This is a genomic window from Amycolatopsis sp. NPDC049253, from assembly GCF_040678995.1.
GTDB lineage: Bacteria > Actinomycetota > Actinomycetes > Mycobacteriales > Pseudonocardiaceae > Amycolatopsis.
Map to the genome: position 1 here is coordinate 113,420 of NZ_JBFAQX010000008.1, position 57,671 is coordinate 171,090.

General features: G+C 72.5%; 48 protein-coding genes and 1 riboswitch (1 of these 49 cut by a window edge). Of the genes, 40 read left to right on the forward strand and 8 right to left on the reverse strand.

Annotated features, from left to right (window positions below):
• Nucleotides 1–1,145 precede the first annotated feature (1,145 nt).
• The 13 genes from mraZ to AB0K15_RS20285 all read left to right on the forward strand — a co-directional run bounded on the left by mraZ (nt 1,146) and on the right by AB0K15_RS20285 (nt 17,114).
• Entirely contained in the window at nt 1,146–1,577 is a 432-nt protein-coding gene (mraZ, locus tag AB0K15_RS20225; RefSeq protein ID WP_285965701.1) for a division/cell wall cluster transcriptional repressor MraZ, read from the forward strand.
• A gap of 215 nt (nt 1,578–1,792) precedes the next feature.
• Entirely contained in the window at nt 1,793–2,749 is a 957-nt protein-coding gene (gene rsmH / locus AB0K15_RS20230; protein WP_364052303.1) for a 16S rRNA (cytosine(1402)-N(4))-methyltransferase RsmH, read from the forward strand.
• Nucleotides 2,746–3,474: a hypothetical protein gene (locus AB0K15_RS20235; protein WP_364052306.1), complete on the forward strand. Its 729-nt coding sequence runs from the start codon at nt 2,746–2,748 to the stop codon at nt 3,472–3,474. Before rsmH ends, AB0K15_RS20235 begins: the two co-directional genes overlap by 4 nt.
• On the forward strand, nt 3,474–5,393 hold the full coding sequence (locus AB0K15_RS20240; RefSeq protein WP_364052309.1) for a penicillin-binding protein 2: 1,920 nt from the start codon (nt 3,474–3,476) through the stop codon (nt 5,391–5,393). Before AB0K15_RS20235 ends, AB0K15_RS20240 begins: the two co-directional genes overlap by 1 nt.
• 315 nt (nt 5,394–5,708) lie before the next feature.
• Nucleotides 5,709–7,253, forward strand: a complete 1,545-nt coding sequence (locus AB0K15_RS20245; protein WP_364052923.1) for a UDP-N-acetylmuramoyl-L-alanyl-D-glutamate--2,6-diaminopimelate ligase — start codon at nt 5,709–5,711, stop codon at nt 7,251–7,253.
• The gene (murF, locus tag AB0K15_RS20250) at nt 7,250–8,797 is read left to right on the forward strand and encodes a UDP-N-acetylmuramoyl-tripeptide--D-alanyl-D-alanine ligase (RefSeq protein WP_364052312.1); all 1,548 of its coding nucleotides are present in this window, start codon (nt 7,250–7,252) and stop codon (nt 8,795–8,797) included. The genes AB0K15_RS20245 and murF overlap by 4 nt, the downstream gene beginning before the upstream one ends.
• Complete coding sequence (mraY, locus tag AB0K15_RS20255; protein WP_364052315.1) at nt 8,794–9,876, forward strand: phospho-N-acetylmuramoyl-pentapeptide-transferase; 1,083 nt, start codon at nt 8,794–8,796, stop codon at nt 9,874–9,876. Before murF ends, mraY begins: the two co-directional genes overlap by 4 nt.
• Nucleotides 9,877–9,879: 3 nt before the next feature.
• Complete coding sequence (murD, locus tag AB0K15_RS20260) at nt 9,880–11,301, forward strand: UDP-N-acetylmuramoyl-L-alanine--D-glutamate ligase (protein WP_364052318.1); 1,422 nt, start codon at nt 9,880–9,882, stop codon at nt 11,299–11,301.
• Nucleotides 11,288–12,793: a putative lipid II flippase FtsW gene (gene ftsW, locus AB0K15_RS20265; RefSeq protein WP_364052321.1), complete on the forward strand. Its 1,506-nt coding sequence runs from the start codon at nt 11,288–11,290 to the stop codon at nt 12,791–12,793. The genes murD and ftsW overlap by 14 nt, the downstream gene beginning before the upstream one ends.
• Nucleotides 12,790–13,914, forward strand: a complete 1,125-nt coding sequence (murG, locus tag AB0K15_RS20270) for an undecaprenyldiphospho-muramoylpentapeptide beta-N-acetylglucosaminyltransferase (protein ID WP_364052324.1) — start codon at nt 12,790–12,792, stop codon at nt 13,912–13,914. Before ftsW ends, murG begins: the two co-directional genes overlap by 4 nt.
• Nucleotides 13,907–15,316: a UDP-N-acetylmuramate--L-alanine ligase gene (gene murC, locus AB0K15_RS20275; RefSeq protein WP_364052327.1), complete on the forward strand. Its 1,410-nt coding sequence runs from the start codon at nt 13,907–13,909 to the stop codon at nt 15,314–15,316. Before murG ends, murC begins: the two co-directional genes overlap by 8 nt.
• Nucleotides 15,313–16,182, forward strand: coding sequence for an FtsQ-type POTRA domain-containing protein (locus AB0K15_RS20280; RefSeq protein WP_364052330.1), 870 nt, complete (start codon nt 15,313–15,315; stop codon nt 16,180–16,182). The genes murC and AB0K15_RS20280 overlap by 4 nt, the downstream gene beginning before the upstream one ends.
• 98 nt (nt 16,183–16,280) lie before the next feature.
• A complete protein-coding gene (locus tag AB0K15_RS20285; RefSeq protein WP_364052333.1) occupies nt 16,281–17,114 on the forward strand; it encodes an NAD(P)H-binding protein in 834 nt (277 codons plus the stop codon).
• A 66-nt stretch (nt 17,115–17,180) separates the two neighbouring features.
• On the opposite strand, the gene AB0K15_RS20290 is transcribed toward AB0K15_RS20285, so the two are convergent.
• Both AB0K15_RS20290 and AB0K15_RS20295 read right to left on the reverse strand, forming a co-directional pair.
• Entirely contained in the window at nt 17,181–18,389 is a 1,209-nt protein-coding gene (locus AB0K15_RS20290) for an MFS transporter (protein ID WP_364052336.1), read from the reverse strand.
• A 486-nt stretch (nt 18,390–18,875) separates the two neighbouring features.
• Nucleotides 18,876–19,310 carry an OsmC family peroxiredoxin gene (locus AB0K15_RS20295; RefSeq protein ID WP_364052339.1) on the reverse strand — a complete coding sequence of 145 codons (435 nt, stop codon included), beginning with the start codon at nt 19,308–19,310 and terminating at the stop codon, nt 18,876–18,878.
• Nucleotides 19,311–19,445: 135 nt separating this feature from the next.
• Here AB0K15_RS20295 and AB0K15_RS20300 point away from each other — a divergent pair, with 135 nt between their 5' ends.
• Nucleotides 19,446–19,955 (forward strand): DinB family protein, encoded by a 510-nt coding sequence (locus tag AB0K15_RS20300; RefSeq protein ID WP_364052342.1) that lies wholly within the window; start codon nt 19,446–19,448, stop codon nt 19,953–19,955.
• Here AB0K15_RS20300 and AB0K15_RS20305 read toward each other — a convergent pair.
• A complete protein-coding gene (locus AB0K15_RS20305; RefSeq protein ID WP_364052926.1) occupies nt 19,942–20,727 on the reverse strand; it encodes a DUF1295 domain-containing protein in 786 nt (261 codons plus the stop codon). The two genes, AB0K15_RS20300 and AB0K15_RS20305, sit on opposite strands and share 14 nt — an antisense overlap.
• A complete protein-coding gene (locus AB0K15_RS20310; protein WP_364052345.1) occupies nt 20,727–22,013 on the reverse strand; it encodes a cyclopropane-fatty-acyl-phospholipid synthase family protein in 1,287 nt (428 codons plus the stop codon). Before AB0K15_RS20310 ends, AB0K15_RS20305 begins: the two co-directional genes overlap by 1 nt.
• A gap of 82 nt (nt 22,014–22,095) precedes the next feature.
• Between AB0K15_RS20310 and AB0K15_RS20315 the strand changes: the two genes are divergently transcribed.
• The 11 genes from AB0K15_RS20315 to AB0K15_RS20365 all read left to right on the forward strand — a co-directional run bounded on the left by AB0K15_RS20315 (nt 22,096) and on the right by AB0K15_RS20365 (nt 32,375).
• A complete protein-coding gene (locus tag AB0K15_RS20315) occupies nt 22,096–23,382 on the forward strand; it encodes an FAD-dependent oxidoreductase (protein WP_364052348.1) in 1,287 nt (428 codons plus the stop codon).
• On the forward strand, nt 23,376–24,110 hold the full coding sequence (locus AB0K15_RS20320) for a DUF1365 domain-containing protein (RefSeq protein WP_364052929.1): 735 nt from the start codon (nt 23,376–23,378) through the stop codon (nt 24,108–24,110). Before AB0K15_RS20315 ends, AB0K15_RS20320 begins: the two co-directional genes overlap by 7 nt.
• Entirely contained in the window at nt 24,103–24,711 is a 609-nt protein-coding gene (gene sigK, locus AB0K15_RS20325) for an ECF RNA polymerase sigma factor SigK (protein ID WP_364052351.1), read from the forward strand. The genes AB0K15_RS20320 and sigK overlap by 8 nt, the downstream gene beginning before the upstream one ends.
• On the forward strand, nt 24,708–25,472 hold the full coding sequence (locus tag AB0K15_RS20330; RefSeq protein WP_364052354.1) for an anti-sigma factor: 765 nt from the start codon (nt 24,708–24,710) through the stop codon (nt 25,470–25,472). Before sigK ends, AB0K15_RS20330 begins: the two co-directional genes overlap by 4 nt.
• Before the next feature lie 318 nt (nt 25,473–25,790).
• Nucleotides 25,791–27,092: a cell division protein FtsZ gene (ftsZ, locus tag AB0K15_RS20335; RefSeq protein ID WP_364052357.1), complete on the forward strand. Its 1,302-nt coding sequence runs from the start codon at nt 25,791–25,793 to the stop codon at nt 27,090–27,092.
• Nucleotides 27,093–27,167: 75 nt separating this feature from the next.
• Nucleotides 27,168–27,875: a peptidoglycan editing factor PgeF gene (gene pgeF, locus AB0K15_RS20340; protein WP_354869816.1), complete on the forward strand. Its 708-nt coding sequence runs from the start codon at nt 27,168–27,170 to the stop codon at nt 27,873–27,875.
• Nucleotides 27,872–28,630, forward strand: coding sequence for a YggS family pyridoxal phosphate-dependent enzyme (locus AB0K15_RS20345; protein ID WP_364052360.1), 759 nt, complete (start codon nt 27,872–27,874; stop codon nt 28,628–28,630). The genes pgeF and AB0K15_RS20345 overlap by 4 nt, the downstream gene beginning before the upstream one ends.
• An 80-nt stretch (nt 28,631–28,710) precedes the next feature.
• On the forward strand, nt 28,711–29,307 hold the full coding sequence (sepF, locus tag AB0K15_RS20350; protein WP_364052363.1) for a cell division protein SepF: 597 nt from the start codon (nt 28,711–28,713) through the stop codon (nt 29,305–29,307).
• Between the two features lie 126 nt (nt 29,308–29,433).
• The gene (locus AB0K15_RS20355) at nt 29,434–29,709 is read left to right on the forward strand and encodes a YggT family protein (RefSeq protein ID WP_091616814.1); all 276 of its coding nucleotides are present in this window, start codon (nt 29,434–29,436) and stop codon (nt 29,707–29,709) included.
• 52 nt (nt 29,710–29,761) lie between these two features.
• A complete protein-coding gene (locus AB0K15_RS20360) occupies nt 29,762–30,610 on the forward strand; it encodes a DivIVA domain-containing protein (RefSeq protein ID WP_364052366.1) in 849 nt (282 codons plus the stop codon).
• A gap of 1,045 nt (nt 30,611–31,655) precedes the next feature.
• Nucleotides 31,656–32,375, forward strand: coding sequence for a hypothetical protein (locus AB0K15_RS20365; RefSeq protein WP_364052369.1), 720 nt, complete (start codon nt 31,656–31,658; stop codon nt 32,373–32,375).
• Between the two features lie 7 nt (nt 32,376–32,382).
• Here the strand turns inward: AB0K15_RS20365 and AB0K15_RS20370 are convergent, their stop codons facing one another.
• Complete coding sequence (locus AB0K15_RS20370) at nt 32,383–33,120, reverse strand: metalloregulator ArsR/SmtB family transcription factor (protein WP_364052372.1); 738 nt, start codon at nt 33,118–33,120, stop codon at nt 32,383–32,385.
• A 66-nt stretch (nt 33,121–33,186) separates the two neighbouring features.
• Here AB0K15_RS20370 and AB0K15_RS20375 point away from each other — a divergent pair, with 66 nt between their 5' ends.
• The 6 genes from AB0K15_RS20375 to AB0K15_RS20400 all read left to right on the forward strand — a co-directional run bounded on the left by AB0K15_RS20375 (nt 33,187) and on the right by AB0K15_RS20400 (nt 42,404).
• Entirely contained in the window at nt 33,187–34,584 is a 1,398-nt protein-coding gene (locus tag AB0K15_RS20375) for an MFS transporter (RefSeq protein ID WP_364052375.1), read from the forward strand.
• 16 nt (nt 34,585–34,600) lie between these two features.
• The gene (locus AB0K15_RS20380; RefSeq protein WP_364052378.1) at nt 34,601–34,810 is read left to right on the forward strand and encodes a hypothetical protein; all 210 of its coding nucleotides are present in this window, start codon (nt 34,601–34,603) and stop codon (nt 34,808–34,810) included.
• Between the two features lie 322 nt (nt 34,811–35,132).
• Nucleotides 35,133–38,312 (forward strand): isoleucine--tRNA ligase, encoded by a 3,180-nt coding sequence (gene ileS, locus AB0K15_RS20385; RefSeq protein ID WP_364052381.1) that lies wholly within the window; start codon nt 35,133–35,135, stop codon nt 38,310–38,312.
• A 138-nt stretch (nt 38,313–38,450) separates the two neighbouring features.
• Complete coding sequence (locus AB0K15_RS20390; RefSeq protein ID WP_364052384.1) at nt 38,451–40,091, forward strand: penicillin-binding transpeptidase domain-containing protein; 1,641 nt, start codon at nt 38,451–38,453, stop codon at nt 40,089–40,091.
• Nucleotides 40,092–40,134: 43 nt separating this feature from the next.
• Nucleotides 40,135–40,830, forward strand: coding sequence for a helix-turn-helix domain-containing protein (locus AB0K15_RS20395; protein ID WP_364052387.1), 696 nt, complete (start codon nt 40,135–40,137; stop codon nt 40,828–40,830).
• A 95-nt stretch (nt 40,831–40,925) separates the two neighbouring features.
• On the forward strand, nt 40,926–42,404 hold the full coding sequence (locus AB0K15_RS20400) for a potassium/proton antiporter (RefSeq protein WP_364052390.1): 1,479 nt from the start codon (nt 40,926–40,928) through the stop codon (nt 42,402–42,404).
• Nucleotide 42,405: 1 nt separating this feature from the next.
• Here the strand turns inward: AB0K15_RS20400 and AB0K15_RS20405 are convergent, their stop codons facing one another.
• Entirely contained in the window at nt 42,406–43,863 is a 1,458-nt protein-coding gene (locus AB0K15_RS20405; RefSeq protein ID WP_364052393.1) for a PLP-dependent aminotransferase family protein, read from the reverse strand.
• On the opposite strand from AB0K15_RS20405, the gene AB0K15_RS20410 reads away from it, so the two are divergent.
• The 6 genes from AB0K15_RS20410 to AB0K15_RS20435 all read left to right on the forward strand — a co-directional run bounded on the left by AB0K15_RS20410 (nt 43,862) and on the right by AB0K15_RS20435 (nt 49,724).
• Complete coding sequence (locus AB0K15_RS20410) at nt 43,862–45,073, forward strand: Tm-1-like ATP-binding domain-containing protein (RefSeq protein WP_364052396.1); 1,212 nt, start codon at nt 43,862–43,864, stop codon at nt 45,071–45,073. The two genes, AB0K15_RS20405 and AB0K15_RS20410, sit on opposite strands and share 2 nt — an antisense overlap.
• A gap of 1 nt (nt 45,074) precedes the next feature.
• On the forward strand, nt 45,075–45,896 hold the full coding sequence (locus tag AB0K15_RS20415; RefSeq protein WP_364052399.1) for a phosphoenolpyruvate hydrolase family protein: 822 nt from the start codon (nt 45,075–45,077) through the stop codon (nt 45,894–45,896).
• Between the two features lie 79 nt (nt 45,897–45,975).
• Nucleotides 45,976–46,090, forward strand: a riboswitch (SAM riboswitch).
• A gap of 39 nt (nt 46,091–46,129) precedes the next feature.
• Nucleotides 46,130–47,473 carry an aminotransferase class V-fold PLP-dependent enzyme gene (locus tag AB0K15_RS20420; RefSeq protein WP_364052402.1) on the forward strand — a complete coding sequence of 448 codons (1,344 nt, stop codon included), beginning with the start codon at nt 46,130–46,132 and terminating at the stop codon, nt 47,471–47,473.
• A gap of 368 nt (nt 47,474–47,841) precedes the next feature.
• Entirely contained in the window at nt 47,842–48,117 is a 276-nt protein-coding gene (locus AB0K15_RS20425) for a hypothetical protein (protein WP_364052405.1), read from the forward strand.
• A 24-nt stretch (nt 48,118–48,141) separates the two neighbouring features.
• Nucleotides 48,142–48,798, forward strand: coding sequence for a signal peptidase II (gene lspA / locus AB0K15_RS20430; protein WP_364052408.1), 657 nt, complete (start codon nt 48,142–48,144; stop codon nt 48,796–48,798).
• Nucleotides 48,795–49,724: an RluA family pseudouridine synthase gene (locus AB0K15_RS20435; RefSeq protein WP_364052411.1), complete on the forward strand. Its 930-nt coding sequence runs from the start codon at nt 48,795–48,797 to the stop codon at nt 49,722–49,724. Before lspA ends, AB0K15_RS20435 begins: the two co-directional genes overlap by 4 nt.
• On the opposite strand, the gene AB0K15_RS20440 is transcribed toward AB0K15_RS20435, so the two are convergent.
• Nucleotides 49,721–50,749: an AsnC family protein gene (locus tag AB0K15_RS20440; RefSeq protein ID WP_364052414.1), complete on the reverse strand. Its 1,029-nt coding sequence runs from the start codon at nt 50,747–50,749 to the stop codon at nt 49,721–49,723. The genes AB0K15_RS20435 and AB0K15_RS20440 overlap by 4 nt on opposite strands.
• Before the next feature lie 228 nt (nt 50,750–50,977).
• Here AB0K15_RS20440 and AB0K15_RS20445 point away from each other — a divergent pair, with 228 nt between their 5' ends.
• The 3 genes from AB0K15_RS20445 to AB0K15_RS20455 all read left to right on the forward strand — a co-directional run bounded on the left by AB0K15_RS20445 (nt 50,978) and on the right by AB0K15_RS20455 (nt 57,094).
• Nucleotides 50,978–54,307: a DUF885 domain-containing protein gene (locus AB0K15_RS20445; RefSeq protein ID WP_364052417.1), complete on the forward strand. Its 3,330-nt coding sequence runs from the start codon at nt 50,978–50,980 to the stop codon at nt 54,305–54,307.
• Nucleotides 54,304–55,509, forward strand: a complete 1,206-nt coding sequence (gene fahA / locus AB0K15_RS20450; RefSeq protein ID WP_364052420.1) for a fumarylacetoacetase — start codon at nt 54,304–54,306, stop codon at nt 55,507–55,509. Before AB0K15_RS20445 ends, fahA begins: the two co-directional genes overlap by 4 nt.
• Nucleotides 55,510–55,633: 124 nt before the next feature.
• Nucleotides 55,634–57,094 carry a phospholipase D-like domain-containing protein gene (locus AB0K15_RS20455; protein WP_364052423.1) on the forward strand — a complete coding sequence of 487 codons (1,461 nt, stop codon included), beginning with the start codon at nt 55,634–55,636 and terminating at the stop codon, nt 57,092–57,094.
• Nucleotides 57,095–57,212: 118 nt separating this feature from the next.
• Here the strand turns inward: AB0K15_RS20455 and AB0K15_RS20460 are convergent, their stop codons facing one another.
• Nucleotides 57,213–57,671, reverse strand: partial view of an MFS transporter gene (locus tag AB0K15_RS20460; protein ID WP_364052426.1) — the 3' portion only. 813 nt of this gene lie beyond the right edge of the window; the window shows 459 of its 1,272 coding nt (coding positions 814–1,272); its start codon lies off the right edge, out of view; it ends in the stop codon at nt 57,213–57,215.

Here is a 57,671-nt window from a genome sequence, read left to right on the forward strand (position 1 = left end):
CAGCGATGTTGGCTCACGGTCTCGTGCCGACTGCGGCTGACGCTTTGCCGCAGGGTTGATCGGCTGGCGCGTCTGCGCTGGGCGGCTGGTGTTTTTTGTGGCCGGGCGCTCAGCGATGTTGGCTCACGGTCTCGTGCCGACTGCGGCTGACGCTTTGCCGCAGGGTTGATCGGCTGGCGCGTCTGCGCTGGGCGGCTGGTGTTTTTGTGGCCGGGCGCTCAGCGATGTTGGCTCACGGTCACATGCGGGCTGCGGCTGCAGCTTCGCGGCAGGCTTGATCGGCTCGCGCGTCTGCGCTGGGCGACTGGGGCTCTTCGTGGCCGGCGCCTGCTACGTCGGCTCACGGCCATGAGTCGACCGCGCCCGCTGCCCTGCCACAGGCCTGAACGGCTGGGCACGCGCGGTCCGGCGGCCGGGGCGCTTCGCGGGCCGGGCGCCTGAGACCACCGCTCACGGCCACGAGCCGACCGTGGCCACCGCCCCGATCGGCTGGCACGTCTGCGCCCGGGGACCGGAGGCCTTTGCGACGGAGCACTCCGCGACTCCAGCTCACAGAGCCGACTGCGGCTGGCGTCCTGCCTCAGACTTGACCGGCCCGCGCGTCTGCGGCCGTGGCCGGGCAGCTGTGACGTCGGCTCACGGCCATATGCCGAGCGCGGCTGCCGCCGGCCTGATCGGCTGGCACGTGTGCATCCTGTGGGCGCCCGGCGATCAGGCGCCTCCCCGGTTCCCCACACCGCTCCACCGCCGGCCCCACCGGTCTCCCCACCGCACCCCACGCGTTCCCCACCCGCGGCCCCCACCGCGCCCCACCGCGATCCCCACCGGCCCCCACCCGGGCGCCCCACGGGGCCCCACCCAGGGGGTGCCTGGTCTTCACGCTGCCGTTCCGCGGACGTTCGGCACCCGGTCGGGGTTGCTTCGGACCCCGGCGCGGGGGATCTTGGCCACGGCCCCCACCCACCCCCCACCAGGACCCACAGCGCTGACCTGCGCAAACGCGTGACACGACGGAGTTAACGCGGGGCAAGTCGCGTTGACTGTGGTGAAAAGTGGGGTACGGTGGTGACCAGTGGGGCGGAAGGGAGCCCCGTGGCCGGAGCCGGGTGGTTCACCAGCCGGGGCCGGTAGGGAGGTGGAGGCCGGTGTTCCTCGGCACCCACACCCCGAAGCTGGACGACAAAGGGCGGCTCGCGCTGCCCGCGAAGTTCCGCGACGCCTTGGCCGGCGGGCTGATGGTCACCAAGGGGCAGGACCACTGCCTCTTCGTCTTCCCCCGCGCCGAGTTCGAGCAGATGGCACGGAAGGTCGCCGAAGCACCGTTCACCAACGAGGCGGTTCGGGCCTACCAGCGCTACCTGTTCGCCGGAACGGACGAACAACGCCCGGACGGGCAGGGGCGCATCACCATCGCGTCCGAGCTCCGGCGTTACGCCGGGCTGAACAAGGAGTGCGTGGTGATCGGTGCGATCACCAGGCTGGAGATCTGGGACGCCCAGGCGTGGCAGGGCTACCTGGACGAACACGAGGACAGCTACGCGAAGGCTCGAGAGGAAGTTCTACCGGGCGTCTTCTAGGGGACACGGACACCGGAGCACCTGCGTCGTCGGGGGACGCGGGTCCGCCGCGGCCGTGGCACCGGGAAACGTCCCCGCGGATGCCGTGAGGCCTCTGTCCGCTCTTTGGCCCTGGCGCACCTTCCCCGGTGCCAGGTCGGACCGCGGGCGGGCAGGGACCTGACGGCATCCGCCGCATCTTCCCCGGGAGTACGGAGCACGGAAGGGGGAGGGGCATGGCGACCGAGCACGAGCACGTTCCGGTGCTACTGGACCGCATCGTCGAACTGTTCACTCCCGCCTTCGCCGACCGCGACGCGGTGCTGGTCGATGCGACCGTCGGCCTCGGCGGCCACTCCGACGCGCTCCTGACGGCTTTCCCCCGGCTGCGGCTCGTCGCGCTGGACCGCGACCCCGCCGCGCTCGAGCGCTCGGCCGAGCGGCTCGCGCGGCACGGTGACCGCGTCGACCTCGTCCACACCGTCTACGACGGACTCCCGGAAGCCCTCGAAGGACTGGGACTGTCCCGTGTGGACGGCATCCTGTTCGACCTCGGCGTGTCCTCGATGCAGCTGGACCGCGCCGAGCGCGGCTTCGCGTACTCGAAGGACTCGCCGCTGGACATGCGGATGGACCCGACCACCGGGTTCACCGCCGCCGACGTGCTCAACACCTACGCCCCGGGCGAGCTGGTCCGGATCCTGCGCGACTACGGCGAAGAGCGCTTCGCGCAGCGGATCGTCAGGGCCGTCGTCGCCGAGCGCGAGAAGGAGCCGTTCACGCGCAGCGCGCGGCTCGTCGAGCTGCTCTACGACGCCGTGCCGGCCGCGAGCCGCCGCACCGGCGGGCACCCGGCCAAGCGCACCTTCCAGGCGTTGCGGATCGAGGTCAACGGCGAGCTGGAGGTGCTGCGGCGGGCGATCCCGGCCGCGCTTTCGGCGCTCGCGATGGACGGCCGCATCGTCGTGGAGTCCTACCAGTCGCTCGAAGACCGCCTGGTGAAGCAGGCGTTCGCGGAGCTCGCGAAGTCGCGGACCCCGGAGGGGCTCCCGGTCGAACTGCCAGGGCACGGCCCCGAGCTGAAACTCCTGACCCGAGGAGCCGAGAAGGCAGGCGAAGGCGAGATCGAGCACAACCCGAGGGCCGCCTCCGTGCGGCTGCGGGCAGCACAGAGGATCGGAGAGCCGCGATGACCGCACCCACGAAGTCCCGCCGCCGCTCCGGCGCGCCGGCGACGCGCCGGCGCGCGCAAGCGGGGACCACGGTCGAGCAGGAACCGCAGACCGCCACCGGCCGCACCACCACGGCGCAGCCGGAAACCACCCCTCGCCGGTCCTCGCGCGGCCGCACCACGGCCGCGGAGCGGGCCTACGCGCGCCGTGCGCAGCGGGCCGACCTGCTGCAGCAGCGTGAGCCGAAGAGGCCCGAGCCCAAGCTCGAACGCACCGAGGTCGCGGTCAAGCCGAAGCGGCTGCTGCTGCGCTGGCCGCGCTCGCGCGCCTCGTTCGTGCTGATCATGATGGGCCTGCTGGCCGTCGGCGTCGCCTCGACGCTCTGGCTGACCACCCAAGCCATCGCCGACTCCTACCGCCTGGAGCAGCTGCGCACGACCAACGCCGGCCTGGCCGAGACCAAGGACCGGCTCGAGCGTGACGTCGCGAAGGCGCAGTCGCCCGCGTCGCTCGCGCCGGCCGCGAAGCAGCTGGGCATGGTGCCCGGCGGCGACCCGGCCCGCATCGTCGTGGGGCCGGACGGCAAGACCACCGTCGTCGGCGAGCCGACGAAGGCCCAGCCCGCCGCCGGCTCGACGGCCGAGACGCCGCCGCAGCAGCCGGGCGCGCCTGCCGGGCAGCCCGCCTCCGGTCAGCAGGAGGGCGGCATCGAGGGCGACCTGCCGGCCACCCCGGCGGGGCAGTGATGGTGGCTTCGGGGGCGAGCCGGGCGCGCGCCGCGGGCAGCGCCCGGCGCACCTACGCCGCGGGCACGCGCCGCGCGGTGGCCAAGCGCGGCAACGGCGGGCAGCGCAGCCGCTTCTCGGCGGTGCGCATCCTGCTGGTGGCGCTCATGGTCGTCGCGGGCGTGAAGCTCGTGCAGGTGCAGTGGTTCGAGGCGCCCACGCTCTCGGCCGCGGCCGAACGCCAGCGCAGCCTCACCATCGACATCCCCGCGCAGCGCGGGTCCATTGTGGACCGCAACGGCAACAAGCTCGCCTTCAGCGTGGAAACCCGCGCGCTGTCGGTGAACCTGCGCGTGCTGCACAAGACGATGGACGACTACGCGAAAAAGAACCCCACCAAGGGGCGGAACTTCGAAACCGAGGTCACCGCGGCGGCCAAGTACATCGCCTCGAAGGTGCCCAACCTGACCACGGAGCAGGAGCTGCTGACGAAGCTGCACAAGCCGCAGTCGTTCACCTACCTCGTGGACAACGTCGAGCCGTCCGTGGCCAACGACATCGTCAAGCAGTTCGCGTGGATCGGCGTGGAGAACCGCGCGATGCGCGAGTACCCGGGCGACACGCTCGCGTCGAACATCGTCGGCCTCGCCAACTGGCGCATGGACGACCCCGACGTGTCCAAGCACAACCTCCACGGCGTGGTCGGGCTGGAGCAGTCGCGCGACAACGACCTGGCGGGCACGCCCGGCCGCGAGATCGTGAGCACCCAGAACGGCAACGACAACCTGTACCTGCCCGGCTCCGAGCACGTGCTGCAGGCCGCCATCCCCGGTTCGGACCTCGAGCTCACCATCGACTCGGACCTGCAGTACGAGCTGCAGCGGCAGCTGAGCGACTACGTCGCGCAGTCGCACGCCAAGGGCGGCCAGGCCGTGATCATGGACTCGAAGACCGGCGAGATCTACGCGCTGGCCGACGACAAGACGTTCAACCCGAACGACCAGTCGACCTTCCAGGACGAACTGCTCAACGACCGCGCGGTGACGACACCGTACGAACCGGGCTCGGTGAACAAGATCGTCACGGCCACCGCGGCCATCGACGAAGGCATCGCCACGCCGCTGTCGACGATCCCGGTGCCGGGCGAGATCAAGATCGCCGACCGCACGGTGCACGACGCGTGGGTGCACGGCACGCAGAACTTCACCACCACGGGCATCTTCGCCAAGTCCTCCAACGTCGGCACGCTGGAGCTGGCGCAGAAGATCGGCCCGGACCGCTACTCGGACCTGCTGAAGAAGTTCGGCATCGGCCAGCGCACCGGTCTCGGCCTGCCCGGTGAAAGCCCGGGTTACGTGCCGCCGCGCAGCCAGTGGTCGGCCAGTACGTTCGGCAACCTGCCGATCGGCCAGGGCCTGTCGATGACGGTGGTCCAGATGGCCGGGATGTACCAGACGATCGCCAACAACGGCCTGCGCGTGCCGCCGCGGATCGTGAAGGCGAAGAAGAACCCGGACGGCACGGTCGTGCCCGAGCCGGCGCCGAAACCGGTGCAGGTGGTCAGCCCGCAGACCGCGACGACGGTGCGCGACATGCTGCGCGCGGTGGTGCAGAACGCCAAGAGCCCCAACGCGGGCACCGCGCCGTCGGCCGCGCTGGAGGGCTACCAGATCTCGGGCAAGACGGGCACCGGCCAGCAGGTCGACCCGCGCACGAAGGCCTACAGCCAGAGCCTGGCCAACATCACCTTCGCCGGGATCCTGCCCGCCGACCACCCGCGGTTCGTCGTCGGCATCCGCCTCGACGCGCCCGACACCACGCTGCCGGCCGGGCACTCGGCGGGGCCGCTGTTCCACTCCATCGCCTCGTACCTGACGCAGCGCTACCAGATTCCGCTGTCCGACGGTCCGGCGCCGGAGGTCCCGCTCATCATCCCGTGACGTGCCCGCGACGTTCCCGGGACACGACCGGAACGTCTTTGCAACACTCGGCCGAGGGCCGCTTCGCGTCTCGCGAGGCGGCCCTTTCCCGTGTGTTTCCGCCCGCGATAGTCCACATCGGCTGGTGGCGGCCGCCGGAAACGCTTGCCCCGCAACGACGTTGCGCGCACCGCATAGCACACGCGGTGCGCGCCGGCGCGTTCGCCGTACCGCCTTGGGTCACCCGATCGCGCTCTCGGTAACCTCTCGGGCGTGTCCGTGTCCTCGTCCAAGCCCCAGAGCGGGCCGGCTGCCTCGTCGCTGCCGGAAAGCCCGGTGAAGGCGGTCGCCGCCCCGCCCCGCCCGGCCCGGATCGACCCGGTCCCGCTGGCCACCCTGCTCGCGCGTGCGGGCGCCCGGCTGATCGCCGACAGCCCCGAGGCCGCCGACCTCACCGTCACCGGGACCACGCTGCGTGCGCAGCACGTGCTGCCGGGCGACCTGTTCGCCGGCCTGCCCGGCGCACGCGCCCACGGCGCCGACTTCAGCGACCAGGCCGTGGCGGCCGGCGCGGCCGCGGTGCTCACCGACGCCGAGGGTGCCGAGCGCCCCGCGTTGCGCGACGCCGGCATCCCGGTCCTCGTGCACCCGGACCCGCGCGCCGCGCTCGGCGAGATGGCCGCGTGGATCTACGGGGAGCCGTCGCTGCACCTGTCCGTGCTGGGGGTCACCGGCACGTCGGGCAAGACCACCACCTCCTACCTCGTCGACTCCGGGCTGCGCGCCGCGGGCCTCACCACGGGCCTGATCGGCACCGTCGAGACGCGGATCGCGGGTGAGCGCCTGGTCAGCGGCTTCACCACGCCGGAGGCGCCCGACCTGCAGGCGCTGCTCGCTGTGATGCTGGAGCGCGGCGTGACCCACGTGCCGATGGAGGTGTCGAGCCACGCGCTGTCGCTGGGCCGGGTCAACGGCACGCGCTTCGCGGTCGGCGCGTTCACGAACCTCTCGCAGGACCACCTCGACTTCCACCACGACATGGAGGAGTACTTCGCCGCCAAGTCGCTGCTGTTCGACGGCCGTTCGACCACCGAGGTCGTGGTCGTGGACACCGCGTGGGGCCGGGCGCTGCTCACGCCGCAGACGGTGACGGTGTCGATCGAGCAGGGCGTCGACGCCGCGTGGCGCGCCTCCGACATCGAGCCCACCGCGGCGGGGGAGCAGACCTTCACCCTGCACGGCCCGGACGGGCTCACGCATGCCGCGAAGATCCCGCTGCCGGGCACGTTCAACGTGGCCAACGCCGTGCTCGCCGCCGCGATCCTGGGCAGTGCCGGCGTGGACCCGGCGGCCATCGTCGCGGGCCTCGGCGCCGTGGAGGTGCCGGGCCGGATGGAGCGGGTGTACTTGGGCCAGGACTTCACCGCCGTCGTCGACTACGCGCACAAGCCCGCGGCCGTCGCGCAGGGCCTCGACGCGCTGCGCGCCCGCACCGAGGGCCGCATCATCACCGTGCTCGGCTGCGGCGGCGACCGCGACACGGCCAAGCGCCCGATGATGGGCGAGGAAGCCGTGCGCCGCAGCGACGTGCTGATCGTGACGGACGACAACCCGCGGTCCGAGGACCCCGCCCTGATCCGCGCCGCGATGCTCGCCGGCGCGCGGGGCGTCGGGCCGTCCCACGGCGGTGAGGTCATGGAGATCGGCGACCGCCGCGAGGCCATCACCCACGCCGTCTCGCTCGCCCGCGCGGGCGACATCGTCTTCATCGCCGGCAAGGGCCACGAGACCGGCCAGGAGGTCCAGGGTGTCGTGCACCCGTTCTCCGACCGCGACGAGCTCGAGGCCGCCATTCGCAAGCATCTCGAGGTGAGTGCGTGATCGAGCTCAGCCTGGCCGAGATCGCCGACGTCGTCGGCGGCCGGCTGCACGGAGCCGACGGCTCGTTGACCGTCACGGGGAGTGTCGAGTTCGACACGCGCAAGGTCGGGTCCGGCGGTCTCTTCGTCGCCCTGCCCGGTGAGCGTGTCGACGGGCACGACTTCGCCGCGAAGGCCGTGGCGGCCGGTGCCGTCGCGGTCCTGGCCGGCCGCGAGGTCGACGCGCCCGCGATCGTGGTGCCGCCGCTGCCCGAGGGCCAGGCCCACGAGCGTTCGGTGGCGCTGGCCGGCGACACCGACGGGTCCGGCGCCGCCGTGCTGGCCGCGCTCGCGAAGCTGGCCCACCACGTCGTCGGCCGGCTCGCCGCCGAAGGCCTCACGGTCGTGGCGCTGACCGGCTCGTCGGGCAAGACCTCGACCAAGGACGTCATCGCGCAGCTGCTGGAGCCGATGGGCCCCACGGTCGCGCCGCCCGGGTCGTTCAACAGCGAGCTCGGCCACCCGTGGACCGCGCTGCGCGCCGGCCACGACACGAAGTACCTGGTGCTGGAGATGTCCGCGCGCGGGATGGGGCACATCGCCGACGCGGCCGCGATCACGCCGCCGCGCATCGGGGCCGTGCTCAACGTCGGCAGCGCCCACGTCGGCGAGTTCGGTTCGCGCGAAGCCATCGCGAAGGCCAAGGGCGAGCTCGTGGAGGCGCTGCCGGGCGCCGACGCGGGCGGCGTCGCGGTGCTGAACCTCGACGACCCGCTGGTGGCCGCCATGGCGAGCCGCACGAGCGCACGCGTCGTCGGCGTCGGCGAAACCGCGTCCGCGCAGGTCCGCGCCGCCGACATCACGCTCGACGCCGAGGCCCGCGCGTCGTTCCGGCTGATCACCCCCGACGGCGAAGCGCCGGTCACGCTGCCGCTGCACGGCGAGCACCACGTCGGCAACGCGCTCTCGGCCGCCGCGATCGCCCTGGAGCTCGGCGCGACGCCGGCCGAGGTCGCGCAGCGGCTGTCCGCCCTCGAGCGCCGCTCGGCCCACCGCATGGCCGTGACCACGCGCGCCGACGGCGTCACCATCCTCAACGACGCGTACAACGCCAACCCCGAATCAGTGCGAGCCGCGCTGAAGGCCCTCGCGTCGATGCGCCGGACCGGGCGCCGGGCGTGGGCCGTGCTGGGCGTGATGGGCGAGCTCGGCGCCGACTCCGTGACCGAGCACGACTCCATCGGCCGCCTCGTGGTGCGCCTCAACATCGACAAGCTCGTCGTCGTCGGCGACGAGGCCGCGCCGATGCACCAGGGGGCCTCGCAGGAGGGCTCCTGGAACGAGGAGTCGGTGCAGGTACCCGACGGCGACGCCGCCGTGGCCCTGTTGCATGATCAGCTCCGTCCCGGAGACGTGGTGCTGGTCAAGGCCTCCAACGCCGCCGGCCTGTGGCACGTGGCCGAGGCGTTGCTCGCCCCCTCGGAAGACTCCGAAGACACCGAAGACGCTGCACAATCCGTTTCCCCCTCCCCGTCCTCTGAACGCTCGAACGGTGGTCACGCGTGATCAACATCCTGATCGCGGCCGCGGCGGGTCTGCTGGTCTCCATCCTGCTCACGCCCTACCTGATCCGGGTCTTCTCCCGGCAGGGCTTCGGGCAGGAGATCCGCGAAGAAGGGCCCCAGGGCCACAAGTCGAAGCGCGGCACCCCGACGATGGGTGGCGTCGCGATCATCATCGCGATGGTCGTCGGCTACTTCGTCGCACACCTGATCAGCTGGCTCGGCAACTCCCACAGCTCGGCGCCGTCGGCGTCCGGCCTGCTGGTGCTCATGCTGGCCGTGGGGCTCGGCATCGTCGGGTTCCTCGACGACTTCATCAAGATCCGCAAGCAGCGCAACCTCGGCCTGAACAAGACCGCGAAGCTGGTCGGCCAGCTCGTGGTCACGATCCTGTTCGCGGTGCTGTCGCTGCAGTTCGCCGACGAGCACGGCCTCACGCCCGCGTCGCAGAGCCTCTCCTACGTGCGTGACCTGGCGCTGATCACGTTCCCGTGGATCGTGTTCGTGATCTTCTGCTACGTGGTCATCTCCGGTTGGTCGAACGCGGTGAACTTCACCGACGGCCTCGACGGCCTGGCCGGCGGCGCCGCGGCGATGGTGCTGGCCACCTACGTGGTCATCTCCTTCTGGCAGGCCCGCCTCTCGTGCGCCGACGGGCCCACGACCGCCTGCTACGACGTGCGCGATCCGCTGGACCTCGCGGTGGTCGCCGCGGCGGCGACCGGCGCGTGCGTCGGCTTCCTGTGGTGGAACGCCGCGCCGGCCAAGATCTTCATGGGCGACACCGGTTCGCTGGCACTCGGCGGTCTCGTCGCCGGCCTGTCGATGACCACCCGCACGGAGCTGCTCGCCATCGTGATCGGCGGTCTGTTCATGGTCGAGATGATCTCGGTGGTCACCCAGATCGCGGTCTTCCGCACAACGCGGCGAAGGCTCTTCCGGATGGCGCCCTTCCACCACCACTTCGAGCTCGCCGGGTGGGCGGAAACCACGGTGATCATCCGGTTCTGGCTGCTCTCCGCCATCTGCTGCATGTTCGGCCTGGGGCTGTTCTACAGCGAACAGCTCGGCGTCGGGAGCTAGGTCTTGACCGACAGGGAGCTCCTGCTCGAAGGCAAGAACGTGCTCGTGGCGGGTGCCGGTGTCACCGGGAAGTCGGTGGTGCCGGTCCTGCGGGAGCTGGGCGCTCACGTCACGGTCACCGACGGCAACGCCGAGCGGCTCGAAGAGCTGGCCGGACTCGGCGCCGAGCTGGTGCCGGGTCTCAGCGAACCGCCGCCGGGCACCGCGCTCGTGGTGACGAGCCCGGGCTGGCGGCCCACGTCGCCGCTGCTGGCCGCCGCGGCCGCGGCCGGCGTCGAGGTGATCGGCGACGTCGAGCTGGCCTGGCGCATCGGGCAGCTGCGCGAGCGGCCACCGTCGTGGCTGGTGATCACCGGCACGAACGGCAAGACCACCACCGTCGGCATGCTCGAGTCGATGCTGCGCGCGGGCGGGGTCGACGCCGTGGCCTGCGGAAACGTCGGCTACGCGGTGCTCGACGCCGTGCGGGCCGGGCACGCCGTGCTCGCCGTGGAGCTGTCCAGCTTCCAGCTGCACTGGTCCTCGACGCTGGCGCCCGACGCGTCGGTGGTGCTCAACCTCGCCGAGGACCACATCGACTGGCACGGCTCGATGGCGGAGTACGGCGCGGCGAAGGGCCGGGCCCACGAGCGTTCGCGCGTGGTCGTGCACAACGCCGACGACGAGTGGTCCACCCGCCTCGCCGAGGAACACGCGCCCGCGAGCGCCCGCCGCGTCGGGTTCCGCCTGGACACGCCGCGCGCGGGTGAGCTGGGCCTGGTCGAGGACCTGCTGGTGGACCGCGCGTTCGTCGCCGATCCCGCCACGAGCGCGGAAGAGCTGGCGACCATCGCCGACGTCCGCCCGGCCGGGCCGCACAACGTCGCCAACGCGCTGGCCGCCGCCGCCCTCGCGCGCGCCCACGGCGTGTCGACCGAGGCCGTGCTCAAGGGGCTGCGCGAGTACCAGCCGGCGCCGCACCGCGCGCAGGAGGTCGCCGAGATCGGCGGCGTGCGCTACGTGAATGACTCGAAGGCCACCAACCCGCACGCCGCGAGCGGCTCACTGCGGGCCCACGAGAGCATCGTGTGGATCGCCGGGGGCCAGCTCAAGGGCGCCGCGGTCGACGAACTCGTGGCCTCGATCGCTGGCAGGCTGCGCGGAGTTGTGCTACTCGGCGTGGATTCACCCGTGATCGCAGCCGCTGTTGCGCGACACGCGCCGGATGTCCCGGTGAACCGCCTCCGTCCGGGTGACGATGAACCCATGACTGCGGCGGTGGATGCGGCCAGCGCGATGGCTCACCCTGGTGACGTGGTGCTGCTCGCGCCCGCCGCCGCCTCGTTGGACATGTTCCGCAACTACGGCGAGCGCGGCGACGCGTTCATCGCGGCGGTGCGTGTCCTCGCGGGCGGTGCGGCGGGGGCGGCGAATGACGGTAGTTGACGAGAAGCGGACCCAGGACCGGCCGGAGCGGCCGAACCGGCGCGAGCGCAAGGTAAGCCCGTTCGTAGCCTTCCGCACCGCGCTCACGGCCTGGCTCTCGCGGCCGCTGGCGTCGTTCCACCTCGTGCTCGCCCTCACCGGCGTGCTCACCGCGATCGGCATCGTGATGGTGCTGTCCGCGTCGTCGGTGACCTCCTACGACCCGGCGACCGGCAGCAGCGTGTACTCGCTGTTCTACCGCCAGCTGATGTTCGTGGCGATCGGCACCGTCGTGTTCTGGGTCGGCCTGCGGATCAAGCTCGAGCGCATCCGCCGGATGTCGGCGACCATGGTGGTGATCTGCCTCGGCCTGCTGATGCTGGTGCTCACGCCGCTGGGGGCCACCGTGAACGGCTCGCAGGGTTGGTTCAAGCTGGGCGTGTTCACGTTCCAGCCGGTGGAGGCCGCGAAGGTCGCGCTGGCGTTCTGGGGCGCGCACATCCTGGTGATCAAGTACAACGTGATCCACCAGTGGCGCCACCTGCTCGTGCCGGTCGTCCCGGTCGCCCTCGTGATGTTCGCCCTGGTCATGCTGCAACCCGACCTCGGCGGCACGGTCACCCTCGCCGTGGTGCTGCTGGCGCTGCTGTGGTTCGCGGGCGCCCCCAAGCGGCTCTTCGGCGTGATCCTGGCCGGTGGCCTGGCCGGCGTGCTGGTGCTGGCGATCATCGCGCCGTACCGGCTCGACCGCGTGCTGTCGTTCCTCTCGCCGGACACCGACCTCAGCTCCGCCGGCTACCAGGCCAACCAGGCGAAGCTCGCGCTCGCCGACGGCGGCCTGTTCGGCAAGGGCCTCGGCCAGGGCGCCTCTAACTGGGGCTACCTGCCCAACGTGCAGAACGACTTCATCTTCGCCCTCGTCGGCGAGGAGCTCGGCTTTGTCGGCTGCGCCGTGGTGCTCGCCCTGTACTCGCTGGTCGCGGTGGTCGGGCTGCGGATCGCGACGCGCAACATCGACCCGTGGATCCGGATCGTCGCGGGCACGCTCACGATGTTCCTGGTCGCGCAGGCCGCCATCAACATCGGCTACGTCGTCGGCCTGCTGCCTGTCACCGGTGTTACGCTGCCGTTGATCTCCTACGGCGGCACCTCGCTGCTCATCACGATGCTCATCATGGGAGTGCTCGCCAACGCCGCCCGGCACGAACCGGAGGCGGTGGCCGCACTGCGTTCGCAGGGCCCGGGTAAATTCGGACGCCTGCTGAGGCTGCCCGCGCCCGACCCGTACCGCCCGCCCACGACCACCCGCAAGGGACTGGCCGGGCGGGGGACCGGTTCGGGGGCCAAGGCGGCCCGGCCGGCGCCACGCGCGGCCCGGCCCGCACCGGCGCAGGAGCGCCGCAGGTCGGTCCGCCAGCCGACGCGGCGCAGCACTGCCGCACGGACGAACGCGGCGCGGACAACAGCGAACCGCGGTGCCAGGGGTACCGCGAACCGGAGAGGTCATTGGTGAGTAACCCCGTCAAGGGAGCCGAGCGATCCCCCTCGGGCAAGGTGCCCGTGGTGGTCGTCGCCGGAGGTGGCACCGCAGGACACATCGAACCCGCCCTCGCCCTGGCCGACGCCGTCATGCGGCTGCGCCCCGACGCGAAGGTGATCGCGCTGGGCACGGCGCGCGGCCTGGAGAACAAGCTGGTGCCGGCGCGCGGTTACCCGCTGGAGCTCATCCCGCCGGTGCCGTTGCCGCGCAAACCGACCCCGGAGCTGCTGCGGCTCCCGCTGAAGGTCCGCGACTCCGTGCGCCAGACCCGCGACGTGCTGGAGCGCGTCGGCGCCGACGTCGTGGTGGGCTTCGGCGGCTACGTCGCGCTGCCCGCGTACCTCGCCGCGCGGGGCCGCACGCCGATCGTGGTGCACGAGGCCAACAAGTCGCCGGGCCTGGCCAACAAGGTCGGCGCCCGCTTCGCCGCCCGCGTCGCCGTGGCCGTGCCGGGCACTCCGCTGCCGAAGGCCGAGGTCGTCGGGATCCCGCTGCGCCGGTCGATCACGTCGCTCGACCGTGCTGCGCTGCGCACCGAAGCCCGCAAGTTCTTCGACCTCGACCCGGACGCCCCGACGCTGCTGGTGTTCGGCGGCTCGCAGGGCGCGCAGTCGATCAACAGCGCCGTGTCCGGTGCCGCGAAGGAGCTGGCCGAGGCCGGCGTCGGCGTGCTCCACGCCCACGGTCCGAAGAACACCCTGGTGGTGCAGGAGTTCCCGGGCAAGCCGGCGTACGTGCCGGTGCCCTATCTGGAACGCATGGACCTCGCCTACGCCGCGGCCGACGTGGTGCTGTGCCGCTCGGGCGCGATGACCGCGGCCGAGGTGTCCGCCGTCGGGCTGCCCGCGGTGTTCGTGCCGCTGCCGCACGGCAACGGCGAGCAGGCCGTGAACGCCCGTCCCGCCGTCGACGCGGGTGCCGCCTTCCTGGTGCCCGACGAGGAGCTCACCCCGGCCAAGGTGGCCGAGCTGGTGGTGCCGCTGGTCACCGACGCCGCGCGCGTCGCGAAGATGAGCGAGGCCGCCGTGGGGATGGGACACCGCGAGGCCGACGAGACGCTCGCCAAGATCGTGCTGGAGGCTGCAGGTGCCTGAGCTGCCCGAAGAACTGCGCCGCGCGCACCTGATCGGCATCGGCGGGGCCGGCATGTCCGGCATCGCGCGGATCCTGCTCGCCCGCGGGGCGGCCGTGTCCGGTTCGGACGCCAAGGAGTCACGCGCGCTGCTGTCGCTGCGCGCCCAGGGCGCCGAGCTGTTCGTGGGCCAGCGCGCGGAGAACCTCGACGCGCTCGACCAGGCCCCGTCGGCCGTCGTGGTGTCCACGGCGATCAAGGAGTCCAACCCGGAGCTGGCCGCGGCGCGTGCGCGCGACATCCCCGTGCTGCACCGCGCGCAGGCGCTCGCGGGGTTGATGGAGGGCCACCGCGTGGCCTGCATCGCCGGCACGCACGGCAAGACCTCGACCACGTCGATGCTCACCGTCGCGCTGCAGCACTGCCGGCTCGACCCGTCGTTCGCGATCGGTGGGGACCTCAACGAGTCGGGTGCCAACGCGCACCACGGCGAGGGCGGGGTTTTCATCGCGGAGGCCGACGAGAGTGACGGCTCGTTCCTGACGTACTCGCCGTCGGTCGCCGTGGTGACCAACGTCGAGCCCGACCACCTGGACCACCACGGCACCGCCGAGGCCTACGTGAAGGTGTTCACGGAGTTCGTCGGGCGCCTGCAGCCGGGTGGCCTGCTCGTGGTGTGCGCCGACGACCCGGGCGCCGCGACGCTGGGCGACGCGGCGGCCGCCGAAGGCGTGCGTGTGCGCCGCTACGGTCGCACCGCCACCGCCGAGGGCGACGTGCGCGTGCTCGACTACAAGCCCGCCCCGGACGGCGGCCAGGTGCGGCTGTCGCTCGATGGCGAGGAGCTCGACCTGCGCGTGGCCGTGCCGGGGGAGCACATGGCGCTCAACGCGGTCGCCGCCCTGCTCGCCGGGCTCGAGCTGGGCGCGCCCGTGGCCGGCCTGGCCGAGGGGCTCGCCGCGTTCGGCGGGGTGCGCCGCCGCTTCGAGTTCAAGGGCCGCTCCGGCGACGTCCGCGTGTACGACGACTACGCCCACCACCCGACCGAGGTGGCCGCGCAGCTCAAGGCCGTGCGCACGGCGGCCGGGCTCGGCCGCGTGCTCGTGGTGTTCCAGCCGCACCTGTACTCGCGCACGCAGACGTTCGCGGCGGAGTTCGCCGAGGCGCTGTCGCTCGCCGACGAGGTCGTGGTGCTCGACGTGTACGGCGCTCGCGAAGAGCCGGTGCCGGGCGTGACGGGCGCGCTGATCGCCGACGGCGTGACGAGCCAGGTGCACTACCAGCCCGCGTTCGACCTCGCGGCGAAGCTCGTGGCCGACCTCGTGAAGCCGGGTGACCTCGTGGTGACCATGGGCGCGGGTGACGTGACACAGCTGGGCCCGGAGATCCTGGCCGAGCTCGACCGGAGGACCGCGGGCGCATGACGTCCACCAGGGAGCGCCGCAACCCGCCCTCGTCCGAAGAGGACGAGCGGGATCGCGCTGCCCTGGCCCGCGCCCGGCGGGGGCGGCGCTCGGAAGAGGAGCGCCGCCGCACCCGCTCGAGCCGCTCGTCGGCGCCGCGCTCGGGCCGGGCGGCGCGGGTGGAGAGCCTGCGCGCGCGTCCGACGCGGAAGAAGGAGATCCGCCGCCGCTGGGTCGCGCTGCTCGTGGTCGTGACGCTTGTGGGTCTCGGGTACCTGCTGTTCTTCAGCTCGATGCTCGGGGTGAAGGACGTGGCGGTGCAGGGCGCGAAAACCGTGTCGGCGGAGCAGATCCGGGGCGTCGCCGCCGTGCCGGCCGACAAGCCGATGCTGCTCGTCGACGTCGACGGGATCCGCGACCGGGTGGCGGAGATGCCGGGGGTCGCGACCGTGGACGTGTCGCGCTCGTGGCCCAACACCGTGGAGATCACGGTGACCGAGCGCACGGCCATCGCGTTCTTCGACAGCGGCCCGGGCGGTGACGGGGTGCACCTCGTCGACGGCGGTGGGGTCGTGTTCAAGACCGTGAAGGCCCGCCCGGCCGGGCTTCCGGAGCTGAAGCTGCCCAAGGTGTCGGCCGACGACCCGGTGACGCGGGCGGTGACCGCCGTGCTCGGCGTGATCCCGCAGGCGTTGCTCAAGCAGGTCACCACCGCGACGGCCCAGACGCCGGCCAGCGTCCAGTTCACCCTCACCGACGGCAAGACCGTTCGCTGGGGCGACGCCGGCAAGACCGACCGCAAGGCGAAGGTACTGGCCGCCCTGCTCACCCAGAAGGGCAAGGTCTACGACGTCTCGGCGCCCGAGCTGCCGACCATCACGTCCTGACCTCGCGGTTTCCCCGGCACCATCTTCTCCGTATGCTGTACGCTGTTTAATTCCGTACGGCATACGAGGCAGTGGCAGATGAGAAGAGGTGGGGACGCATGCCGATCCTGGTGACGGGCGCTACCGGAAACGTCGGGCGGCTCGTCGTCGACGAACTCCTGGCCCGCGGCGCGGCGGTGCGCGCGCTGACGAAGGATCCCGAGCAGGCGGCGCTGCCCGCCGGGGCCGAGGTGGTCGTGGGGTCGCTCGCGCGGCCGTCCACGCTGCCGCCCGCGCTCGAGGGCGTCGAGGAGGTGTACCTCGCGCCGATGGCGCGCACGGTCACGCGGTTCTGCGAGCTCGCCGCCGAGGCGGGGGTGCGGCGGGTGGTGGCGCTGTCCGGCAGCAGCGTCGGGGACGAGCACGACGGGTCGAGCGGACCGGAGTTCGCGGCGGTGGAGGCCGCGGTGACGAAGGCCGGGTTCGCCCGGACGTTCCTGCGGCCGGGGGTGTTCATGGCGAACTCGCTCGGCTGGGCGCATTCCGTGCACACGCACGGGGAGATCCGCACCGCGTATGCGGAAGCGACGCAGACGCCGATCGACCTGGCCGACATCGCGGCCGTCGCGGCGCACGTGCTCACCACCGAGGGCCACGCCGGGCGGACTTATGTCCTGAGTGGACCAGAGGCGCTCACACTGCGGGAGATGGCCGGGAAAATCGCCGAAGCGCTGGGCCGCGACGTGCCGTTCGTGGAGCTGACCCGGGAGCAGCAGCGTGCCGAGTGGGTCGAGCTGGGGATCCCGGGCGAGATCGCCGACTGGCTGCTCGACGGGTTCGCCGCCGCGGTGGCACGGCCGGAGGCGCCGACCGGGGTGGTCGAGGACCTGCTGGGCCACCGCGGGGTGACCTACGCCGCATGGGCCGCGCGTCACACTGGCGCGTTCTCCTGAGCTTCAGTACTGAGTCGTCGGCACTAAGTTGTCAGTACTCAGTTGTGGGCACTCAGTTGTGGGCACTCAGTTGTGGGCAGAGCGCCGTTCGGTCGTCCACCATGCCAGCGCGATCAGCGGGATGACGGCGCCGAACACCGCCACGGCCGTCCAGCCGCCCAGGTGGTAGAGGACCGAACCGATCTCCGATCCGAGCGCCCCGCCCACGAAGAACGTGGCCAGGTAGATGCTGTTCACGCGGGCGCGGGCGTTCGGGTCGAGCTGGTAGATCACGTGCTGGCCCGACACCATCGTGGTCTGCACGGCCATGTCGAGGGCAATCGCCGCCACGGCGAGCAGGATCACGCTGTGCGCGCCGAACCCGCCGACGGCGAACGCCGCCGCGCACAGCAGGAAGGAGGCGCCGGTGGCCACGCGGCCGTGGCCGTGGTCCGCCCAGCGCCCGGCGAGCGGCGCGATCGCGGCCCCGGCCGCGCCGACGAGCGCGAACAGCCCGACGCCCAGCTGGGAGTAGTGGAACGGCGCGGAGGTGAGGACGAACGCGATCGTGGTCCAGAAGGCGCTGAACACCGAGTAGAGCGCGGCCTGGTAGAGCGCGCGGCGGCGCAGCGCCGGGTGGTCGCGGGCGAGCCGCAGCGTCGAGCGCAGCAGCTCTCCATAGTGGACGGACGTCTTCGGCGCGCGGCGCGGCAGGCTGAAGCGCAGTGCCACGGCGAGGATCGCCATCAGCCCGGCCGAGATCAGGAACACGACCCGCCAGGTCGTGACCTCGGCGAGCAGGCTCGCGGCGACACGGGAGAGCAGGATGCCGAACAGCAGGCCGCTCATCACGCGCCCGACGATGCGCCCGCGCACGGCGTCGGGCGTGAGGTCGGCCGTGAGCGGGATCAGGATCTGCACCACCACCGACGTCGACCCGGCGATGAGCGACGCGATCAGCAGCACGGAGAACTGCGGCGCGAGGCCGGTGGCCACGAGCCCGGCGCACGCGATGGCCAGCAGCAGTGACACCAGGCTGCGGTTCTCCACGCGGTCGCCGAGCGGGACGATCAGGAGCATGCCCGCCGCGTAGCCGATCTGAGTGGCGGTGACCACACCGCCGGCCGCGGCTTCGCCGACGCCGAACGTGGTCCGCAGCTCGTTGAGCAGCGGCTGCGCGTAGTAGAGGTTCGCGACCGTCAGTCCACAAGAGACGGCGAGCAGCAGGACGAGCCACGAGGGTGGCGCCTGCTGGGGCGCCGTGGGGGACGTGGTCTCGGCTTCGGGCTGGGCCACGGGCACCTCGTTCTCGACAACCGGAACAACCGGTTCCCCAGTCTAACAGCCGGTAACCGGCGTCCGGGGTGATCTGCACGACCCGGAAGCGCTTGCGTGCCGCCGGTTTCCGCCCGGCGTGTCCGGGTTACCCGGAGCCCGCTCCGGCCACAGTGGACAGTGGTCCGGGCGGGGCCGGCCGCCGCGGCCGTGCGCGGGTGTGGCGGTGAGGGTGAGGAATCCGAGTCGCTGGTGGCTGCGGCGCTGCCGGTGAGTCGGCGCCGGGCTGCCGGGCGCGGAAGTCGAGGGTGGCCTGGGGGCCGCTACGGCCATCCGCGAGCGGGGTGATGGCCAGTCGCCGACGGTCTGCACGACGGCGTCCGGGGTCCTTCCGAAGACGATCGCGAAGAGCGGCCGTTTTGGTCTGAAGCAGGCCGGCACGCCCTCGTGGACCGGGCGAAACGGTGAAGGCCCCTCCAGCTGGAGGGGCCTTCACCGCGGGGTGAATCAGGCGAGCGCCGCGTCCATGGTGATCGTGGTGCCGGCGAGGGCCTTGGAGACCGGGCAGGTCTTCTCGGCGGTCTCGGCCAGCTCCGCGAACTGCTCCGGCGTCACGCCGTCGAGCTTCGCGCGCAGGGTGATGGCGATGCCGCTGATCTCGAAGCCGCCGCCCTGGGCCGGGCCGAGCGTGACCTCGGCGGAGACGTCGATGGACTCCGCCTCGAGCTTCTGCGACTCCAGCACGCCCGAGAGGTTCATCGCGAGGCACGAGGAGTGCGCGGCGGCGATGAGCTCTTCGGGGCTGGTCTGGCCGTCGGGGTTGCCCGCGCGGGTGGGGAACGACACGTTGAACGTGCCGGCGTTGGACGAGTCGAGCGTGACCTCGCCCTTGCCCTGCTGAAGTCCGCCGGTCCAGTGGGTCGTCGCGTCGCGGCTGGGCACAACTGCCTCCTCGGTGCCGGATCCCCCGGAGTGGGGGATCGCTGGGGTTCGTCTGGTGATGAATGTAGTGCACAATCAGATTGCGCGCAACCTACATGGCGAAAAAAGATTGCCCGGTGCGGAAGGCTGCACCTCGTGACCACACCACCGGAACGCCCCGACCCGCCGATGGACGCCGACGAGCGCACCCAGCTCACCGGTTTCCTCGACTTCCTGCGCGCGAGCGTCGTGTGGAAGTGCGGCGGGCTCACCGACGAGCAGGCCCGCCGCCGCCACCTGCCCAGCGAGCTGACCACCATCGCCGGGCTGCTCGGGCACCTCACGCTCGTGGAGAACTACTGGTTCCGCGTGGTGCTCGACGGCCAGCCCGACGAGTGGGAAGCGACCCTGGAGCTCGACCGCGACGCCGAGTTCCGCGCCGCGCTGACGACCCCGATCGAGCAGCTCGTCGCCGGCTACGAAGCTGAGGTCGTGCGCTGCCGCGAGGTGGTGGCGGCGCGCGAGTTCACCGACACCGTGCTCCACAAAGGCGACCGGCAGCTGAACGTGCGCTGGGTCGTGACGCACATGATCGAGGAGACCGCTCGCCACCTCGGCCACCTCGACCTGCTGCGCGAGCTGACCGACGGGCTCACCGGCGAGTGAGCTTCTTCGGCGGCAACGGCACGAACCCGCTGGTGCGCTCCACATACGCCGCGTAGCCGGGCCGCGTGCGCGCCATGCTCTTCTCCAGCATCGGTTTCCCGGTGCCGCGCGCGAGCGTGAAGGTCATGGCGATCGGCGAGAGGATCGTCGCCGCGCCGGGCCACGTCGAGCACGCCAGCAGGTACAGACCCCACCAGACGCAGGCGTCGCCGAAGTAGTTCGGGTGCCGCGTGTAGCGCCACAACCCGGTGTCGAGCACCTTGCCACGGTTGCCGGGGTCCGCGCGGAACCGGCTCAGCTGGGCGTCGCCGACGGACTCGAAGGTGAAGCCGAGCACCCATACCGCCACGCCGATCCAGCCGAGCACGCCGAGGCCGGTGCCGTACATCGCGAACTGCACCGGCAGCGAGACGAACCACAGGATCACGGCCTGCACGAGGTAGACGCGGACGAAGATCCGCGCGCCCGGGTTGTCGCCGGCGCGTTCGACCATCCGCTGGTAGCGCGGGTCCTCGCCGCCGCCGCGGTTGCGCAGGTGCAGGTGGACGGCGAGCCGCACGCCCCACCCGACCGTGAGCGCGGCCGTGACCAGCCGCAGCACGAGCGGTCCGCTGCCCAGCGGGAACGCGACCACGGCGACCAGGGCGAAACCGAGTCCCCAGAACGTGTCGATGGTGTCGTAGCGGCCGCGCAGCCGGGCGATCCCGAACGTCACCGTCACCGCCACCAGCACCACGCCGGCGGTGATCGCGACGAGCGGACCGAGGCCGATCACGCCCACTCCCGCGTGGCCGGCAGCCCGCTTTCGCCGGTTTCAGTGGGCCGCACGGCCAGGATCTGGTCCACGCCCATGCGGTTTTCCTCGAACGCGAGCGCGCCGCCCACGAGGTACAGCCGCCACACGCGGGCCTCGGCCTCGCCGACCAGCGCGACGGCCTCGGCCCAGTGGAACTCCAGGGTCTCGGCCCATTCCCGCACGGTCGTCACGTAGTGCTCGCGCAGCGCGTGCACGTCGCGGATCTCGAACCCGGCCTCCTCGAGGTGGCCGAGCGTGCGGCTCAGGGGCCGCATCGTCATGTCGGGCGCGATGTAGCGCTCGATGAACGCGCCGCCGCCGGGCGCTGTGTCGCCGGCGCGCCCGCGCGACATCTGCTGCAGCACGAGCCGCCCGGCCGGGTTGAGCATGCGGAACAGCGTATTCGTGTACGTCGGATAGTTCGCTTCGCCGACGTGCTCGCCCATCTCGACGGACGCGACGGCGTCGAACGGCGCGTCGGTCAGCTCCCGGTAGTCCTGCTGCCGCACCTCGACGCGGTCTTCGAGGTCGTGCTGGGCCAGGCGCCCCCGCACGTGCTGAACCTGCTCGGCCGAGAGCGTCACGCCCACCGCGTGCACACCGTGGTGCTTGGCCGCGTGCACCAGCAGCGAACCCCAGCCACAGCCGACGTCGAGCAGCCGCATGCCGGGGCGCAGGCCCAGCTTGCGGCAGATCAGCTCCAGCTTGTCGTGCTGCGCCTGCGCGAGGCCGTAGCCGGGTGCAGGAGGGTTTCCGGACGTCCAGTATGCCGACGAGTAGCTCATCGAGTCGTCGAGCAGCAGCTGGTAGAAGGCGTTGGACAGGTCGTAGTGGTGGGCGATGGCCGACCGGTCGCGCCGCAGGCTGTGCAGCACGCCGGTCAGCCTCGCCTCCTCCGCGGGCGGTTTCGGCGGCAGGCCCAGCACGCCCAGGCGCGCGGCGAGCCCGGCCGCGCCCGCCCAGTCCCGCGGGGCGAGCTGTACCCTCCTCAGCTCGCCCGAGCGGGTCGACGCCCAGATCCGCCGGAACCCCTCGGCGAGGTCTCCTTCCACGTCGAGGTCGCCCGACACGTACGCGCGCGCCAGGCCCAGCTCGCCCGGTGCGTAGAGCAGCCGGCGCAGCGCGCGGCGGTTCTTCAGGACGACGGTCGGGCCCTCGGGGCCCACGCGCTCGCCGTCCCACGTGCGGACGGCGATCGGCAGCGGCGCGCCGAGGAGGCGTTCGACAAAGGTGGCCAAGCGGTTCGCGGTGCTGTTCGGCATACCCGGGATTCGGAGCCCCCGGCCGCGCGGATGGGTCCCGATTCCCACCAATCCACAGCGGCACCGGTCCCGAATCCCTCCCGTGCACCAGACCACGGGACACCACCCCCACCGACACCGCATCGCTGTCATCGGCAGCGGGGTCGCCGGCCTCACCGCCGCGTACCTGCTGCAGCGCAGCCACGAGGTGCTGCTGTTCGAAGCCGACCCTCGGCTCGGCGGGCACGCCCACACCCACGACGTGCCCAGCGCCCACGGCGGCACGATCGGCGTGGATTCCGGCTTCATCGTCCACAACGAACGCACCTACCCGACGCTGCTGCGCCTGTTCGGCGAGCTCGGCGTGCGCACCCGCGAGACCGAGATGTCGATGAGCATCCGCTGCGACGGCTGCGGCCTCGAGTACGCCGGCGCCAAGGGCGTGCGCGGCCTGTTCGCGCAGCGGCGCAACGCCACCGACCACCGCTACCTGCGCATGCTCGCCGAGGTCAAGCGCTTCCACCGGCACGCGGCGCGGCTGCTGCAGCGCGAGGACGCCGGCGACGTGGGCCTCGGCGCGTTCCTCGCGATCGGCGGGTACTCGCGCTACTTCGTGGACCACTTCGTGCTGCCGCTCGTGTCCACCGTCTGGTCGGCCGACCGCACCGACACGCTGAAGTACCCGGCGCGCTACCTGTTCGAGTTCCTGCGCAACCACGGGATGCTCACGGTGAAGAACTCGCCGACGTGGCGGACGGTCGAGGGCGGCTCGCGCGAGTACGTGGAGCTGGCCGCGAAGCAGCTCACCGCCGTGCACCTGTCCACCCCGGTGCGCTCGGTGCGGCGGACCGCGCACGGCATCGAGATCCGCGACGACGCCGACACCCGCCACCGCGTCGACCGGGTCGTGGTCGCCACCCACGCCGACCAGGCACTGCGGCTGCTCGCCGACCCGACGCCCGCAGAGCGCGAGGTGCTCGGCGCGTTCCGCTATTCCCGCAACGACGCGTGGCTGCACACCGACACGAGCGTGCTGCCGGCGGCCCAGGCCGCGCGGTCCGGCTGGAACTACCGCACGCCCGTGTGCGGCGCCGGCAGCGACGCCGTGCAGGTGAGCTACGACATGAACCGCCTGATGCGCCTCGACGAACCCACCGGCTACGTCGTCACGCTCAACCCGCGTGACGAGCCCGAGGTGTCGTCCGTCGTCGCGAAGATGACGTACGAACATCCCGTCTACACGCCGGAATCGGTTGCCGCGCAACGGAAGCTCGCCGCGTTGAACGACGGGGTCGTCGCCTACGCCGGCGCCTACCACGGCTGGGGGTTCCACGAGGACGGCTGCTCGTCGGGCGTCCGCGCGGCCGCGAGCTTCGGGGTGGGCTGGTGACCGCCGCGCTGTACGACGCCACGGTCGGCCACGTGCGCCGCGCCGACCCGCCGCACGCGTTCGTGCACCGGCTGTACCTGTGGCTCACCGACCTCGACTCGCCGCCGCGGCTGCCGTGGTGGCTGCGGCCCTTCGCGACCTTCGACGGCCGCGACCACTTCGAGCCCGGCGACGCGGGCGACATCCGGTCCAAACTGGACCGCTGGCTGGCCTGCCGCGGGGTGGACCTGCGCGGCGGGCCGGTGACGATGCTCGCGTCGGCGCGCGTGCTGGGGTACGTGTTCAACCCGATCACCGTCTACTGGTGCCACACGCCGGACGGCGCGCTCGAGTGCGTCGTCGCGGAAGTCCACAACACCTACGGCGGGCGGCACGCGTACCTGCTGCGCCCCGACGCGGCAGGTGAATCCCGCGCGAAGAAGGAGTTCTACGTGTCGCCGTTCCAGGAGATGACGGGGGAGTACCGCATGCGCCTGCCGCGGCCCGGCGCACTGCTCGACCTCACCGTCGCGCTGCACCAGGGCGCGAAGACGCCGTTGCTCGCTACGCTGCGAGGAGTCCGCAGGCCGGCCGGCGCGCGTTCGCTCGCGCGGCTCGTGCTGGGCCGGCCCCTGCAGCCGCAGCGCGTGGCCGCGCTGATTCGCCGCCACGGCGTCGCGTTGTGGCTGCGCAAGGCCCCCGTGGCCACCCGGACCCCGCAGAACTCGTCAGGAGCGCTCCATGGATGAGACCGCCCGCCCGCGCCCGGTCGCGGCCGTGCCGGTGGGCGCCGACCACGCGGCGCCCACCGCCGAGGACCTCATGGCCCAGGTCGCCAAGGGCGACGAGCGGGCGTTCGAGCTGCTCTACGACCAGCTCGCGGGACCGGTCTTCGGCCTCGTGCGGCGGATCGTGCGCGACTCGGCCCAGTCGGAGGAGGTGACGCAGGAGGTGCTCGTCGAGCTCTGGAAGACCGCCACGCGCTACTCGCCCGAGAAGGGCAGCGCGCTCAATTGGGCGATGACGCTGGCGCACCGCCGCGCCGTCGACCGGGTGCGCTCCGCGCGGGCCGGCACCGAACGCGAGCAGAAGGCGACGTTCGAGGCCGCGCGCGGCCGGCCGTTCGACGAGGTGGCCGAGTCGGTCACCGCCCGGCTGGAGCGTTCGCAGGTGCGCCGCTGCCTCAAGTCGCTCACGGAGCTGCAGCGCGAGTCGGTGCTCCTGGCGTACTACCAGGGCTACACCTACCGCGAGGTCGCCGACGTGCTGGCGACTCCGCAGGGGACGATCAAAACGAGGGTGCGCGACGGGCTGATCCGGTTGCGCGACTGCCTGGGGGTGACCGCGTGAACTCGCCGGAGATGCACACGTTGACCGGTGCGTACGCGCTCGACGCGCTGTCGGACACCGAGCGCGCCCTGTTCCGCCGGCACCTCGAGCAGTGTGAGGCCTGCGCGCAGGAGGTCCGCGAGCTGCGGGCCACCGCGGGCCGGCTCGGCGCGGCGATGGCCGAGGAGCCGCCCGCGTCGCTGAAGCAGCGCGTGCTCGCCGAGATGCGCTCGACGCCGCAGCTGCCGCCGTTGTCCGGGCCCGAACCGGGGGAGCGTTCGCGCGGGCGGCGCCGCTGGCCGCTGATCCTGGCCACGGCGGCCGCGGTGGTGGGCCTCGCGCTCGCCGGCGTGTTCGGCGGGCTCGCCGCGACCACGCAGGGGCGCCTCGACGCGGCGCAGTCGCAGCTGGACCAGGCGCGCGTGCGCTACCAGCCCGTCGCGGAGATCCTGGCCGCACCGGACGCGCAGGCGATCCACGGCACCGCGCCCGGCGGGGGCGGGGGCACGGTGGTGGTGTCGAAGCGGCTCGACCGCATGATGTTCATGGAGTCGGACCTGCCGCCCTATCCCGCGGGGCACGTCTACCAGGCGTGGCTGATGGGGCCGAACCTCGCGCCGCGCCCGGCCGGCCTGCTGCCGGGCGGACCCGCGGGGTCGCTGGTGGTGGCCGACGGGCTGGCCGGTGCGGACCAGTTCGCGATCAGCGTCGAGCAGGCCGGCGGCTCACCGACCGGAAAGCCTTCGGACGACGTGGTTCTCGTGATGTCGATGCCCGCCTGATCGGGCGCTGACGCTGCGGTGACACGGCCGGGAGCGGCGGTACCGGTTTCCCGCTGGTGCCGCCGATTCCGTGTTTCTCCGGCGCCATAGCAGACGGGTGGATCATGGGGAGATCGGGTTCCCGGCCTTGCGCGCTCGTTCGCGTTGTGGCAAAACACCTTTGCCGCACACGGCGTGGCTACTGGATTAGAGCCTGCCCGGTGCCTACCGTCCTGCTCTAACGCCGGTGGTTGACATAACTCTCATTCTCGGGTTGAGGGTCAGGGTTGCGGCCCCGGTGGGCAGCACGAGCACATCACGATCAGGAAGGCGGCCACGATGACGCCCCCGCACAACTACCTTGCGGTGATCAAGGTCGTCGGCATCGGCGGCGGCGGCGTGAACGCCGTGAACCGGATGATCGAGGTCGGCCTCAAGGGTGTCGAGTTCATCGCGGTGAACACCGACGCGCAAGCACTGCTCATGTCCGACGCCGACGTCAAGCTCGACATCGGCCGGGAACTGACCCGCGGTCTCGGTGCCGGCGCCGCCCCCGAGGTGGGGCAGAAGGCCGCCGAGGACCACCGCGAGGAGATCGAAGAGGTCATCAAGGGCGCCGACATGGTGTTCGTGACCGCCGGCGAGGGCGGTGGCACCGGCACCGGTGGCGCCCCCGTGGTCGCGCAGATCGCCCGCAAGCTGGGCGCGCTGACCATCGGCGTGGTGACCCGCCCGTTCACCTTCGAGGGCAAGCGCCGCGGCAAGCAGGCCGAGGACGGGATCCAGTCGCTGCGCAACGAGTGCGACACGCTGATCGTGATCCCGAACGACCGGCTGCTGCAGCTCGGCGACATCGGCGTGTCCCTCATGGACGCGTTCCGCTCCGCCGACGAGGTGCTGCTGTCCGGTGTCCAGGGCATCACCGATCTGATCACCACGCCCGGTCTGATCAACCTCGACTTCGCCGACGTGAAGAGCGTGATGTCCGGCGCGGGGTCCGCGCTCATGGGCATCGGCTCGGCGCGCGGCGAGGGCCGCGCCATCCAGGCGGCGGAGAAGGCGATCAACTCGCCGCTGCTCGAGGCGTCGATGGACGGCGCCCACGGCGCGCTGCTGTCGATCGCGGGCGGCTCCGACCTGGGCCTGTTCGAGATCAACGAGGCCGCGTCGCTGGTGCAGGAGTCGGCGCACCCCGACGCCAACATCATCTTCGGCACGATCATCGACGACTCCCTCGGCGACGAGGTCCGCGTCACGGTGATCGCGGCCGGCTTCGACGCCGGCGCGCCCACGCACAAGAAGCTCGACCCGCCGGCGTTCGGCTCACGCTCGGGCGGCACCACGGCGTCGGCCGCGGCCGGGCACGTGGGCGGCTCGCAGGCGCCCGCGCCGTCGGGTGGCGCCACGCCGGTGCCGCCGGCGAGCAGCTCCGGCTACCCGGTGGCGCCGCCGCGCACCCAGCCGCCGCTGCCGCAGCCCGGCACCCCGCCGGGCGGGCTGCCCCAGCCGGGCGGCGGCTCTCGCGGCTACTCGCCGATCGGCTCCGGGCCCACGTCCGGCAGCCTGCCGAGCCGTCCGGCCACGGTGCACGACGACCCGTCGGACGACGAGGTCGACGTGCCGCCGTTCATGCGCCGGTAGGGAACCCGTTCACCACGAAGGCCACCTCGACCCGCCGTCGAGGTGGCCTTCGGCGTGTTTTGGAAGGATGGCGGGGTGCGAGTACGACGAGTCGTGACGACCAGGGCGGGCGGGGCTTCCCGGCCGCCGTACGACAGCTTCAACCTCGGCGACCACGTCGGGGACGAAGAGGGCAACGTCTTCGCGAACCGCAAGCGGCTGGCTTCCGAGCTCGGCCTCGCGGAGGAGCGGCTGGCGTGGATGGAGCAGGTGCACGGCCGCACGGCGACCGTGGTGGACGGCACCGAGACCCGGGCGGCCGAGGCCACCGACGCGCTGGTGACGGACAAGCCGGGTGTCGCGCTCGTGGTCCTCGTCGCCGACTGCGTGCCGCTGCTGCTGGCCGACCCCGAGGCGGGCGTGGTCGCGGCGGTGCACGCCGGGCGCGTGGGCGCGCGCATCGGGGTGGTCCCGGCGGCGGTGGAGGCCATGCGCGGCCTCGGCGCCGAACCGGCCCGCATCGAGGCGCTGCTCGGCCCGGCGATCTGCGGCGCGTGTTACGAGGTGCCCGCCGACATGGCGGCCGACGTCGAGAAGCACGTGCCCGGCAGCGCCTGCAAGACCCGCCAGGGCACGGCGGGGCTCGACCTGCGCGCCGGGCTGTGGCGTCAGCTGGCCGGGCTCGGCGTCGGGCGCATCGGCGTGGATCCGCGGTGCACGGCGGAGGACAAGACGCTCTTCAGCTACCGGCGCGACGGGACCACCGGCCGGATCGCCGGGATCACGTGGCTGGAGGCGGCGTGAGCTCAGGCGGCGTGACGAGTGCCGAGAGCGCCGCGCGCCGCGAAGAGCTGGCGGCCTCGCTGGCCGCGATCGAGGACCGGATCGCCGCGGCCTGCGCGGCCGCCGGACGGGCGCGTGACGAGGTCCGGTTGCTCGGGGTGACCAAGACCTTCCCGGCGTCCGACGCGGCGCTCCTCGTGGATCTGGGGCTGCGCCACCTGGCCGAGAACCGCGACCAGGAGGCCGGTCCGAAGGCCGCGGAGGTCGGGCGGCTGCGCCCGGACGCCGCGCCGCGCTGGCACATGGTCGGCAGCCTCCAGCGCAACAAGGCGCGCTCGGTCGTGCGCTGGGCGGCGGAAGTCCAGTCGGTCGACTCGGCGCGCTTGGCCGACGCGCTGGGCCGCGCGGCCGGCACCGCGCGCGAGGCGGGGGAGCGGTCCGATCCGCTCGACGTGCTGATCCAGGTGAGCCTCGACGGCGACCCGGCGCGGGGTGGCACGCCCCCGCCCGACGTCGCGGCGCTGGCCGAGCACATCACTCACGTGGGTGAGCTCAGGTTGCGTGGCGTGATGGCCGTCGCACCCCGGGAAGCGGATCCGGGCAGGGCCTTTGCCCTGCTTGCCCAGGTGTCGGAGCGACTTCGCAAAGATCACCCGAATGCCGCAGAAGTCTCCGCCGGGATGAGCCATGATCTCGAACAGGCGATCACGCACGGCTCGACGTGTGTGCGTGTCGGAACCGCGCTGCTCGGTGGGCGCGGTTTAGCCTCGCCGTAGGGAGTCCGCGTGGCCGTCACGTTTCGTGATCGGTCGGGTGGGGTAGCACGGTGCGGGAGCGGTTAGGGCTAGGGAGAGGCATGAGCGCGCTGCAGAAGCTGAAGGCCTACTTCGGGATGGTGCCCGCGGACGAGGACGGCTACGAGGTCGAGGACGAGGACTACCGACGTGACTACGACGACGAGTACGACTCCTACGACGAGCCACCGGCGCGATCGCGCTCACGGTACCGCGAGGCCGATGACACGTACGACGAGCCCGCCCCGCGGGCCCGGTCACGGTCGGTCACCGCTGCGGAACCGACCACGCACGGCGCTCTCGCCGTGGACCGCCAGCCCGAGCCCGTCGCCCGGCTGCGGCCGGTCACCGAGCCCGTGCGCGCGCCCGTCCGCGATCCGTTGAGCCGCATCACCACGTTGCACCCGACGAGCTACGTCGAGGCGCGTGCGATCGGCGAGCACTACCGCGAGGGCATCCCCGTGATCATCAACCTCACGGAGATGGAGAACGCGGACGCCAAGCGGCTCGTCGACTTCGCCGCGGGGCTCGCGTTCGCGCTCCGGGGGTCGATGGACAAGGTCACCAACAAGGTGTTCCTTCTCTCACCGCCGGATGTGGACGTGACGGCGGAGGATCGCCGGCGGATCGCCGAGGGCGGACTTTTCCTGCGCGGCTGAAGTGCGGCTGAAGTCCGGCGGACCGCTGGGCGCAGCCAGACGTGATTTTGTCGACTCGGCGCCACGCCGGGGCCGCTGGCTGCGACTTCCCCCGGCGTCCCCCGCTAGAGTGGTCGAGTGAATGCTGTGTGGCTGGTGGTCTGGTACGTGCTGTTCGCCTTCTGGCTTCTGTTGACGGCGCGTATCGTGATCGAGCTCGTGCGGACCTTCGCACGAGAGTGGCGTCCCGCCGGAGGGGTTGCGGTCACGCTCGAGACCATCTACACAGTGACCGACCCGCCGGTTCGTCTGTTCAGGCGAATGATCCCGATGGTTCGGATCGGCGGGATGGGACTGGACTTATCGATTATGGTGCTGCTGTTGGTTGTGTTCTTCGCGATGCAACTGGCAACTCCCAGGTGATCGGGGAAACTTGGGTGGACCCTGCAGGCCATGGAGTGCGTGAGGTGATCTGATGTCGTTGACCCCCGCTGACGTGCATAACGTCGCGTTCAGCAAGCCGCCCATCGGCAAGAGGGGCTACAACGAGGACGAGGTGGACGCGTTCCTCGACCTGGTGGAGACCGAGCTTGCCCGGTTGATCGAGGACAACAACGAGCTGCGTCAGCAGGTCGAACAGCTCGACAACGAGCTGGAGTCGACCCGCAGCGAGCTCGAGAACGCGAAGGTGAGCGGTCCTCCGCCGGTGCGGGACGAGCCGTCCCGCCGCCTGGCGCCCGTGCCGCCGCCGGCCTCGGCGATGGAGCAGACGCAGGCGCACTCGATGGTCGGCGACAGTGGTGAGCCGAACGTGCAGGCCGCCAAGGTCCTCGGCCTCGCCCAGGAGATGGCTGACCGGCTCACCGCCGAGGCGAAGACCGAGTCCGACGGCATGCTGGCGGAGGCGCGGACCAAGTCCGAGCAGCTGCTTTCCGACGCCAGGGCGAAGTCCGACTCGATGGTCAACGAGGCGCGCACCCGCGCCGAGACCATGCTGAACGACGCGCGCACGCGCGCCGAGACGCTCGAGCGCCAGGCGCGCGACAAGGCGACCACCATGGAACGCGAGTCGCAGCGCAAGTACACCGAGACGATGAACAACCTGAACGCCGAGAAGGGTTCGCTGGGCAAGAAGATCGAAGAGCTGCGCACCATCGAGCGCGAGTACCGCACTCGCCTCCGCGGCTTCCTCGAGTCCCAGCTGCGCGAACTCGACGATCGCGGCTCCGCGGCCCCGGCCTCGGCGTCGTCGAACTCGGGCCAGTCCTCCGGCTCCAGCAGCGGCCAGGGCTACTCCTTCGGCCCCCGCGCCGAAGCCGGCTGAGGTTCTCCTTCGCCCGCCTGAGTCTCCGACTTGGCTGACGCCCCGCCGGATCCCGCTCACCCGGGATCCGGCGGGGCTTCGTCATGCGCTTCGACGGGCCGGTCTTCCTGCGGTTTCCGCATTTTCGGTAGCCGGGCAGTGGCAATTCGTGATCGGCGTTTTCGCAGGCTCGGAATGCCCCTGCGCATTCGGTGATGGAATGCGCACGGAATGTCGCGGGGGTGAATTCCGGGGTGGGCTTTCGGGCCGGGAAACTGCCCGTTCGGGCTGACCTTGATCACCAGTTTTGTCCGGGTGGCCTGGCGATTTTCCCTTCTCGCTTCACGGCGGTGCGCACGGAGCGCGGCGGCTTGCTAGCACTCTGCGAGCCTAGGGTGCACTCGGTCGGTTTTGGCGGTGCCCGACGCACCCGGGGTCTGGATCGAGTTTCCGTGACCTGAGCCTCCCGCCCGACGCTCCCGATGCCCAAGAGTCGTAGCTCGCCGAACGCGGCCAGGCTCAGTGGCCGGGTTTCCTGGCTCGGGCGGTGCACCCGACTCTGGTGGCGTCGCCGCCGGATCGCGAGCGTCGGCTCGGCGGGAGCGTGTCGGTTTGACGAGCGCCGTGGCATACAGCCGGCGGTCTTCGACTGGGCCGACGTGCGAGAGATGCGGCGTCGCGGTCGGGCAGGGCGCGCCGAAGGGGGTCGCGGCCGGCATCTCTCACGTGCCCGACCCGGCGGAGACGCCCGGGCTCGGCGACAGCGGTTCCACCGCGCCGGTCATCGACTGCCGGGCGAGTCCGGATCGCTGCCGTTTTGTTCGGTGGATCGACCCGGCGGAAGCGGGCCCGCCCGGTGCGTCCGTGGTGTCGGGGTTCGGTGGTTTGTGCGGTTCGGCGCAGTGATCGACCGCCTGGCGACTGGGTGGCGGGTGGCCATTGCCGGGGGTGGTGTGGATCTTGGGGGTCGGCGCGGTGGCGGGGTCGCCACGGTATGCAGCCGGTGCGGTACCGGGCGTGGGCGGGTCGTGACCCGGGATCCGGGTTTCGCGTGCTGTAATTCAGCGTGCTCTACATCGTCCTCGTTCTGGTGCTGGCGGCGCTCGCGCTGCTCGTCACGGCGCTCATCACGGCTAGCTCACTGTGGGCGTGGGTCTCGATCGGCTTGTCGGTGCTCGCCGGGCTGATCCTGCTCGTGGACTGGCTGCGGCGGCGCAACCGCGCCGAGCCGGGTGGGGCCGAGCCTGCCGTCGAGGACGCCGGAGCGGGCGAGAAGGGCGCCGAGGCCGAGAACTTCGATGCCGAGCAGACGGCGCTGCTGCCTTCGAGGGGTGAGCTCGGCAATCCGGCGGACGTGCCCGAGCCCGTGATCGAGGCGGCACCCGAGGCGGAGTCCGAAACCGCGCCCGCGCCTCAGCCGGCCGAAGCCGCCGCGGACACCCCCGCCGCCACCGAGACCGCGACCAGCGAGACGGCCGCGACCGCCAACGTGGCGACGGCCGAAACCGCCCCAACCGCGACCGCAGCCGCCACCGAAACGGCGCCGCCCGTCCGCGAAACCCCGCCCGCCGAGGAAGCCACGAGCGCGGAGGACCTCGCGGTCATCAAGGAGCTCGAGGACGAGGTCGTGGTGGTCGACGAGTACCCCCGCTACCACCTCGTCGACTGCCCCTGGCTCTCCGGCCGCGACACCATCCCCATCGGCGTCGGCGAGGCGCGCCAGCTCGGCTTCACCCCGTGCGCGCGCTGCGGCCCCGACGCCGTCCTCGCCGCCGCGCACCGCTGACGAGCCGCTAAATCCCCAGGATTTCGCCCAGCGCGGCACTTCCTTCAGCAGTCAGCCGGAGAGCGCGGTGGGCCTGAGCGCGGCGGCGCAGCCAGCCGGCGTCCAGCAACCGCTGAGCAACGGCAGCGCCGAGCGCACCGGCCAAGTGGTGCCGCTGTTCGCTCCAATCCAGACAGAAGCGCAGCAACGGCCGCCGCGTCGAAGCAGCCACCTCGAGATCGACGCCCAACGCAGCGAACACCGCCGAAGCCGCGGGCCCCAACACGTACGGATGATCCCGCAGCTGAGCGGAAATCCGGTCACCCGGGCGCCGCGCAGTGGTCGGGTCACCGTCCACAGTGATCAGTGCGCCGCGCGAAACCAGGGCCGCGGTGATGGCGACACCCAGCTGACCGGCGACGTGGTCGTAGCAAGTCCGCGCCGAGCGCAACGCGGCCGCGCGCGTGCCTTCGCGCAGCGAACGGACCGGTCGCGGCGGGGAGAACCGCGCCAACGTCTCCAGCAACTCCGGGGCCGGGCCGGCGAGGCGGTAGAAGCGGTGCCGCCCGGAGCGTTCGGCGGTGACGAGCCCCGCGTCCAGCAGCTTGGCCAGGTGGGAGCTCGCGCCCTGCGCCGACAGGCCCGCCTCGGCGGCCAGCACCGACGCGGCCAGCGCGCGACCGTCGCCCAGGGCGAGCAGTACGCGGACCCGCGCCGGGTCGGCGAAAAGGGCCGCGGTCGCGGCGATGTCGGCGTCTCCGTCCACGACGTCCAGGGTGCACCCGCGACGCTTCCACCGCGACGGAAGCGTCCGCGAGGTCCACTGGGGACCATGAGACCGGCGCTCCTGATCACCCTGTGCACCGGGATGTTCCTGGTGCAGCTCGACGTCACCGTCGTCAACGTCGCCCTCCCCACCCTCGGCGCGCAGCTCCACGCGGGGCTGACCGCGCTGCAATGGGTCGTCGACGGCTACTCCGTCGTCCTCGCCGCGCTGCTGCTCGCGGGCGGCGCGCTCGGCGACGTCCTCGGCCACCGCCGCGTGGTGCTCACGGGGCTGGTGGTGTTCGGCACCGCGTCCGCCGCGTGCGGGTTCGCCCAGTCCGCGTCCTGGCTGATCGCGGCCCGGGCCGGGCAGGGGGTCGGCGCCGCGCTGCTGCTGCCGGGCACGCTCGCCGTGATCAACCGAAGCTGCCCGGATCCGAGCAGCCGAGCCCGCGCACTCGGCGTCTGGGCCGGCGTCTCGGCGCTCGCCCTTCCCGCCGGCCCGCTGCTCGGCGGGGTGCTCGTGTCGCTCGCCGGCTGGCGGCCCGTCTTCCTGCTCAATGTGCCGATCGTCGTGGCAGCGGCGCTCGCCGTGCGAACGCTGGTCGAACCCGGTTCCCGCCGAGCCGGCCGCGTCGACGTGCCCGGCGCCGCCACGGCCGCCCTCGCCCTCGGCGCCGGCGTCTACGCCGTCATCGGCCACCGGCCCGTCGCCGCCGTCATCGCCGTGGCAGCGGCCGCGGCATTCCTCGTCGTCGAGCACCGCTCCGCCGACCCGATGCTGCCCTTGGCCCTGCTCAAATCCCGCCGCACCGCCGGCGCGACGATCATCTCCGCCGCCATGAACTTCGTCGGCCTCGGCACGGTCCTCGTCTTCACGCTCTACCTGCAGAGCGTGCTGCACCTGACACCACTCGACGCCGGACTCGCGATGCTCCCGCTCTTCCTGCCCCTCGTCCTGCTCGGCCCGCTCAGCGGCCGCCTCACTGCGAAACTCGGCCCCCGCCCGTCGATCATCGCCGGGCTCCTCCTCGGCGCCCTCGGCCTCGCCGGACTCCTGCGCGTCGACCCGACCACCAGCTACCCCACCCTCCTGCCCGCCCTCCTCGGCCTCGGCGCCGGCATGGGCCTGCTCACCGCCGCCGTCGTCACGGCCGCCGTCACCGACGCGCCGCCCGACCGCGCGGGCGTCGCGGGCGGGATCAACAACGCGGCCCGCCAAGCCGCCGGAGCCCTCGGCGTCGCCGTTTTCGGCGCCGTCGAGGGAGATCCGGCGAACCACCCGGCCTTCGTCCACGGCCTCCACACCCTCGGCGTCACCGCCGCCGCGCTGTGGCTCGCGTCGGCGGCCCTCGCCGCAGTCACCACCGGACCCCGGGCCACTGGTGCGAATGGAGCAGATTGGCCGCTACGGGCTCGGGGAACGTTGCGGAGGAGTGCGACACGGGGCGGGAGGGTTCGTTGACGGGGCGGGTGGCGAGGTGGTTCCTGCCGCGGCCGATGCCGCGGAAGACCGCGCTGCTCGTGGCTCGGCGTACACAGCGTTGGCGGTCGGCTGGCTGGCCGTAGGGTTGTTCACCGTCCTCGGACCGGTCACAGCGTGGTTCAACGTCTTCTGCCTGGTGCTCTGGACGGCCAACGCGGCCTTCTGCTGGATCACGTACGTGCGCGCCCGCCGCACACAGCGGTGACGCCGGTCGGCACAGCCTCTGCACGCCCGTCACGACCGGACCCCGGGCCACCGCAAACGCGGTTGCGCACCCGGGCTAACCTGGTACCAGCACGGCGTCGATCCGGCCATCACCGGGGAGCCTCCGGAAGAACAGGGCGCGCGCGTCCCCAGTAGACCCGGACGGGGCGGCCCGTCACAGCCGACGAACGAGTGGCCCGGCAGCACGAACGGCGGGCAAGCGGGGTGGTACCGCGTGACGCGCGAGCGTCTCGTCCCCGTGTGGGTGACCGGTAGGCGCCGGTCGTCCGTACGCGAGCGACGAACGCAAGGAGCGCACCCCGATGTACCCGAAGGCCCAGCTCGACGGAGAGACCGGAGACACCGCGGTCCCGTCGCAGCCGTCGTTTCCCGCGCTGGAGGAGCGCGTACTCGAGTACTGGGAGACGGACCGGACGTTCCAGGCCTCGATCGCCGCGCGCCCGGCCGGCGAGAACGGCGACAACGAATACGTGTTCTACGACGGCCCGCCGTTCGCCAACGGCCTGCCGCACTACGGGCACCTGCTCACCGGGTACGTGAAGGACATCGTCCCGCGCTACCAGACGATGAAGGGCAAGCACGTCGACCGCCGGTTCGGCTGGGACACCCACGGCCTGCCCGCGGAGCTCGAGGCGATGCGCCAGCTGGGCATCACGGAAAAGGAAGAGATCGAGGCGATGGGGGTCGCCAAGTTCAACGAGGCCTCCCGCGAGTCCGTGCTGCGCTACACCAAGGAGTGGGAGGAGTACGTCACCCGCCAGGCGCGCTGGGTCGACTTCGACAACGACTACAAGACGCTCGACCTGCCCTACATGGAGTCGGTCATCTGGGCGTTCAAGCAGCTGTGGGACAAGGGGCTGGTGTACGAGGGCTACCGCGTGCTGCCCTACTGCTGGCGCGACGAGACGCCGCTGTCCAACCACGAGCTGCGCATGGACGACGACGTCTACCGCACCCGCCAGGACCCGGCCGTCACGGTCGGGTTCCGCTTGGAGGGCAACGGGAACGAGCTCGACGGCACGTACCTGCTCATCTGGACGACCACGCCGTGGACGCTGCCCTCGAACCTCGCCACGGCCGTGCACCCCGAGGTGCGCTACGTCGTGGTGGAGAGCGAGAACTTCCCCGGCAAGCGGTTCCTGCTCGCCGAAGCCCGCGTCGGCGCGTACGCGCGCGAGCTCGGCGAAGAGCCGACGGTCGTGGCGCACTACACCGGCGCTCAGCTGCTCGGAAACCGTTACGCCCCACCGTTCCCGTACTTCCTCGGCCGCGAGAACGCGCACCGGGTCCTGTCGGCGGACTACGTCACGACCGAAGACGGCACCGGAGTCGTGCACATCGCGCCCGCCTACGGTGAAGAGGACAAGGTCGTCACCGACGCCGCGGGCATCACGCCGGCCACCCCGGTCGACGCGCGGGGCCGCTTCGACGCGACCGTGCCCGACTACGAGGGCCAGCAGGTGTTCGAGGCCAACCCGAACATCATCCGCGACCTCAAGAACGGCACGGGTTCCGCCGCGCAGCAGAGCCCGATCCTGCTGCGCCACGAAACCTACGAGCACCCGTACCCGCACTGCTGGCGCTGCCGCAACCCGCTGATCTACCGCGCGGTGTCGTCGTGGTTCGTCGCGGTGACGCAGTTCAAGGACCGCATGGTCGAGCTCAACCAGCAGATCACGTGGTACCCGGACAACGTCAAGGACGGCCAGTTCGGCAAGTGGCTGGAGAACGCCCGCGACTGGTCGATCTCCCGCAACCGCTACTGGGGTTCGCCGATCCCCGTGTGGCAGTCGGACGACCCGACCTACCCGCGCACGGACGTCTACGGCTCGCTCGACGAGCTGGAGCGTGATTTCGGCGTGCGCCTGGACAACCTGCACCGCCCGTACATCGACGAGCTGACCCGGCCCAACCCGGACGACCCGACGGGCCGCTCGACGATGCGCCGGGTGCCCGAGGTGCTCGACGTGTGGTTCGACTCGGGGTCGATGCCCTACGCCCAGGTGCACTACCCGTTCGAGAACGCCGAGTGGTTCGAGCACCACTACCCGAGCGACTTCATCGTGGAGTACATCGGGCAGACGCGCGGCTGGTTCTACCTGCTGCACGTGCTCGCGACGGCGCTGTTCGACCGGCCCGCGTTCCGCACCTGCATCAGCCACGGCATCGTGCTCGGCTCCGACGGGCAGAAGATGTCGAAGTCGCTGCGGAACTACCCGGACGTGACCGAGGTGTTCGACCGCGACGGGTCCGACGCCATGCGGTGGTACCTCATGGCGTCCCCGATCCTGCGCGGCGGCAACCTTGTCGTCACCGACCGGGGCATCCGCGACGCCGTGCGCCAGGCCGTGCTGCCGCTGTGGAACTCGTACTACTTCCTCGCCCTCTACGCCAACGCCGAGGGCGTCGAAGGCCGGTGGCGCACGGATTCGACGCACCTGCTCGACCGGTACGTGCTCGCGAAGACCCACGAGCTGGTCACGGACGTCGAGTACGCGCTGGACAACTACGACATCGCCGGCTCGTGCCAGACCGTGCGCGACTTCCTCGAGGTGCTCACCAACTGGTACGTGCGCCGCTCGCGCGACCGCTTCTGGGCCGGTGACCAGGACGCGATCGACACGCTGCACACGGTGCTCGAGGTGACCTCCCGCGTCGTCGCGCCGCTGCTCCCGCTCACGACCGAGACGGTGTGGCGCGGCCTCACCGGCGGCCGGTCGGTGCACCTGACCGACTGGCCGAGCTCGCTCGACCTGCCGGCCGACGCGGCGCTGGTCACGGCCATGGACCGCGTGCGGCAGGTGGCGTCGACGGCGCTCTCGCTGCGCAAGGCCAACAAGCTGCGCGTGCGGCTGCCGCTGGCGAAGCTGCTGGTCGCGGCCGAGGACGTGGAGGCGCTGCGCGAGTTCACCGACATCCTGCGCGACGAGGTGAACGTGAAGTCGGTGGAGCTGACGACCGACGTCGCGGCGCACGGCTCGTTCGAGGTCGCCGTGAACGCGCGCGCGGCCGGGCCGCGGCTGGGCAAGGACGTGCAGAAGGTCATCAAGGCCGTGAAGGCCGGCGACTGGACCACGAACCCGGGCGGCGCCGTGGTGGCCGCCGGGGTCGAGCTGCTCGAAGGCGAGTACGAGCGGCGGCTCGTGGCGAAGGACGGCGGCGCGGCGGCCGAGCTGCCGGGCGGGAGCGGGCTGGTGCAGCTCGACACCGAGGTCACGGCGGACCTGGCCGACGAGGGCGTCGCCCGTGACCTGGTGCGCGTGGTGCAGCAGGCCCGCCGCGAGGCCGGCCTCGACGTGTCCGACCGCATCGCGCTCACGATCGACGCGCCGGACGAGGTCGTGGCCGCGGTGCGCAAGTTCGAGGAGTTCGTGGCCTCGGAAACACTGGCCACCTCGGTGACCTACGGCGACGCTCCCGAGGGCTTCGAGGGCACCGTCGGCGACGGTGTGAAGGTCCGCGCGGCGGTCGAGAAGGCGTAGCGAACCGGCCGTCCCGGCGTTGATCACGAATCGGCGTCGGGACGGCCGCTTTCTCACCTGTAACGCCTCTTGTCCGTCAGCGATGGGCAAGCTGGGCCGAGTGCGCGCACGCCGCACGGGCCTGGGGGAGAGTCGCAAGTGAGTCCTGCTGGTAAGAGAGCCGTTCTGATCGGTGGCGCGGTCGCCATGGTCGCGATCGTCGTCGCGGCGGTGGTGCTGCTGACCGGCGGTTCGCCGGCACCCGAGGCGGCGGCCGAGCCGACCGAGAGCTCGGTCGCGGCGGGACCCCTCGCCCCGGACCCGACGTCGGCGGCGCAGCTCTACCTGAAGGACTTCGCGAACAACCAGACCGACGAAGCCAGCCTGCTCACCGACGCCCCGCACGACGCGGCCGCCGCGCTGCGCGACGCCTGGTACACGCTCAAGCCGCAGGACGTGCAGGCCAAGGTCGACAAGGTCGAGCCCGCCGCCGCGGGCGCGACGAAGACGGCCGCGACCTACACGCTCACCTGGAACCTCGGCCCCGGCCACGTCTGGTCCTACAGCGGCGGTTTCGACGTGGTGAAGTCCGGCGACAGCTGGCGCGTGCACTGGACGCCCGCCGCGCTCCACCCGAAGCTGCAGGCCGGGCAGCGGCTCGTGATCGCGACCGCGCCGGCCGACGAGGCCGTGGTGGTGGACCGCGACGGCAAGCCGGTGGTCATCAGCGGGCCGGGTGGCACGCACCTCGATCCCGCCGCGAAGTTCCCGCTGCTGACGCAGGCGCTGACCGGGCAGGGCACTTCGGCACCGTCCGACACCTTCGCGGTCCAGCGCGTCGACACGTCGGGCAAGGCGCTGGAGACGCTCTTCGGCAAGACCGAGAGCGGGCAGCAGGCCGTGAAGTCGACGGTGAGCGTCTCCGTGCAGAACGCGGCCCAGGCGGCCGTCGACTCCTACCGCGGCAAGGCCGTGATCGTGGCGATCCAGCCGTCCAACGGCGGGGTGCTGGCGGTGGCGCAGAACGCCGCGGCGGGCACGAGCCCCTCGGCGCTGAACGGCCTGTACGCGCCGGGTTCGACGTTCAAGATCGCGACCGCGACGGCCGCGCTGGAAGCCGGGATCGTCACGAAGGACTCGCAGGTGGCGTGCCCTCTCACGGCGCGGATCGGCACCCGCACGATCTCCAACGAAGGCTTCGACCTCGGCACCACCACGGTGCACCGCGCGTTCGCGCATTCGTGCAACACCTCCTTCGGCCAGCTCGCCTCGCAGCTGCCGCCGGACGCGCTCGCCAACGCCGCGAGCCAGTACGGCCTCAACGCCGACTTCGACATCCCCGGCCTCACCACCGAGATGGGCAAGGTCGCCGCCGCCGGCAGCGCCGACGAGCAGGTGGAGGACGGCATCGGCCAGGGCACGGTGCAGGTCAGCCCCTTCGGCGAGGCGGTGATGGCCGCGACGGTGGCCGCGGGCAAGGCGGTGACGCCGAAGCTGTGGCTGGACGCTTCGTCGGCCACGACCGTGAACGAGGGCTACCGGGCGCCCTCTGCGAGCGTGCTGGCCTCGGTGCGCGCGATGATGCGCGAGGTCGTCACGGGCGGCACCGCGACCGGCCTGGCGCGCTCGGGCACCGTGTACGGCAAGACCGGCACCGCGCAGTTCGGTGACGGCGCCGAGGCGCACGGCTGGTTCGTGGGCTACCGCGGCGACGTCGCGTTCTGCGTGTTCCTGGAGGGCGGCAACGACTCCGGTCCGGCCGTGACGCTCGGCGCGAAGTTCCTCGCCGGCGTGAAGTAGCGTTTCGGCGGCGGCCGAAGCGTCGGGCTCCTACGGTGGGGGCATGGAGACCGTCGCGCTGGCCGAGGTGGCCGCGGTGCTCGCCGACCCGAGCCGGGCGACGATGTGCCTCGCCCTGCTGGACGGGCGCGCCTGGACGATCGGCGAGCTCGCCGCGGCGGCGCGGATCGCGGTGTCGACCGCCAGCGAGCACGTCACCCGGCTGCACGACGCCGGGTTCGTCGCCCGGGTGAAACAAGGGCGGCACGCGTACGTCCGCATCGCCGACCCGCGCGTGGCCGAGCTGATCGAGCACCTGGCGCAGCACGCCGAGCACCGCGAACCAGTCGGGCTGAAGGCGTCGTTGCGCACGCAGCGGCTGAGTTTCGCGCGCAGCTGCTACGACCACCTCGCGGGCACCGTCGGGGTCGCGCTGCGGGAAGGCTTGATCGCGAAGGGGATCGTCGACACCGGCGACGGGCTGATGCTGACCGCCGCCGGGCGCGAGGTGCTCGGCGGGCTCGGGGTCGCCGTGCCGGAGCGCGGCCGGCGCACGCTGCTGCGTGACTGTCTGGATTGGACGGAGCGGCGCGACCACCTCGCCGGCTCCGTGCCCGCGGCGATCCTGGCGCGGGCCGTCGACGCGGGGTGGGTGACCCGGGACCGGCAGCGCGCGGTGCGGCTGAAGCCGGCCGCGGCGAAGCCGTTCGCGGCGCTCGGTGTCGATCTGACGACACTCGGTGGCCTCCGAGTGTCCTAACACACCTGATTGCCCGAGTTGTCCAGCGGTGCACGAACGAGTGAACGCCCCCGTCTCACTATTCTGGAAGCCCACGGCGACCGGGAGGGGCGGAGATGGACCAGCTTCCCCTGGTGCTCGGCGTCGGCGGAGTGGTGCTGCTCGCGTCGGTGGTCGCCGTGCGCGTGTCGATCCGGCTGGGCCTGCCCTCGCTGCTGCTGTACCTCGGCATCGGCGTGGCGCTGGGCGAGTCGGGCGTCGGTATCCAGTTCGACAACCCCGGCCTGACCCAGTCGCTCGGGCTCGCCGCGCTCGTCATGATCCTCACCGAAGGCGGGCTCACCACGCGGTGGCAGGCCGTGAAACCCTCGCTGGGGCCGGGGATCCTGCTGTCCACAGTGGCCGTGGTCGTGAGCATCGCGGTGACCGGCGCGGCGCTGCACTGGCTGCTCGGGCTCGACTGGCGGCTCGCGCTGCTGTGGGGTTCGGTGCTGGCGTCGACCGACGCGGCGGCGGTGTTCTCGGTGCTGCGTTCTGTGGGGCTGCGCCCGAAGCTCGTCGGCGCGCTGGAGCTGGAGTCCGGTGTCAACGACGCGCCCGCGTACATCGCGGTGATCGCGCTCGCGTCGGGGGCCACAGTGGACTGGACCCTGCCGCTGTTGGTCGTTTACGAGCTCGCCGTGGGGCTCGTCCTCGGCTTGCTGTTCGGCTGGCTGGGTGCGATGGCGCTGCGCCGGGCGGCGCTGCCGGCCACCGGTCTGTACCCGCTGGCGACGGTGGCCGTGTGCATCCTCGCGTACTCCTGCGGCCAGCTGGCGCACGCGTCCGGGCTGCTCGCCACCTACGTCGCGGGGCTGGTGCTGGGCAACTCCAAGCTGCCGCACCGCTCCGACACGCTCTCGTTCGCCGAAGGCCTCGGCTGGCTCGCGCAGATCGGGCTGTTCGTGCTGCTCGGGCTCTTCGCGTCGCCGAGCCGGCTGCTGGAGGCACTGGTGCCCGGCCTCGTCGCGGGCGCGGTGGTGCTGCTGCTCGCGCGGCCGCTGTCGGTGGTGATCTCGCTGCTGCCGTTCCGGCTGCCGTGGCGGGAGCAGACCTTCCTCTCGTGGGCGGGCCTGCGCGGAGCCGTGCCGATCGTGCTCGCGATGATCCCGCTCTCGCAGGGCGTGCCTGGTGCGCAACGGCTCGTCGATGCCGTGTTCGTGCTGGTCATCGTGCTCACGCTGCTGCAGGGAGCGACGCTCGGGCCGTTCGCGCGCCGGCTCGGGCTCACGAAGAGCACCGAGGCCCAGGAGATCGAGGTGGACGCCGCGCCGCTGGACGAGCTCGGCGCCGAGCTGCTGCAGGTGCGCATCCGGAAGGGCTCGAAGCTGCACGGCGTGTACATCTCCGAGCTCGGCCTTCCGGCCGGCGCCACCGTGAGCCTCGTGGTCCGCCGCGGCTCCGGGTTCACACCGCAGAAGACCAGCCGGCTGCAGGAGGACGACCAGCTGCTGGTGGTCACCACGGCCCGGGTCCGCGACGCGACCGAGCGCCGGATCCGTGCCGTCGACCGGGCCGGGCGGCTCGCGCGCTGGCGCGGCGAGCTGGGCAGCTGAGTCACCGCAGCGAGGCGAGCACGGGCTCCAGGTCCCGCGGCGCGTGCCACAGCGGCAGCCGCAGGTGAGTCCGGAAGCCGTCGTAGACCGAAAACGCGGGCCCCGGCGCCAGTTTCACCCCGGCGGCGAGGGCGCGCTGCGCGAGGCGCACGGCGTCTTCGCCGGTGTCGGCCCACAGCCCGGTACCGCCGGCGGGCGTCGTCCAGCGCCAGTGCGGGACCACGCGGCCGAGGACGTCCACAGTGGACTCCCAGCGCGCGGCGAGCAGCGCGCGCCGCGCCTCGCGGGCCTCCGCGACGCGGCGCAGCAACCCGGCGGCCAGCAGCTGGTCGACGACCGAGCAGCCGAGGTCGATCGCCTTGCGAGCCTCGGTCAGCCGCGCGACCGTCGGCGCGTCCGCACGGATCCACCCGATCCGCACACCGCCCCAGAACAGCTTCGACGCGGTGCCGATGCTCACCAGCAGCTCCGGCGGCACGTGCGCGGCCAGCCCCGGTGCCGGCCCGCGGAACGCCAGGTCGGCGCTGCTGCGGTCCTCCACCGTGCGCAGGCCGGCGGCGGTGATCAGCTTCCCGAGCTCGCGCCGCGCGGCCGCCGGCATACGCTCGCCGGTCGGGTTGTGCACGGACGGCTGGCAGTACAGCAGCGCGGGGGAGCGGCGCAGCGCCGCGCGCAGCTGGTCGCGGTCGATCCCGTCGGTGGTCCAGCGGATGCCCCGCAGCCGGGTCCGGGCCCCGGCGAACGCTTCGAGCGCGCCGCGGTAGCTCGGTTCCTCGACCACGACCAGGTCACCCGCCGTGACCAGCGTGTTCGCCACGAGCCACACGGCCTGCTGGGCGCCCGCGGTCACCAGGACCTGCTCGGGGGTGGTGGGCACGCCGTCGTCGGTGAGCAGCCGGGCGATCGTGGCCCGCAGCCGCGGGATGCCGGCCGGGAAGTAGCCGTCGGTGCCGAGGTAGGGCTCCAGGTCGGCGGGACCGAGCGCCGCCAGTGCGTCCGCGGTCAGGGCCGAGCCGGGCAGGGCACCGCTCGACAGGTCCGCCGGGGCGGCCGAGCCGGTGAACGAAACGAGCCGGCCACCCGGCACACCCGGTCCGCCGGGCTGGCGCCGGCGCACCCGCGAACCGGAGCCGGCCTCGGCCGCCAGCCGCCCGCCGGCCGCCAGCTGGTCGTACGCCGAGGTCACCGTGCCCCGGGAGACGCCCAGCGCTCGCGCGAGCGGCCGTTGCGCGGGCAGGACCGCGGCTTCGGGCAGCACGGCGGAGTCGACCAGCTCGGCCAGCGTGGCGGCGAGCGCGGCGGGCAACGTGGGACCGCCGCCGCGCCACGCGCCGAGCAGCCGAACCAGTTCGGCGGCCGTGACCCGGTGCATGTGCACCTCCTTCACCAGCCAGTTTGGACCACTTTCGGCGAACTGGCCCAGCGGCCGCCCGCGCGCCGGGGCGACGATGGCGGACATGGCCACGGTCTGCCTCGTCGGCACCCTCGACACGAAACACGCCGAATACGACTGGCTGCGCACCCGCCTCGAAGTCGACGGCGTGCACACGCTGCTGGTGGACGCCGGTTCCGCCCGGTCGGACGGGGCCGACGTGCCGGCCGACGAGGTGGCCCGCGCCGCCGGCGTCGACCTCGCTTCGCTCTCCCGCGACCGCGGGCAAGCCGTGGAGACGATGGCGCGCGGTGCGGCGGTGACCGTCCGGCGGCTGTTCGACGAGGGCCGTGTCGACGCGGTCCTGGCGGTCGGCGGCTCGGGCGGGTCGTCGATCGCGGCGGCGGTGATGCGCGAGCTGCCGGTGGGCCTGCCGAAGCTGCTGGTCTCCACCATGGCGTCCGGCGACGTCCGCCCGTACGTGGGCGAGACCGACGTGACGCTGATGTACTCCGTGGTCGACATCGCGGGCCTCAACGCGGTGTCGAAGACCGTGCTGGGCAACGCGGCGGCAGCGATCGCCGCCATGGCCCGCCACCACGACACCGGCCGCGAAACCACCGATCGGCCCCTGGTCGCGGTGACGATGTTCGGCGTCACCACCCCCGCCGCCGACGAGGCCCGCGCCGAGCTGGAACGGCTCGGCTACGAGGTGCTCGTGTTCCACGCGACCGGCTCCGGTGGCCGGGCGATGGAGAAGCTCGTGACCGACGGCCTGCTCGCCGGTGTCCTCGACCTGACCACGACGGAGCTGGCTGACGAGCTCGTCGGCGGGGTGCTCTCCGCGGGCCCGCACCGGCTGGAGGCGGCCGGGCGCGCGGGCTTGCCGCAGGTGGTCAGCGTCGGCGCGCTCGACATGGTCAACTTCGGCCCGGCCGACACCGTGCCCGAGCGGTTCGCGGACCGGAACCTGCTGGTGCACAACCCGACCGTCACGCTGATGCGGACGACCCCGGAGGAATCCGCGGAGCTGGGCACGCTGCTCGGGCGCAAACTCCGCGCGGCACAAGGGCCCGTCTCGGTGTTCCTGCCGCTCGGCGGAGTGTCCGCTGTGGACGTTCCGGACGGTCCGTTCCACGACCCGGCGGCCGACGCCGAGCTGTTCGTCCACCTCACCGAAGCGCTGTCCGGTGGCACGGCGACCGTGACACGGCGCGAAGAAGCCATCAACGACACCGGGTTCGGCGCGGCCGCCGCGCGGGAACTGCACCGGCTCATCGGCGAAGGGAGGTCCTGACGTGGACCGCGAACGAGCGCTGGCCCGGCTCACCGCCGCGGTGGCGCAAGGCCGTCCGGTGATCGGCGGCGGCGCGGGCACCGGCCTGTCCGCCAAGGCCGCCGAGGCCGGCGGCATCGACCTGCTGATCATCTACAACTCCGGCCGCTACCGCATGGCCGGCCGCGGGTCGCTGGCCGGGCTGCTGGCCTACGGCGACGCCAACGGCATCGTCGTGGACATGGCGCGCGAGGTGCTCCCGGTCGTGCGCGACACGCCGGTGCTGGCCGGCGTCAACGGCACCGACCCGTTCCGGCTGATGGGCCCGTTCCTCGACGAGCTCAAGCGGATGGGGTTCGCCGGCGTGCAGAACTTCCCGACCGTCGGGCTGATCGACGGCGTGTTCCGCCAGAACCTCGAGGAGACCGGCATGGGCTACGGCCTGGAGGTCGACCTCGTCGCGCTGGCCCGCGAACGCGATCTGCTGACCGCGCCGTACGTGTTCGACCCCGAGCAGGCTGCCGACATGACCCGCGCGGGCGCCGACGTGCTCGTGCCGCACCTCGGGCTCACCACCAGCGGCACGATCGGCGCGCGGACGGCCGTCACGCTCGACGAGGCCGTCACCCGGGTGCAGGCGATGCACGACGCGGCCAAGCGGGTGAACCCGGACGTGCTCGTGCTGTGCCACGGCGGCCCGATCGCCGAACCCGCCGACGCGCAGTACGTGCTCGACCACACCGAGGGGATCGTCGGTTTCTTCGGCGCTTCCTCGATCGAACGGCTCCCGGCCGAGCGCGCGATCCGCGAGCAGACGGAGGCCTTCCACGCGCTGCGGCGGTGATCGCCGGTCTGTGAGCGCCGTCTCAGCTCACGGGACACCTCTGGCGCCACCGGGCGTCGTTCGGTTACCTTCATCAACAGGTCATGAGTGCCAGCGTTCAGCCCCGGCTTGCTGGCCGGCAACCCTCCTACCGCGGTGGGGTGCCCCGGGTGAAGACCGGGCCGGTCGCGTTGTGCGGCGGGCAAGCGCGGGCCCCTCGCCGGGGTCCCCCGGACTGCCGAGGAGGCACAGCCATGACACTCGCTCTGGACCGTACCGCTGAAAACTCCGAAACCGTTGCGGCGCAGGAGATTCCCGGCGTCGCGGGGGCGGCGCTGCGAGTGCCGCTGGTGACCGGCGGCGAGGTCGGCTACGCGAACCTCGACCACGCGGCGAGCGCGCCGTGTCTCGACGCGGTCCGCTCCGCCGTCGACGAGTTCCTGCCCTGGTACGCCAGCGTGCACCGCGGCGCGGGCTTCGCTTCGCAGGTGTCCACGCGCCTTTACGAGCGCACGCGCGACATCCTGCGCCGGTTCGTCGACGCGCGCGCCACCGACACAGTCGTGTTCACCCGCAACACCACGGATTCCTTCAACCTGCTGGCGCGATCGCTGCCGCGGCGCACGTCCGTGGTCGTGTTCGACACCGAGCACCACGCGGCCCTGCTGCCTTGGCGGGGCCCGAATGTGCGCCGCGTGCAGCTGCCGCGCACGCGCCTGGCCGCGGTGTCCGTTGTGGACGAAGCGCTCGCCGCCTGCCCCGAAGGGCCGCGGCTCGTGGTGGTGACCGGAGCGTCCAACGTGACCGGCGAGCTGCTGCCCGTGGCCGAGATCGCCGCCGTGGCCCGGAAACACGGCGCCCGCGTCGCGCTGGACGCCGCGCAGCTCGCACCGCACCGCCGGATCTCCCTGCGGGAGCTGGACGTCGACTACGTCGCCCTCTCGGGGCACAAGCTCTACGCGCCCTTCGGCGCCGGCGCGCTCATCGGCCGGTCCGACTGGCTGCGCGCCGCCGAGCCGTACCTCGCCGGCGGGGGCGCGACGAAGCTCGTGACCTCCGACGCGGTGGTGTGGAACACCGGGGCCGAGCGGCACGAGGCCGGCTCGCCGAACACCGTCGGCGTGTACGCGCTCGGCGTCGCGTGCGAGCGGCTGGCGGCGAACTGGGCCGCCGTGGGCGAGCACGAGGCCACGCTGCTGGAGCGGCTGCGCAAGGGCCTGGCCGGTGTGCCCGGTTGCGCCGAGCTGCGCCTGTTCGACGCGCCGGTGGACCGCGTGGGCACGGTGAGCTTCATCGTCGACGGCTTCGAACCCGGCTGGCTCGCCGCGGTCCTCTCGGCCGAGTACGGCGTCGGTGTGCGCGACGGCGCGTTCTGCGCCCACGTCGCCACCAAGCGCCTCATCGGCGCCTGCGGCCGCGACGGCCAGCAGGCCGTGCGCGTGAGCCTCGGCCTGGGCAGCACCGAGGAGCACGTGGACCGCCTCGTGCTCGCGCTGCGCCAGATCGTCGCCCGCGGCGCCCGCTGGGAGTACACGAAGGTCGACGGTCGCTGGGCGCCGGTGGGGGACCCGCGGGAGCTTCCGCCGTTCTGCGCCTGAGCCCGCTCGCCAGGCTCCCCGCATGGGGAGAGCGTGGGGGTTCTGGGTTCCGTTGGCGGTGCTGGGTTTCGCCGAGCTGATCCTGGCGGCGGTGCAACTCGACCGCCGAGCACGGGGCGCGTTCGGCGACCTGTACTCGGATCCGGTGCACCGGATCCCCGGAGGTCTGCTCGGTCCCGATCCGGGCGGGCTGCAGTTCCTCACCCAGGACCGGGTGCCGCTGCCGCCGTCGACGTACGCGACGGCGCTCGGCTGGCCGATCGCGCTCGCCGTGGTGGCGGCGCTCGTGCTGGCCAGGTACGCGCGCGCCGGGAATGCCCTGAGCACCGGCCGCTTCGCCGCCCTCCTCGCCGGGGGGCCTGCTCGCCGTGCCGGTGCTGGACCTGGTCGCATTCGGCCGGCTCGGCCTCGGCGCCGACGTGCGCGGACCCGTGCTGGCGGCGCCGGGGCTGCTGGTGCTCGCGTGGTACGAGCGCAGCGTCGTCGTGCTGGTGCTCGCGGTGGTCTTCGCCCTGGTCGCGGCCGTGGCGCTGCCCGGGCTCGGCGGGGTCGTGCTGTCGGCCGCGATCCTGCTCGCGACGGCGTTCGTGGTGGTCGCCGGACCGGCGAAGTGGCGGTCACGGCCTGCCGCCGCGACCGGGTGAGCCCGGGGCGTGGACAATGGGGGTGTGAGCACCGAGTCCTCCTCGTCCGAACGCGGCCTGTCCGAAGGCGCGAAGCCCGCCGATGCCCCCGAACCGGCGGTGACCGGCGATGCGGCTCCCGAGGAGCCCGCCGCCGAGAAGGCGCCCGTGCCGCTGCCCAAGCGCCGGGTCGGGCTGGTGTTCGCGATCGCGGCCCTGATCTGGGCGATCGACCTGGTGTCGAAGAACCTCGTGGCCGCGAACCTCGAGGGCAAGGAGCCGGTGCGGATCCTCGGCGGGCTGATCTACCTGCAGGTGATCCGCAACTCCGGGGCCGCGTTCTCGATGGCCTCCGGCATGACGTGGGTGTTCGCGCTGGTCGCCGCCGCGGTGGCGGTCGCCATCATCTGGCTCTCGCGGCGGCTGCGCAGCGTCGGCTGGGCCATCGGCCTCGGCCTGGTGCTCGCGGGCGCGCTCGGCAACCTCACCGACCGCATCTTCCGGGCCCCCGGCCCGCTGCGCGGTCACGTCATCGACTTCATCTCGGCCTTCGCCCCCAACGGCGAGGGCTTCGCGATCTTCAACATCGCAGACTCCGCGATCTGCTGCGGCGGCGTGCTCATCGTGCTGCTGTCGCTGCTGGGCAAGGACTACGACGGCACCTCGACCCGTGACAAGAACAGCAAGAAGGAGACCGCGTGACCGCGCGCCTGCTGCCCGTCCCCGACGGGCTCGACGGCATGCGCGTCGACGCCGGCCTCGCCAAGCTGCTGGGCCTGTCCCGCACGGTCGTGGCGGAGCTCGCCGAGGCCGGTGACGTGCTGGTGGACGGCCGGCCCGCCGGCAAGTCCGACCGCCTGACCGCCGGCGGCCTGCTCGAAGTGACGCTGCCGGAGCCGGAGTCCCCGATCCAGGTCATCGCCGAGGCCGTGGAGGGCATGAAGATCCTCCACGACGACGACGACATCGTGGTGATCTCCAAGCCGGTGGGCGTCGCCGTGCACCCGAGCCCCGGCTGGACCGGGCCGACGGTCGTCGGCGGGCTCGCCGCCGCGGGCCTGCGCATCTCGACGTCGGGCGCCGCCGAGCGCCAGGGCGTGGTGCACCGGCTCGACGCGGGCACCACCGGCGTGATGGTGGTGGCCAAGAGCGAGCACGCGTACACGGTGCTCAAGCGCGCGTTCAAGGAGCGCACGGTCGACAAGGGCTACCACGCCGTGGTCCAAGGCCACCCGGACCCGACGCGCGGCACCATCGACGCGCCGATCGACCGCCACCCGCGTCACGACTACAAGTTCGCCGTGGTCGCGGGCGGGCGCCCGAGCGTGACGCACTACGAGGTGGTGGAGGCGTTCCGAGCCGCGTCGCTGGCCCACGTGAAGCTCGAGACGGGCCGCACGCACCAGATCCGCGTGCACTTCTCCGCGCTGCGCCACCCGTGCGTGGGTGACCTGACCTACGGCGCCGACCCGGTGCTGGCGCGTCACCTCGGCCTCACGCGGCAGTGGCTGCACGCCCGCACCCTCGGCTTCGCGCACCCGGCCGACGGGCGCTGGGTCGAGTTCGAGGCGGAGTACCCCGACGACCTCGCCCGCGCGCTGGACATCCTGCGCGAGGAGAGCTACTAGCCCTCGACGGCCCAGGTCAGCGTGCGGTCGTCCGGCTCCGGGCGGGGGCTCCAGCGCACCGAGACCACCCGCGTCGCGTCCGGGAGGACGTAGACGGTGTGGCCGCCGAGCGTCTCGCCGGGCTGCACGCCGATCTTGTGCGGCGGCCGGGAGGTCAGGGACACGGGCGCCTTGGCGACCGTCGTGCCGTCGGCCGTGACGAGCTCCAGGTAGTTGTCCGGCAGCGACGCGAAGGGCACGTTGCCGCGGTTGGTGATCTCGGTGTGCACGACCACCGCCCGCTCGCCCGTGTCGAGCCGGTAGCCGGCGGCGCCGAACAGGTAGTCGGCCGGGTCCTGCACCTCCAGCAGCTGCACGGTGAGCTGCTCGCCTTCGAGCCCCTGCGTCGGCAGTGTCTCGCCGATCCGGCCGTGTCTGCCCTCGGCGGGGCCTGCGCGCCGCGGCTCGTCACCGCGGGCCCAGGACGCGGTCTGCGGCACGCCCCACGTGCTCAGCGCGGGGTCGAGCGGCGGCGGTCCCGGCACGGCCGGGTACGCGCCCGACGGGACGCCGTAGGGACCCGAGGGTACGCCGTATGGTCCGGACGGCACGCCGTGCCCGGGTCCGGACGGTCCACCGTGGACGGACGGCGCACCCGGCGTTCCGGGTCCGTTCCCGGGACGCGGAACGGGGGCGCTCGGCGGGGCCGCGGCCGGAAACCCTTGCCCCGTCGGCATCCCGTGGCCCGCTCCGGCCGGCAGGCCCGCGCCGGGCCGTCCGCCGGGCGCGGCGACGGGCATCGCCCCCGAGGGCGGCTGGGCCTGCTGCCACGACGGCGGCGCTCCCGCGATCGCCGCCCGCAGCCCGGAAGGATCGCTCTCGACGCCGACGAGCAGCGGCAACCCGCTGCCGGACAAGGCAACCAGGCGGTAGGCGACCTCACGCGGGTCCATGCCCACCTTCGCGGCGAGGTCGTGCACGGCCGTTTTGCCCAGCTCGGCGAGGGCGGCGAGCAGGCGGACATCGGCGGGATCGGTCACGGCCACCCGGGGAACGCTACCTTCCGGGCCACGCCGGCCGCGGCAAGGCCGGGGCCGCGTCGCCCGGTCCGGTGGCAGGAGCCCGGTTTCGGTGGCTCTGGGTGTCGGGAACGGCCCCGATCCACCGTTCACAATGGGTGAACGGGACGCTCGTGCCGGAACGCCACCCCGGAGCCCGGCTCTCCATTAGGGTCGGAATCGCACGGCACCACCGAACCCCGGGAGTCCGCACCCATGACCGTCGTCACCGATCTCGCCGACGAGCTCGTCGACGAGATGTTCGGCTTCGAACCGCTCTCCGCCGCGATCCTGGGCATCAAACCCGACGCGCCGGGACTCGGCGACCCCAGCGCCGCCGCCGAAGCCGCCTACCGCGAGCGGCTCGCCGGTCTGCTGGAGCGCGCGCGGGCGATCGAGGCCGGCGACCTCGACGCGACGGACCGCGTCACGCGCGAGGTGGTGATCAACTCGATCGAGGGCAAGCTCGACCTCATCGACAGCCGTTTCGGCGAGTTCACCGTGACCGACCTGTTCGTCGGGCCCGCGGCGGGCCTGCTCTCGGCACTGCCGATGGCGCCGGTGCTGCCGGGCGACAAGGCCTCGGTGCACCTCGACCGGCTGGCCGGGATCCCGGCCTTCCTGCGCGCGGTCGCGGTGCGGCACCGTGAGGGCATCGAGGCCGGGCTGGTGCCCGTCGAGCGGCTGGTGAAGGGCGCGATCGCCCACGTCGACCGCTACCTCGCCGAGCCGGCGGGTGACCCGCTGCTGCGCCAGCCGGCGCCCGACGAGGCGTTCGCGAGCCGGCGCGAGGAGCTGCTGCGCGACGTCGTGCGCCCGGCGTTCAAGGAGTACCGCGACTTCCTCGAGGCCGAGGTGCTCGCCCACGGCCGGCCCGACGACCGCGCGGGTGTGTCGTGGCTGCCCGGCGGGGACGAGATCTACGCGCGCCTCGCGCGCATGCACACCACCACCGACCGCTCGCCCCAGGAGCTGCACGACACCGGTCTCGAGGTGATCGCGGGCCAGGTCGAGCAGTACCAGGCGCTGGGGGAGCGCGTATTCGGCACGCGCGACCTGCAGGAGATCTTCGAGCGGCTGCGCACCGACCCGAAGCTGCGCTGGACGAGTGCCGAGGAGCTGCTCGACACCGCGCGCTCGGCCATCACGCGCGCGGCGGCCGAGTCGCCGAAGTGGTTCGGCACGATCCCCGAGCAGCCGTGGACCGTCGAGGCCGTGCCGGAGGACTCCGCGCCCGGCGCGCCGCCCGCGTACTTCATGCCGCCGGCCGCCGACGGTTCGCGCCCGGGCACCTACTTCGCCAACACCTACGAGGCCACCGAACGGTTCCGGCACACCGCCGAGGCCACGGCGTTCCACGAGGCGATCCCGGGCCACCACTTCCAGCTCAGCACCGCGCTCGGGCTCACCGACCTGCCGCTGCTGCGCCGCCTCGGCGACTTCAACGCCTACGTCGAGGGCTGGGGCCTCTACACCGAGCGCCTCGCCGACGAGATGGGTCTGTACTCCGACGACGTCTCGCTGCTCGGCATGCTCACGCTGGAGTCGATGCGCGCCGGGCGGCTCGTGGTCGACACGGGGCTGCACGCGCTGGGCTGGAGCCGGCAGCAGGCCATCGACTACCTCGTCGCGAACACGCCCATGGGCAAGCTGGAGATCGAGGCGGAGATCGACCGCTACATCGGCTACCCGGGCCAGGCGCTCGCGTACCTGGTGGGGCGCCTGGAGATCCAGCGGATCCGCGCTGCCGCCGAGACCCGCTTGGGCAGTGAGTTCGACGTCCGCGCGTTCCACGACGTGGTGCTCTCGGGCGGCGCGCTGCCGCTGTCGGTGCTCGACTCCGTGGTCGCGGCGTGGATCGCGGGCCACGGCGACACCGTCGACGGGCTCGCCGAGGACCTGCTGGAGCTGGAGTTCGAACGCGAACCGCTCGAACGCACGATGTACGGCCTGCCCGGCGACCACGGGGCGCTGCCCGACCCGAGCCTCGCGGCGACCGCGAGCTTCCGCGCCCGCTTCGCCGACCTCGCCGACCGCGCGGAGGCCCTCGACCGGGCCGGGCTTTCGACCACGGACGCCGTGACGCGCGACGTGGTGATCGCGCGCGCCCGCGGTGTCGTCGACACGCTGGACTCACGGTTGTCCGGGTTCGCCGTGAGCGACGGGTTCAGCTCGCCCGCGCTGTACCTGATCACCAACCTCTCCGCGCTGGTGCCCGACGACGAGGAGAAGGCCGAGGGCTACCTCCGCCGGCTCGCCGGCGTCGGCGGCTACCTCGACGCCGTGATCGAAGCCCAGCGCGCGACCGTGGCCGAGGGCTTCGCTCCGCCGGACTTCCTGGTGCGCGTGGGCATCGGGTACGTCGAGCGCTACCTCGCGGCCGAGGACGCCGACCCGCTGCGGGTCACGCCGGCGGTCGAGGTCGCCGGCTTCGCCGAGGAGCGCGACCGGCTGCTGGCCGAGGTCGTGCGCCCGGCGTTCGCGCGCTACCGCGCGTTCCTGGCCGACGAGGTGGCGCCGGTCGCCAAGCCCGAGTCCGAGCCGGGGATCGGGCACCTACCGGGCGGGCAGGAGAAGTACCAGGGCCTGATCCGCGCCGAGACCACCACCGACCGCACGGCGCAGGACCTGCACGACACGGGCCTGCGGATCGCCGAAAAGCTGGCGGGGGAGTACCGCGAGCTCGGCGGGCGGGTGTTCGGCACCCAGGACCTCGCCGAGATCTTCGAGCACCTGCGCAGCGACCCCGAGCTGCGCTGGCGCGACGGCGAGGAGCTGCTGGCCGGCGCCCGCGCCGCCATCACGCGGGCGGAAGCCGTTGCGCCGCAGTGGTTCTCGCGCGTGCCCGCCGCGAAGTGCGTGGTGGCGCCGGTCCCGGAGGCCGACGCGGCGAGCGGCACCATCGCCTACTACCTGCCCGCGTCGCTCGACGGCTCGCGGCCGGGCACCTACTACGCCAACACCCACGAGGCGAGCTCGCGGCCGCGGTTCACGAGCGAGGGCATCGCGTTCCACGAAGCCGTGCCGGGACACCACTTCCAGCTCTCGTTCGCACAGGAGCTCACCGATCTGCCGATGCTGCGTCGGCTGGTGCCGTTCAACGCCTACATCGAGGGCTGGGGCCTCTACTCCGAGCGGCTGGCCGAGGAGATGGGCCTGTACTCCGACGACGTCACGCGCCTGGGCATGCTCACACAGGACTCGATGCGCGCCGCCCGGCTCGTGGTCGACACCGGCCTGCACGCACTGGGCTGGACCCGGCAGCAGGCGGTGGACTACGCCGCGGCCAACACGCCGATGGCGCGGATCGAGATCGAGGCGGAGATCGACCGGTACGTCGCGAACCCGGGCCAGGCGCTCGGCTACATGGTGGGGCGCCTGGAGATCGAGCGCGTACGCGCCGCGGCCGAGGAGGCGCTGGGCGCGGACTTCGACATCCGCGAGTTCCACGACGTAGTGCTGGGCAACGGAAACCTGCCACTGTCCACACTGGACACGCTCGTGACCGAGTGGATCGCCGGCCGGCAGGCGGAGGGTGCGCGGTGACCTGGCTCGACCTGCCCGCAGATACGGACTTCGGGCTCGACAACCTGCCCTACGGCGTGTTTTCCCGCGGCGGCGAGCCAGAACGCCGTGTCGGCGTGGCGGTGGGCGAGCACGTGCTCGACCTGTCGGCGGCTGCCGAGGAAGCGGCGGCGCCCTTCGCGCAGCTGCTCACGAGCGGCGTGCTCAACCCGCTGCTCGCGGCCGGGCCCGCGACGTGGCAGGACGTGCGCGAGCAGGTGCGCGAGTGGTTCACCGCCGAGCGCTACGCCGACCAGGTGCGCCCGCACCTCGTGCCGCGTGCGGAGATCACGAACCACCTGCCGTTCGAGGTCGCGGACTACGTCGACTTCTACTCGAGCGAGCAGCACGCGATCAACGCCGGGCGGATCTTCCGCGGGGCCGACGACGAGCTGATGTCGAACTGGAAGCACCTCCCGATCGGCTACCACGGGCGCGCCGGCACGGTCGTGGTGTCGGGGACGCCGGTCGTGCGGCCTTCGGGGCAGCGCAAGCCGCGCGCGGCCGCGGAGCCGTCGTACGGCCCGTCGCAGCTGCTCGACATCGAGGCCGAGGTCGGCTTCGTGGTGGGCACCCCGTCGACGCTGGGCACGCCGGTGCCGGTCGAGGACTTCGCGAAGCACGTGTTCGGCGTGTGCCTGGTCAACGACTGGTCCGCGCGCGACATCCAGGGCTGGGAGTCGCAGCCGCTGGGGCCGTTCCTCGGGAAGTCGTTCGCCACCTCGGTGGCGCCGTGGATCGTGCCGCTGGCCGCGCTGGAACACGCGCGCGTGCCGCAGCCCGCGCAGGACCCGCGGCCGCTGGAGTACCTGCGGGTCACCGAGCCGTGGGGGCTGGACCTCGCGCTGGAGATCCGGATCAACGGCCACCTGGTGTCGAGCCCGCCGTTCGCCACGCAGTACTGGACGGCGCCGCAGCAGCTCGCGCACCTCACCGTGAACGGCGCGAGCCTGCGGACCGGCGACCTGTACGCGTCGGGCACGGTCACCGGGCCCGCCAAGGACCAGCGCGGGTCACTGCTGGAGCTGAGCTGGGGCGGGCGCGAACCGTTCGCGCTGGGCGACGGCGAGACGCGGACGTTCCTGGAAGACGGCGACGAGGTCTCGATCAGCGCCACCGCGCCCGGGCCGGCCGGCAGCCGGATCGGCTTCGGGGAGGTGTCCGGGCGGGTCGTGCCCCGCTAGCCCGCCGGGCTCGGCGGTGGCGGTCACGTCGGGCGGCGCCACACTGTGCGACGGATGCCGGTGGCGCTGTCGGCAGAGCGTCCCCGCACGGCGGGGCGGGCCGATCTGTAGTGACATGGGACGGGTGAAGGCACTTCGCTCCTTCCTGGACAAGTCGGACGAGCGGCTGGGCGACGGGCTCGAGCGCGTCCTGTGCGCCCACCACCGGCGGCGGCTGCGCGGGCTCGGCTGGGGCAGCGTGCTCGAACCGGCCGGGACGCAAGACCGGTTCGGCGGCCGGGCGCCGATCCGCCGGCACAACAGGGTCGAAGTGCTGATCGACGGCGAGGAGTCCCTGCCGGTGATCGAGAACGCCATCCGGCGGGCCCGGTCCCACGTGCACATCGCCGGCTGGCACGCGAGTGCGGACTTCCGGCTCACGCGCGAACCCGGCGCGCCCACGCTGCGGGAGCTGCTCGCCGAGACCGCGGGACGCGGCGTCGGCGTACGCGTGTTGCTGTGGGCGGGCCCGCCGCTCCCGGCGTTCCAGCCGACGCGGGGCCTGGCGCGGAAGGAGCAGCGGAAGTTCTCCGAGGGTACGGGTGTGCGCTGCGTGCTGGACTCCCGTGAGCGGACCATGCATTGCCACCACGAGAAACTGGTGGTGGTCGACGACGCGGTGGCGTTCGTCGGCGGTGTGGATTTCACCGCGCTGGAGGGCGATCGGCACGACAGCCCGGACCACCCGCCGCGGCCGATCGGCTGGCACGATCTGGCGGCCCGGCTCGAAGGGCCGGTCGTCGCGGACGTCGCGGAGCACTTCCGGCAGCGGTGGACCGAAGTGGCGGGCGAAGACCTGCCGCGGCCTGAGGTGCCGCGGCCCGCGGGCGACAGCGACGTGCAACTGCTGCGGACGGTGCCCGACCACACCTACGCGTTCGCGCCGCGGGGCGAGTTCACGATCCTCGACAGCTACCTCCGTGCCCTGCGGTCGGCGCGGCGGCTGGTCTACGTGGAGAACCAGTTCCTGTGGTCGCCCGAAATCATCGAGGTGCTCCTCGCCAAGCTGCGCGACCCGCCCGACGAGCGCTTCCGCGTGGTGCTGGTGCTGGTGCTGCCGCGCAAGCCCAGCAACGGCGCCGACACCACCCGCGGCCAGCTGGGCAGGCTCATCGACGCGGATGACGGCAACCACCGCCTCCTCGCGACGACGATCAGCGCGCACGACGGGGAGTCCGCCGCCCCCGTGTACGTCCACGCGAAACTCGGCATCGTGGACGACGAGTGGCTGACCGTGGGATCCGCGAACCTCAACGAGCACTCGCTCTTCAACGACACGGAAGTCAACATCACGACCGACGACCGCGCCTTGGTCCGCGCCACCAGGCTGCGCCTGTGGTCCGAGCACCTGGGCCGCCCCGCCGCGGAACTGGACACCGATCCCGCGGACGTGATCGACCACCTGTGGCGGCCGCTCGCGGAGGACCAAGCCGAGCGGGAACGCCGGGGTGAGCGCCGCACCCACCGGCTCGTGTTGCTCCCCGGTGTCTCCCGCCGCGCCGGCCGGCTGCAGGGCCCGTTGCGGGGCCTCCTCGTGGACGGCTGAGGAGGCTCCGTGGTGTCCGGCCAGGAGCACCCCGAGGGGCCGTGGTGGGCACGGTCCCTCGGGGTGCGCCGGCGGATCCGTGCCGCCGGAACTCCGTGGTGATCGGGGATGGAAGTGATCACACGGAGTCGAGGTCGGCACTCCCTCGGGCCAGCGCCGCCCGGCTGACACCCAGCACGCAGCCGAGCGACAGCAACGACACCAGGCACACGTAGACGGCCACCGAGACGACCGAGCCGGTGGCCCGCACCAGTGAAGCCGCGATGATCGGCGCGAGCGCGCCGCCCAGCAGGACACCGAGCTGGAAACTGGTCGACGCGGCGCTGAACCGGACCCGGGCGTCGAACATCTCCACGATGAAGGTGGCCTGCGGTCCGTAGCTGATGCTGAAGAAGATCGCGCCCACGAGGTAAGCCCCCAGCACGGCGGCGAAGTTGCCGCTCGCGACCGCGAGGATCGTCGGGTAGATCCACACCGCCATCGCGGCGAGGCCGATCAGGATCATGCGGCGCCTGCCGAACCGTTCGCTCATCGAGCCGAAGTACGGCAGCGCCGCGCACGCGACCACGCCGGAGAC

Bases quoted from the DNA above. Each gene is read 5' to 3' on its own strand.
- AB0K15_RS20405 (WP_364052393.1), bottom strand. From the start codon at position 43,863: ATGTCCGCCATCGTCGCCCCGGCGCGCGGGCGGCCGCTGGGCCAGTTC.
- AB0K15_RS20235 (WP_364052306.1), top strand. From the start codon at position 2,746: ATGACCGCACCCACGAAGTCCCGCCGCCGCTCCGGCGCGCCGGCGACG.
- AB0K15_RS20285 (WP_364052333.1), top strand. From the start codon at position 16,281: ATGCCGATCCTGGTGACGGGCGCTACCGGAAACGTCGGGCGGCTCGTC.
- AB0K15_RS20310 (WP_364052345.1), bottom strand. From the start codon at position 22,013: ATGCCGAACAGCACCGCGAACCGCTTGGCCACCTTTGTCGAACGCCTC.
- sepF (WP_364052363.1), top strand. From the start codon at position 28,711: ATGAGCGCGCTGCAGAAGCTGAAGGCCTACTTCGGGATGGTGCCCGCG.
- sigK (WP_364052351.1), top strand. From the start codon at position 24,103: ATGGATGAGACCGCCCGCCCGCGCCCGGTCGCGGCCGTGCCGGTGGGC.
- ftsZ (WP_364052357.1), top strand. From the start codon at position 25,791: ATGACGCCCCCGCACAACTACCTTGCGGTGATCAAGGTCGTCGGCATC.
- AB0K15_RS20240 (WP_364052309.1), top strand. From the start codon at position 3,474: ATGGTGGCTTCGGGGGCGAGCCGGGCGCGCGCCGCGGGCAGCGCCCGG.
- AB0K15_RS20280 (WP_364052330.1), top strand. From the start codon at position 15,313: ATGACGTCCACCAGGGAGCGCCGCAACCCGCCCTCGTCCGAAGAGGAC.
- AB0K15_RS20445 (WP_364052417.1), top strand. From the start codon at position 50,978: ATGACCGTCGTCACCGATCTCGCCGACGAGCTCGTCGACGAGATGTTC.
- ftsW (WP_364052321.1), top strand. From the start codon at position 11,288: ATGACGGTAGTTGACGAGAAGCGGACCCAGGACCGGCCGGAGCGGCCG.
- AB0K15_RS20420 (WP_364052402.1), top strand. From the start codon at position 46,130: ATGACACTCGCTCTGGACCGTACCGCTGAAAACTCCGAAACCGTTGCG.
- rsmH (WP_364052303.1), top strand. From the start codon at position 1,793: ATGGCGACCGAGCACGAGCACGTTCCGGTGCTACTGGACCGCATCGTC.
- AB0K15_RS20400 (WP_364052390.1), top strand. From the start codon at position 40,926: ATGGACCAGCTTCCCCTGGTGCTCGGCGTCGGCGGAGTGGTGCTGCTC.
- AB0K15_RS20375 (WP_364052375.1), top strand. From the start codon at position 33,187: ATGAGACCGGCGCTCCTGATCACCCTGTGCACCGGGATGTTCCTGGTG.
- AB0K15_RS20410 (WP_364052396.1), top strand. From the start codon at position 43,862: ATGGCCACGGTCTGCCTCGTCGGCACCCTCGACACGAAACACGCCGAA.
- AB0K15_RS20360 (WP_364052366.1), top strand. From the start codon at position 29,762: ATGTCGTTGACCCCCGCTGACGTGCATAACGTCGCGTTCAGCAAGCCG.
- ileS (WP_364052381.1), top strand. From the start codon at position 35,133: ATGTACCCGAAGGCCCAGCTCGACGGAGAGACCGGAGACACCGCGGTC.
- AB0K15_RS20395 (WP_364052387.1), top strand. From the start codon at position 40,135: ATGGAGACCGTCGCGCTGGCCGAGGTGGCCGCGGTGCTCGCCGACCCG.